This is a genomic window from Enterocloster sp. OA13, from assembly GCF_022440595.1.
Taxonomy (GTDB): Bacteria; Bacillota; Clostridia; order Lachnospirales; family Lachnospiraceae; genus Enterocloster; species Enterocloster hominis.
In genome coordinates, this window is the sequence record NZ_JAKNTF010000001.1 from 403,701 (window position 1) to 461,371 (window position 57,671).

Annotated in this window: 44 protein-coding genes and 2 pseudogenes (1 of these 46 only partly in view); 39 read left to right on the forward strand and 7 right to left on the reverse strand. The window is 46.1% G+C overall.

Going from position 1 to position 57,671, the window contains the following annotated elements:
* The 18 genes from MCJ35_RS01900 to MCJ35_RS01985 all read left to right on the forward strand — a co-directional run.
* Window positions 1–202: the final stretch of an energy-coupling factor transporter transmembrane component T gene (locus MCJ35_RS01900; protein ID WP_006567748.1), read on the forward strand. The gene continues 524 nt to the left of window position 1, outside the view; only the last 202 of its 726 coding nucleotides appear in the window; its start codon lies off the left edge, out of view; the stop codon is at window positions 200–202.
* 13 nt (window positions 203–215) lie between these two features.
* Entirely contained in the window at window positions 216–1,715 is a 1,500-nt protein-coding gene (locus MCJ35_RS01905; protein ID WP_006567747.1) for an ABC transporter ATP-binding protein, read from the forward strand.
* A gap of 440 nt (window positions 1,716–2,155) precedes the next feature.
* Window positions 2,156–2,767 carry an MptD family putative ECF transporter S component gene (locus MCJ35_RS01910; protein ID WP_006567746.1) on the forward strand — a complete coding sequence of 204 codons (612 nt, stop codon included), beginning with the start codon at window positions 2,156–2,158 and terminating at the stop codon, window positions 2,765–2,767.
* A complete protein-coding gene (locus tag MCJ35_RS01915; RefSeq protein ID WP_006567745.1) occupies window positions 2,764–3,465 on the forward strand; it encodes an energy-coupling factor transporter transmembrane component T in 702 nt (233 codons plus the stop codon). The genes MCJ35_RS01910 and MCJ35_RS01915 overlap by 4 nt, the downstream gene beginning before the upstream one ends.
* A gap of 46 nt (window positions 3,466–3,511) precedes the next feature.
* Window positions 3,512–4,264 (forward strand): thioesterase II family protein, encoded by a 753-nt coding sequence (locus tag MCJ35_RS01920; protein WP_024739135.1) that lies wholly within the window; start codon window positions 3,512–3,514, stop codon window positions 4,262–4,264.
* On the forward strand, window positions 4,254–5,021 hold the full coding sequence (locus MCJ35_RS01925; RefSeq protein ID WP_025483254.1) for a 4'-phosphopantetheinyl transferase family protein: 768 nt from the start codon (window positions 4,254–4,256) through the stop codon (window positions 5,019–5,021). Before MCJ35_RS01920 ends, MCJ35_RS01925 begins: the two co-directional genes overlap by 11 nt.
* Window positions 4,951–6,510 carry an AMP-binding protein gene (locus MCJ35_RS01930; protein ID WP_006567742.1) on the forward strand — a complete coding sequence of 520 codons (1,560 nt, stop codon included), beginning with the start codon at window positions 4,951–4,953 and terminating at the stop codon, window positions 6,508–6,510. The genes MCJ35_RS01925 and MCJ35_RS01930 overlap by 71 nt, the downstream gene beginning before the upstream one ends.
* On the forward strand, window positions 6,507–9,914 hold the full coding sequence (locus MCJ35_RS01935) for a non-ribosomal peptide synthetase (protein ID WP_008726745.1): 3,408 nt from the start codon (window positions 6,507–6,509) through the stop codon (window positions 9,912–9,914). Before MCJ35_RS01930 ends, MCJ35_RS01935 begins: the two co-directional genes overlap by 4 nt.
* Window positions 9,915–9,936: 22 nt before the next feature.
* A complete protein-coding gene (locus tag MCJ35_RS01940) occupies window positions 9,937–15,471 on the forward strand; it encodes a non-ribosomal peptide synthetase (protein WP_024739133.1) in 5,535 nt (1,844 codons plus the stop codon).
* Window positions 15,472–15,525: 54 nt separating this feature from the next.
* Complete coding sequence (locus MCJ35_RS01945; RefSeq protein ID WP_008726155.1) at window positions 15,526–16,608, forward strand: NAD-dependent epimerase/dehydratase family protein; 1,083 nt, start codon at window positions 15,526–15,528, stop codon at window positions 16,606–16,608.
* A complete protein-coding gene (locus MCJ35_RS01950; protein ID WP_006567737.1) occupies window positions 16,589–17,350 on the forward strand; it encodes an alpha/beta fold hydrolase in 762 nt (253 codons plus the stop codon). The genes MCJ35_RS01945 and MCJ35_RS01950 overlap by 20 nt, the downstream gene beginning before the upstream one ends.
* A gap of 15 nt (window positions 17,351–17,365) precedes the next feature.
* Window positions 17,366–18,319, forward strand: coding sequence for a helix-turn-helix domain-containing protein (locus MCJ35_RS01955; protein WP_006567736.1), 954 nt, complete (start codon window positions 17,366–17,368; stop codon window positions 18,317–18,319).
* 20 nt (window positions 18,320–18,339) lie between these two features.
* Complete coding sequence (locus MCJ35_RS01960; protein WP_006567735.1) at window positions 18,340–19,803, forward strand: ABC transporter ATP-binding protein; 1,464 nt, start codon at window positions 18,340–18,342, stop codon at window positions 19,801–19,803.
* A gap of 155 nt (window positions 19,804–19,958) precedes the next feature.
* A complete protein-coding gene (locus MCJ35_RS01965; protein WP_006567734.1) occupies window positions 19,959–21,779 on the forward strand; it encodes an ABC transporter ATP-binding protein in 1,821 nt (606 codons plus the stop codon).
* Window positions 21,780–21,783: 4 nt separating this feature from the next.
* Complete coding sequence (locus MCJ35_RS01970; protein WP_006567733.1) at window positions 21,784–23,517, forward strand: ABC transporter ATP-binding protein; 1,734 nt, start codon at window positions 21,784–21,786, stop codon at window positions 23,515–23,517.
* 47 nt (window positions 23,518–23,564) lie between these two features.
* A complete protein-coding gene (locus tag MCJ35_RS01975) occupies window positions 23,565–24,938 on the forward strand; it encodes an MATE family efflux transporter (protein ID WP_006567732.1) in 1,374 nt (457 codons plus the stop codon).
* Window positions 24,939–24,986: 48 nt separating this feature from the next.
* Window positions 24,987–25,373, forward strand: coding sequence for a metal-dependent transcriptional regulator (locus MCJ35_RS01980; RefSeq protein WP_025483253.1), 387 nt, complete (start codon window positions 24,987–24,989; stop codon window positions 25,371–25,373).
* Window positions 25,374–25,392: 19 nt separating this feature from the next.
* Window positions 25,393–25,812, forward strand: coding sequence for a helix-turn-helix domain-containing protein (locus MCJ35_RS01985; protein ID WP_006567730.1), 420 nt, complete (start codon window positions 25,393–25,395; stop codon window positions 25,810–25,812).
* A gap of 408 nt (window positions 25,813–26,220) precedes the next feature.
* Here the strand turns inward: MCJ35_RS01985 and MCJ35_RS01990 are convergent.
* Window positions 26,221–26,512, reverse strand: a pseudogene (locus tag MCJ35_RS01990) (ATP-binding cassette domain-containing protein); the annotation flags it as partial.
* 628 nt (window positions 26,513–27,140) lie between these two features.
* Here MCJ35_RS01990 and MCJ35_RS01995 point away from each other — a divergent pair.
* The 4 genes from MCJ35_RS01995 to MCJ35_RS02010 all read left to right on the forward strand — a co-directional run bounded on the left by MCJ35_RS01995 (window position 27,141) and on the right by MCJ35_RS02010 (window position 33,145).
* Window positions 27,141–28,535 carry a sugar ABC transporter ATP-binding protein gene (locus tag MCJ35_RS01995; protein WP_025483251.1) on the forward strand — a complete coding sequence of 465 codons (1,395 nt, stop codon included), beginning with the start codon at window positions 27,141–27,143 and terminating at the stop codon, window positions 28,533–28,535.
* A 16-nt stretch (window positions 28,536–28,551) separates the two neighbouring features.
* Window positions 28,552–29,526 (forward strand): ABC transporter permease, encoded by a 975-nt coding sequence (locus MCJ35_RS02000; RefSeq protein ID WP_008721570.1) that lies wholly within the window; start codon window positions 28,552–28,554, stop codon window positions 29,524–29,526.
* A gap of 364 nt (window positions 29,527–29,890) precedes the next feature.
* Window positions 29,891–31,090, forward strand: coding sequence for an MFS transporter (locus MCJ35_RS02005; RefSeq protein ID WP_025483250.1), 1,200 nt, complete (start codon window positions 29,891–29,893; stop codon window positions 31,088–31,090).
* A gap of 387 nt (window positions 31,091–31,477) precedes the next feature.
* Window positions 31,478–33,145, forward strand: a complete 1,668-nt coding sequence (locus MCJ35_RS02010) for a Na/Pi cotransporter family protein (RefSeq protein ID WP_025483248.1) — start codon at window positions 31,478–31,480, stop codon at window positions 33,143–33,145.
* A 115-nt stretch (window positions 33,146–33,260) separates the two neighbouring features.
* Here MCJ35_RS02010 and MCJ35_RS02015 read toward each other — a convergent pair whose 3' ends face one another.
* The 5 genes from MCJ35_RS02015 to MCJ35_RS02035 all read right to left on the reverse strand — a co-directional run bounded on the left by MCJ35_RS02015 (window position 33,261) and on the right by MCJ35_RS02035 (window position 36,831).
* Window positions 33,261–33,917 carry a trimeric intracellular cation channel family protein gene (locus tag MCJ35_RS02015; protein WP_008721576.1) on the reverse strand — a complete coding sequence of 219 codons (657 nt, stop codon included), beginning with the start codon at window positions 33,915–33,917 and terminating at the stop codon, window positions 33,261–33,263.
* A gap of 49 nt (window positions 33,918–33,966) precedes the next feature.
* Window positions 33,967–34,974: an aspartate--ammonia ligase gene (gene asnA, locus MCJ35_RS02020; RefSeq protein WP_008721578.1), complete on the reverse strand. Its 1,008-nt coding sequence runs from the start codon at window positions 34,972–34,974 to the stop codon at window positions 33,967–33,969.
* An 85-nt stretch (window positions 34,975–35,059) separates the two neighbouring features.
* On the reverse strand, window positions 35,060–35,272 hold the full coding sequence (locus MCJ35_RS02025; RefSeq protein WP_040381283.1) for a DUF3006 domain-containing protein: 213 nt from the start codon (window positions 35,270–35,272) through the stop codon (window positions 35,060–35,062).
* Between the two features lie 28 nt (window positions 35,273–35,300).
* Window positions 35,301–36,383 (reverse strand): ComEC/Rec2 family competence protein, encoded by a 1,083-nt coding sequence (locus MCJ35_RS02030; RefSeq protein WP_025483246.1) that lies wholly within the window; start codon window positions 36,381–36,383, stop codon window positions 35,301–35,303.
* A 25-nt stretch (window positions 36,384–36,408) separates the two neighbouring features.
* Window positions 36,409–36,831, reverse strand: a complete 423-nt coding sequence (locus tag MCJ35_RS02035) for an acyl-CoA thioesterase (RefSeq protein ID WP_008721582.1) — start codon at window positions 36,829–36,831, stop codon at window positions 36,409–36,411.
* 306 nt (window positions 36,832–37,137) lie between these two features.
* Here MCJ35_RS02035 and MCJ35_RS02040 point away from each other — a divergent pair, with 306 nt between their 5' ends.
* Window positions 37,138–37,383: a calponin homology domain-containing protein gene (locus MCJ35_RS02040; RefSeq protein WP_008721585.1), complete on the forward strand. Its 246-nt coding sequence runs from the start codon at window positions 37,138–37,140 to the stop codon at window positions 37,381–37,383.
* Between the two features lie 65 nt (window positions 37,384–37,448).
* Window positions 37,449–38,471: an aldo/keto reductase gene (locus tag MCJ35_RS02045; RefSeq protein WP_025483244.1), complete on the forward strand. Its 1,023-nt coding sequence runs from the start codon at window positions 37,449–37,451 to the stop codon at window positions 38,469–38,471.
* Between the two features lie 197 nt (window positions 38,472–38,668).
* Here MCJ35_RS02045 and MCJ35_RS02050 read toward each other — a convergent pair whose 3' ends face one another.
* A complete protein-coding gene (locus MCJ35_RS02050; protein WP_025483243.1) occupies window positions 38,669–40,561 on the reverse strand; it encodes an ABC-ATPase domain-containing protein in 1,893 nt (630 codons plus the stop codon).
* Window positions 40,562–40,763: 202 nt separating this feature from the next.
* Between MCJ35_RS02050 and MCJ35_RS02055 the strand changes: the two genes are divergently transcribed.
* The 15 genes and pseudogenes from MCJ35_RS02055 (at window position 40,764) to MCJ35_RS02120 (ending at window position 57,610) form a co-directional block, all read left to right on the forward strand.
* Window positions 40,764–41,435, forward strand: a complete 672-nt coding sequence (locus MCJ35_RS02055; RefSeq protein WP_025483242.1) for a hypothetical protein — start codon at window positions 40,764–40,766, stop codon at window positions 41,433–41,435.
* Between the two features lie 65 nt (window positions 41,436–41,500).
* The gene (hisH, locus tag MCJ35_RS02060; RefSeq protein ID WP_025483240.1) at window positions 41,501–42,106 is read left to right on the forward strand and encodes an imidazole glycerol phosphate synthase subunit HisH; all 606 of its coding nucleotides are present in this window, start codon (window positions 41,501–41,503) and stop codon (window positions 42,104–42,106) included.
* Between the two features lie 9 nt (window positions 42,107–42,115).
* On the forward strand, window positions 42,116–42,877 hold the full coding sequence (gene hisF / locus MCJ35_RS02065; RefSeq protein WP_008721593.1) for an imidazole glycerol phosphate synthase subunit HisF: 762 nt from the start codon (window positions 42,116–42,118) through the stop codon (window positions 42,875–42,877).
* A 244-nt stretch (window positions 42,878–43,121) separates the two neighbouring features.
* A complete protein-coding gene (locus MCJ35_RS02070) occupies window positions 43,122–43,796 on the forward strand; it encodes a uracil-DNA glycosylase (protein ID WP_008721596.1) in 675 nt (224 codons plus the stop codon).
* A gap of 111 nt (window positions 43,797–43,907) precedes the next feature.
* On the forward strand, window positions 43,908–44,750 hold the full coding sequence (locus MCJ35_RS02075) for an undecaprenyl-diphosphate phosphatase (protein ID WP_025483235.1): 843 nt from the start codon (window positions 43,908–43,910) through the stop codon (window positions 44,748–44,750).
* Between the two features lie 667 nt (window positions 44,751–45,417).
* Complete coding sequence (locus MCJ35_RS02080; protein WP_155858393.1) at window positions 45,418–47,739, forward strand: ATP-binding protein; 2,322 nt, start codon at window positions 45,418–45,420, stop codon at window positions 47,737–47,739.
* Complete coding sequence (locus MCJ35_RS02085; protein ID WP_240299332.1) at window positions 47,732–48,703, forward strand: HNH endonuclease family protein; 972 nt, start codon at window positions 47,732–47,734, stop codon at window positions 48,701–48,703. The genes MCJ35_RS02080 and MCJ35_RS02085 overlap by 8 nt, the downstream gene beginning before the upstream one ends.
* Window positions 48,704–49,021: 318 nt before the next feature.
* Complete coding sequence (locus MCJ35_RS02090; RefSeq protein ID WP_025483232.1) at window positions 49,022–49,708, forward strand: transaldolase family protein; 687 nt, start codon at window positions 49,022–49,024, stop codon at window positions 49,706–49,708.
* A 16-nt stretch (window positions 49,709–49,724) separates the two neighbouring features.
* Window positions 49,725–50,579 carry an NAD(P)-dependent oxidoreductase gene (locus tag MCJ35_RS02095; protein WP_025483230.1) on the forward strand — a complete coding sequence of 285 codons (855 nt, stop codon included), beginning with the start codon at window positions 49,725–49,727 and terminating at the stop codon, window positions 50,577–50,579.
* Window positions 50,580–50,618: 39 nt separating this feature from the next.
* Window positions 50,619–51,284: a DUF4867 family protein gene (locus tag MCJ35_RS02100; RefSeq protein ID WP_025483229.1), complete on the forward strand. Its 666-nt coding sequence runs from the start codon at window positions 50,619–50,621 to the stop codon at window positions 51,282–51,284.
* A gap of 188 nt (window positions 51,285–51,472) precedes the next feature.
* Window positions 51,473–53,251: a solute:sodium symporter family transporter gene (locus MCJ35_RS02105; protein WP_025483227.1), complete on the forward strand. Its 1,779-nt coding sequence runs from the start codon at window positions 51,473–51,475 to the stop codon at window positions 53,249–53,251.
* 14 nt (window positions 53,252–53,265) lie between these two features.
* Window positions 53,266–53,388 (forward strand): annotated as a pseudogene (locus MCJ35_RS31780) (DUF6783 domain-containing protein); the annotation flags it as partial.
* Window positions 53,372–55,393, forward strand: coding sequence for an alpha-glucosidase (locus tag MCJ35_RS02110; protein ID WP_025483226.1), 2,022 nt, complete (start codon window positions 53,372–53,374; stop codon window positions 55,391–55,393). The pseudogene MCJ35_RS31780 and the gene MCJ35_RS02110, both read left to right, overlap by 17 nt.
* A gap of 9 nt (window positions 55,394–55,402) precedes the next feature.
* Window positions 55,403–56,257: a TSUP family transporter gene (locus tag MCJ35_RS02115; protein ID WP_034576370.1), complete on the forward strand. Its 855-nt coding sequence runs from the start codon at window positions 55,403–55,405 to the stop codon at window positions 56,255–56,257.
* 15 nt (window positions 56,258–56,272) lie between these two features.
* Entirely contained in the window at window positions 56,273–57,610 is a 1,338-nt protein-coding gene (locus MCJ35_RS02120) for a fucose isomerase (protein WP_240299333.1), read from the forward strand.
* Window positions 57,611–57,671: the final 61 nt, after the last annotated feature.

Below are 57,671 nucleotides of genomic sequence, written 5' to 3' on the forward strand. Positions count from 1 at the left end.
GCTTGAATATCGTTTCATACCGCTTATGATTTCGGTTGTAAAGATTGGTGATGAACTGTCTGCGGCAGCGTTGACCCGTGGGCTGGATAATCCAGCAAAGCGGTCAAGCATAACGAGAGTTGGATTTACCTGTTACGATGCCATTGCGGTAGTAATTTCAGGCGTTATGCTGTTTGTCACCTTATTTATTATTAAATGGTAGAAGGGGAAGTGAAATGATAGAAATTAAAGATGTGTCCTTTACCTATGAAAGCGGAGAATCAGAGAATAGCCTGCGTAATATCAATTTGAAAATCGAAGATGGAGAGACTGTTTTACTATGTGGTGAATCTGGTTGCGGTAAAACAACTTTGACGCGCCTGATTAACGGATTGATTCCGCATTATTATAATGGACAGTTAACGGGACAGATTTATTTGGATGGGAAAGAGGTAAAGGATTATCAGTTATATCAGATTGCCCCCATGGTTGGCTCTGTATTTCAAAACCCGAGAACACAGTTCTACAATGTAGATACGACAAGCGAGATTGTGTTTGGATGCGAAAATTTGGGGTTGCCGGTGCAGGAAATGCTGGCAAGGCTTGAGAATACAACAAAATGCCTTAAATTAGAAAATCTGCTTGGACGGAGCCTGTTTGCTTTATCTGGTGGAGAAAAGCAGAAGATAGCCTGTGCATCGGCAGATGCTATCTGCCCTAATACTTTTGTTTTGGATGAACCGTCCTCAAATTTGGATATTTCTTCGATAAAAGATTTAACAGAAGTAATTCGCCAATGGCAATCTGAAAATAAGACAGTAATCGTTGCCGAACACCGCCTTTATTACCTGGCTCCATATGCGGACCGAATCATATATATGAAGCGCGGAGAGATATGTAATGAATATACAAGAGAGGAATTTTTGGAACTAGATCCAAAGGAGTTAAAGAAAATGGGATTACGTGCATTAAATCCATTTGACTTGATGCCTGAAAAAAAACCTGAAGCAAATGAAAAAAGCCTGCAGATTGATAACTTTTGGTTTTCATATGAAAAACGGGGATATCCGATTGTAAACATACCGAATTTAACATTGCCGCAGGGAGAAATCATTGGAATCATTGGTGACAATGGAGCTGGTAAATCCTCTTTTGCCAGATGTCTATGCGGATTAGATAAATCTTCAAAGGGCACTTTGAAATTAAATGGCAATGCTCTCAATGCGAAGAAGCGCCGGCATATTTCCTATATGGTAATGCAGGATGTAAATCACCAGCTTTTTACAGAAGATGTACTTGATGAACTTTTGCTGAGTATGGATGGAGAAAATGAGGAAGAGGACAAGGTTCGGGCACAAGAAATTTTGGCCGGGCTTGATTTGTCGGATAAACTGAAACTGCACCCAATGTCGTTATCCGGTGGTGAAAAGCAGCGAGTCGCTATTGGCAGTGCTGTTGCATCTGGGAAAGAAATAATCATATTTGATGAACCCACCAGTGGATTGGATTATAGACATATGCTTGAGGTTTCAGAAAAATTAATACAGCTAAAAGAAATGAAAAAAACGTTGTTTCTGATAACGCATGATCCTGAACTGATATACAAATGCTGTACACATCTTATGTTTATTGAGCATGGCCGTATATTATGGCATCGGCCTATGGATAACGAGGCTGTAAGACTTTTACAGGAATTTTTCTCCCACGAAAAGGGTGATTCAGCAATGGCTATATGAAAGCGAAAGAGTACTTTGAAGTGGGCTGAGAGAAATGTTATTTGTCATAAGGACTAAAGAGAACTTATTTCGGATATAGAAATACGTAAGAGTAAGCTGGAAGTTAATATAATGATTCAGGCCGCAGTACTTTTTATAATAGTGACAATGTCGATTTATCAAAAAGTCTGCGGCAATTATTTTATAATTTAATATTTAAGTAAAACGAAATTTAATTGAATGTTTCATAAAGTCATCTACAGCCCTGTGATGTGACAAGCCTTTGAATGAAACAAACTGTTAAAATGGGCTATTTTAAAAAAATACACATTTAAAGGGGTAGAAATATTAAAAAGAATCCTGTAAAATACAATAGAGTTAGTTGCTGCTAACATGCCGAGGCTTTAACTAATAGTTAGTAGCAACTAACCAAAACCACTATATTACAGGAGGATCTTTATATGAGTGAAACAAAGGGAAGTAAGTTTAGTATCAGAGACGTAATCACGGTTGCAGCCATGTTGGTAATCAATTATATGATAGCAATGGTGGTCAGCGCTGTCACATTGCCATTTTCAGAAGTGTATTTATATGGTTCAGCCGCCATTGACGGCTTTTTAGGAGCTGTATTCTTCCTTGTAGCGGCAAACCGGGTGAACAAACATGGGCTGTTGTTTGTTTGGGCATTTGTGTATGGCCTTATCCAGGCACTTATGGGTTACGCCTTCTTGCTGCCATATTTCCTGATTGTAGGCGTTATTTCCGAGCTGTCTATGATTGGAAAAAATACATATAGAAAGCCGATCCGCAATATGATTGGCTGGGCTTTAAACAGTATCGGGAATTTCGTTGGATGTGCGGTGCCTCTCTGGTGGGCATGGGACAGTTATAAAGAAATGGCATTAAATAGTGGCTTTTCACAGGAAACCTTAGATATGCAGTTTTTAATGTCAACCCATCCGGGGCTGATGCTTTTGGGCTGTGCAATAACCGGTCTTCTTGCTGTATTAGGTGTTCTGTTCGGGCAGAGACTATTAAGAAGACATTTTCAGAAAGCTGGTATTTTGGAATGATTATGAATCATAGTAACATCAGAAAAGTGGAGCAGATCGATGGCAGGACAGTGTTGCTGTTGGCTGTCTGCGCATGCTTCACTTCCTTCTTAAGCACCAGTTTGCTGGGGCATGGTTTATATATGATATGGCTTTTTCTATTGTTATGCTATTTTGAGTTATTTACGATGGGATTAGGAATGTTGGGGGTATATATCCTGTCGGTAGTTTGGCTGGCTATTAATACAAAATACCATATCTCTTTTCCATCACCGCTGTTATTTCATATGCTTTATCGTCTATTGATGCCGGCGATGATTGTGTGTCTGATAGTGCATATACCTTCAGGCAAACTGACTTCCAGTATAAGGAAGTTACCGATTCCCGAAAATATAATGCTGATTATAATTGTCATGCTCCGGTTTGCTCCCACCCTTGTTCATGAGTTTGGTGAAGTAAAAGACGCTATGAAGGTAAGAGGCTTTTTGCGGTCTATAAGGACAGTCCTTTTTCACCCGCTTAGTACATTGGAATATGCAATTGTCCCTATGGTTTTCAGAAGCCTGAAAATAGCGGACGAACTGGCATCATCAGCCATTGTCAGAGGAATCGAGAGTCCGTATAAGAAAGATAGCTATTACATTATAAGTCTGACTGCAAAAGATATTTTCTTAGTAATGTCCAGTACCATCATTGCTGTTGTTTGCTGCAGGGTTTAAATCAGTGGGGGGCGGTTGGGTTAGTCTGGATTCAGGAGGTGAGGTTATGATATACAATGGGAAATTGATTAAGAATTCGGAAGGTATTAGCCCCCAAAGTACAATAATGTTTTGTTTCCCATATGCAGGAGGCGGTGCCGCTTTCTATGCTAAGTGGATTCAATATTTTGACAAGAAACTTTCGGTTTGCCCCATACAATTACCGGGAAGAGAAGAACGTATTGGTGAGAAGCCATATTTGAACATGCAATCACTTGTAAAAGACGTTGTGGACGCTATTATGAGGTTTGACAATGACTTTATCCTATTTGGCCATAGCATGGGCGGCAAAATAGCATTTGAAGTTGAAAAAATGCTTGAGAACAACAAAAGGGTAGCAAAGTTGGCGATTTTCTCCGGAAGCAGAGTTCCCCATATTCCGGAACCACAGCCGATATCTCATTTGACAGAACAGGAGTTTTTGATTGGCCTGGAACGATATGACGGTATTCCGGAAGAAATAAAAATGGATAAAAGACTGTTGAACTTTTATATGCCGATAATCAGATCGGATTTTATTCTGGATGAAAGCTATTATCCGGATGCCCCATCAAAATTAATATGTCCAGTTTTGGCAATTGGCGGGAATGAGGATAGGGAAGCGACCCTGGCCGATATTAAGAGATGGTCTGAATACACGCAGAGCAAGTTTCAGTATTACCTTTTCAGAGGCGGGCATTTCTTTATAAAAGAAGATGAGGAAAATGTATTAAAGTTAATTCATCAAAAATCTGAGGAGTTTATCAATCGTGAAAATTAAAGTGATTCGTCCTACATTCACTTCACGGCATTGCTTTATGAATAATCTTCCTCCAGAAGAAATACAGGTTTGGATTCTGCGGTGGAGAAGCATGACAGGTTGGATAAAAGAGAATTGGGGAATCTTGAATGAAGAAGAGATAAAGCAATATACATCATATGTAAAGTATGAAGACATAATGAGAGGTGCAATAGGGCGAATCGCTGTAAAAAAGATTTCTTCATCTTATCTTGGCAAAGATATAAAAGATATACAAATTGAGAGAGGACGTTTTGGGAAACCATATCTGTGCTGTTCTGGAAAACGTCTATCTATAAATTACAACCTATCTCACTCGGGAGAGATTGTAATGCTTGCCTTTGGACGTAATGTTCAGGTTGGCGTAGATGTGCAGGCAATAAAACAAATACAGGAATATCAAAGGCTCGCAGAAAATTATTTTTCACCAGAAGAAACAGCAACTGTAATCAGGCAAAATAATATTGAGTCCTTTTTTGAATCTTGGACAGCGAAAGAAGCCTATGTGAAGGCAATCGGCTATGGGCTTTATAAAGATTTCGCCTCTTTTTCTGTAAAAATCGGCGGAACCAGCAGTGAAAGCTACGGAGATCAGATTTGGCGGATTTGTCAAATTGCTGTAGATAAATGTCATAAAGCATGTTTGGCATATGGAATGAGGAATGAGAATGAACTATGGGAAGAAATTGCGACCGGTACAGGAGAAAACGATAGATATCTGGCTGGGAGAAAGGTTTAAAGCAAATAGAAATAAGACCGCTATTGTGGAGGGCATAAATCGTATTACCTATGGAGAACTGGAAAAGAAAATCAACCAGTATGGCTGCTATTTCAAAAGGCGCGGGATAAGCAAGGGTGAACTGGTTGTTTTGCGAATACCGAATGTAAAAGAGTTTGTATTTGGTTTGCTGGGGTTAATTAAAATAGGTTCAATCCCAATTGTTACAAACTCTTTATTTGGTGAGAATGAGTTAAAGGGCATTTTTGATAAGACGGATGCCTCAACATTGGTTTTCTATGATAAGGACGAAGTATCATTAAGGATTCACAAGGGGCGTGCAAGCAGACAGATTTGTAAAATCGCAGTCAAGGATATAGCCGAAGGATTGAAAGAAGACACCGAAAATATCATCGAAGAAAACAAGGAGCTTGACAGCATAGCCCTCCTTATGTTGTCAAGCGGAACAACCGGAGTTCCTAAATTAGTGCCAATCACTCATAGAATGATTTATTGGCATATTTATGGATATAATCAGAAATTCCAGTTTACGTCCTCTGACAGTTATTTAGCTTGTCTGCCATTAGCACATAAGGTTGGGTTATATTCGCCCGGAATTCTGAATGTGTTTTTCGCAGGGGGAAAAGCTGTTTTATGCAGTGACCTGGACTGCGATGATATTTTTGTACAAGTTGAAAAAGAAAATATTACAATTACAGCCTTAGTTCCAACACTGGCGCGAATCTGGAATCAGTATCTGAATCAAGAGTGTGGATATGATTTGAGCAGCGTCAGGAAAATCATTATTGGAGGTTCCTTGGTTGATGAGAGCCTTGTTACAAAATTAATTGAAAAGGTGGAATGTGAGGTCTTACCCCTTTATGGAGCAACGGAAGGACTGGCCCTGTATAGTATTTATGATCGCAGCAATCTTGGCGATGCGGTAGGCTACCATTATTCGGTGTCTGGCTATGAGGAAATCCGGATTATTGATGAGAATGGCATGGACGTACTGAATGGTGAAGAAGGAGAATTGATAATTCGTGGACCATTTACCATTCAAAGTTATTATAACCAGGATGTCAGTATGAAAGATAAGTTCACATCGGACGGATTTTATAGAACAGGCGATAAAGTGAGATGGGATTCCACATATGGATATCAGGTACAGGGAAGGATCACGGACCAAATAAATAGGTCTGGTGAGAAAATAGAACCGAGAGAGATTGAAATATTTATAAGTGAACATCCGAACATTGATGAGGCGGTGGTAGTAGGTGTTGAGGATTTTCTAATGGGAGAAAGAATTTGTGCTTTCATCATGACTGCGGATGAAAAAATTAATTTATCACATATACGAAAATTTCTTATGGAAAAGGGGTTGGCAACATATAAGCTACCAGACCAGCTTGTGAAGATAGATGAGTGGCCTCTTACATCGGTAAAAAAGATTAACCGGGTAAAGCTGCGGGAGATTGCGAATAACACTGCAGGGAAGGAGAAAATATGAAATCGGAGATTACATATGCAGAGCTGTGTCAGATTATAGCAGAGATTGGGGAGTATTCTTATACTGCAGATATAGAAAACATAAATTTGATTGAGGCTGGATTTGAATCCTTAAAGGTAATGCTAATATCCAGTGAGCTAAAACGCAGAGGTATCAATGTCCGCGTTTCTGAATTGCTGAAAAAACCGTATCTGGCGGAATGGTGGAAAATAATAAAAATGCAGAGTGTCAGCGCAGAAAGTAAAAAGGAAGTGGATAGGAGTCGGACGGAAACGATGGAATTTCCTCTTACCGATGTTCAGCATGCGTATTGGGTGGGCAGAAATCCAGATCAGGTGATGGGAGGAATATCGTGCTATCTGTATTTTGAGTTTGAATGTGGGGAAATAGACCGGCAGAGGTTATCAAAGGCGTGGGAAAACGTGCAATACCTGCACTCATCGCTCCGGACAAAGTTTTTGGAGAGCGGAACCCAGGTTATTCAGGATAAACCATATAATTCCAGCATCATAATATATGACTTACAACAATTAGATGAAACAGAAAAGAAAGAGAAAATGGAAGCGGTAAGAAATGAGTACAGTCATAAAGTGTTGGCTGTTGAACGAGGCGAAGTGGCAGTACTCATTTTATCGGTTATAGGCAAGAACAAAACTATCTTGCATTTTGGCATTGATTTGCTGGTAGCGGATTTAAAGAGCATAAAGATTATTTTTTCGGATTTAGAAAAATTATATAATGATTGTTCTTTTGAGAAAACGCAATCGCCTTTTTCTCTTGAAGAGCACATGAAGCATAAAGAAAATGAGGACGCTTACCGAAAAGTGGCCGCTTATTGGAAAGAACACTTTGCTACACTGCCGGAAGCGCCGGAACTGCCATTAAAGAGAGCGTATCAATCGGTAAAGAAGCCGGTGTTTAAAAGAAGAAATTTTATGCTGGAGAAAGCGGATTGGGACAGGCTTGCGGCAAGTGCTGCGAAGAACCAGGTCACACCTGCAATGATACTGCTGACCATTTATACACAGATATTAGAACGTTACAGCAATCAATCGGATTTTCTGATGAATATACCTCTGTTTAACAGACCGTCAGAAGCAGAGGACAAAGTGGCTGATTTTACAAATATCCTTTTGCTTCCGGTAAAGGGCATTGAAGAACGAGGTTTTATTAGTAAAACGAAAAGAATTCAGGAAGCCTTTCTGGAATCGCTGGACTATTCTGCTTATTCCGGAGTGAAAGTAATAAGAGATATACTAAGGTCAAGGCCAACACAAAAGCTTGTGGCGCCAATCGTATTTTCTTGTGACTGCATGGAACCAATCATTACTGATGGGTTTGCAGGGAGTTTTGGCAAATTAAAATATATTTCTTCACAGACACCGCAAGTTTTGATAGATTTCCAGGTCATGAGATTCCCGGAAGGCATTTTGCTTTCGTGGGACACAGTTGAAGATGTATTCCCGAAAGGCTTTATAGAGGATATGTTCAGTGCCTATATAGAATGTTTGAGATGGACTATATCCAATCCTGACAAATGGGGGGAAGAACTTCCTGTAATATCAGAGACAAAATTCGCAGAGAGATATTCAGGCATAAATACAATTGGGGTAAAGCAGAATCTATGTCTGCATGAACTTGTTTTTAGAAATGCAACAGACCGTAGCAGCAAAACGGCTGTCATAGAAGGCACCGGCAGAACCTTGACTTATTATGAGCTGTGCAAAGAAGCGAAGAAATTAGCACGTTTATTACAGCTGGAAGGTGTAGGGCCTGGCGATAAGGTGGCTGTGCGATTGCCCAGGGGAGCAGAACAGATAATATCAGTACTATCAATATTGCTGCTGGGTGCATGTTATGTGCCGATTGGAATGAACCAGCCGGATAAGCGCATCGAAAAGATCGTGAAACGCGCTGATATAAGATATATGGTATCTCATGGCTGTCATTTAAGGTTAAACAGAGTGAATATCATTGATGTGAATGACCGGGCGAAGCGGGAGGAGATATCTGCCAATGAACCAGTAAATCCTTCCAGCAGTGCTTATGTTATTTTCACCTCTGGAACTACTGGAGAACCCAAAGGCGTGGAGATTTCCCATTTTTCAGCCATGAATACAATTTGTGATGTGAACAAGAAATGTGACATCAGTGAAAAAGATAGTTTATTGGCAGTGTCTTCTTTGGAATTTGATTTATCGGTTTATGATATATTTGGAATTCTTGGAACGGGCGGGACTATAGTCTTGCTGGACGAGGCGAGTAAAACAGATGCTGCTCAATGGTTGGATTTAGTTACCAGATACCATATAACCTGTTGGAATTCAGTGCCTTTTCTATTACGGATGCTTCTGGAACAGGCACAGGCTGAGGAGATGAAATTGCAATCCCTTAAAACCGTATTGTTGTCCGGGGACTGGATTGGTACGGACCTGCCGGCAAAATTAGCAGATGTTGCTCCAAATTCTGAATTGACAGCTCTTGGTGGAGCAACTGAAGGTTCTATATGGTCTAATTATTATCAGGTGAAGCTGCCTGTTCCTAAAGAGTGGGTATCAATTCCATATGGAACTCCCCTGGACGGACAGCTATACAGGGTCGTTGACCAGAGGGGAAGAGACTGCCCTGATTGGGTGCCGGGAGAATTATGGATTGGCGGAATTGGAGTGGCAAAGGGCTATGTCGGTGATGAAACCACTACAAATAATAAGTTTGTATCATTTAAAAACATAAGATGGTATAAAACCGGTGATATGGGAAGGTTTTGGAATGATGGAACAATTGAATTCCTGGGAAGAAAAGATACGCAGGTAAAATTCAGAGGGTACCGGATTGAACTGGGAGAGATTGAAGCAGCAATCAACAGGGCGGAAGGTATTAAGAGTTCTGTTGCATGTATCGTTTCGGAAGGCGGCAGTCAAAAACTTTGTGCGTTTATTGTTAAAAACGACCCAGATAGTGAGTTGATTCAGGACGAAACCATAAATCAGTCGATTAGTTCCTATCTTCCTCTCTATATGGTTCCATCTGAATATCAATATGGAAAGTCTATACCGTTGAGTGCAAATGGGAAAGTTGACCGTAAAATGGTAGCAGAATTGTTTTTTAAAGAACGTCAGGCTGTGGCCGGTTACGAAAAACCGCAGGGAGCTATAGAAGAAGAATTAGAACGGCTATGGATAGAAGTACTCGGTTCCACAAAGTATTCAAGAGATATCAGCTTTTTTAAAGCCGGAGGCGATAGCTTAAAGGCGATTATGCTGATTGATAAAATTAAAAAGTCACATTTAGTCAATGGAGATCTCGGGACAGCAATATTAGTGAATGCCCCTACGATTAGAGAACTGGCAAGTCAGATACAAATGATTAATCAGGGTGCAGAGTTGACGATTGATACCATTTAGCTGCAGACAAGGAGAAAAAATTATGGATATCCAAAAGTACATTAATGAGCTGGCAGAAAAAGAAATTGTAATTTGGTGTGAAGGTGATTCCATCAAGTTCAAAGCTCCGAAGGGGGCAATGACAGAGGAAAATAAAAATAAGTTGAGACAGTATAAGTCAGAAGTGCTGGATTATTTAAAAGCACATAATAACTTAGTGTTCACCAGTGATACAAAACGGAGATATGAAAAATTCCCACTGACCGACATACAAAATTCCTATGTTATGGGAAGAAATCGTTTATATGAATTGGGTGGAATTGGTTGCCACGGTTACATAGAAATTGAAGTCAATAGATTACTTGATCCTGGTCAGCTGGAGGTTGCATGGAATAAAGTGATACAAAAGCATGATATGCTGCGGGCAATTGTATCGGCATCCGGTTATCAGATTGTCCAGGAGGCAGTACCTTCAGTGGAAATCATAGTACTTGACGGGCGGGATAAAGATATTAGCGCTGATAAGGAAGAACTGAGAACTGAGTTATCTACGAAGCAGTATCAGCTTGGAACGTGGCCCATGTGTGATTTGGCCTTGAGTATTGAGAAAGACAAAAGCATAATCTATTTTTCGTTAGACATGCTTATTTCTGACTTTGCAAGTATGAATGTAATGCTTAATGATCTTGAAAGGTTTTATGAGAATCCTCATGAAATCATTATACCGACTACGTCTTACAGAGATATTGTTTTATATCAGGAGAAGCGGAAAACATTTAATAGCAAATCAAGGCAGGAAGCGGAAGTTTATTGGAATAAGAAAATATCAATGATGGGAGATGCACCTAACCTTCCGGTTATAGGGATGGAGGACAATCAGGAAGTGAGCTTCCTTCAGAAGAAAGTGTTCTTGAATGATAAACAATGGAAAGCTTTTGTTGAATTGGCAAAATCGTATAATATTACGCCATCTGTGTTTGTTATGGCAGCACTGGCGGAGGTAATAGCAGTTTGGTCTGGTGACAAAAAGTTCTGTATTAACACTACACTGCTCAACAGACCGGAAGTGGCTGAAGATATATATAAAGTGGTTGGTGATTTCACAGATGTCAATATTACTGCCATTGATATAGAGTATAGTGAAACATTTCTGGAAAGAGTGAAAAAACTGCAAATGGATCTCTGGTCTGATTTAGAACATAAAGATGTGTCCGGAGTAGAAATAATAAGACGTCTAACGAAAGAACGCAAGAAAAATGTAATTATGCCGGTTGTGTTCACAAGTACTTTGGGGGTTAGTTCAAAGGATGATACAACTGTAAAAAACAGAATTGTATATAAACTGAGTCAGACTCCGCAGGTGTATATAGACTGCCAGGCCGCAGAAGAAAACGGTGGTGCCACTATTAACTGGGACGTGCGAAATGGTGTATTTGAGGGCTATATAATAGAAGAAATGTTTGGAAGTTTTGCTTTGTTGCTTCAATCTATAGCCGATAAAAATAGTGAAGTTCTTAAGGAAAAATACCCGGTCAGCCTTATGAAGGAAACCCTTGAAATAAGACGTGATGTAAATAATACTTTTAAAAATATTATGCCGGCAATGCTTGAAGATGGATTCCTGAAATCTTTTAACCTTTACCCTGATAAAACGGCATTAATAACTGATGAGGGAGAATATACATATCGTTCACTTGGGGGATATGTGAATGCTGTACTGCGTATTTTGGGCGAGGCAGGAACCCAGGACGGCGATAAGATAGGAATTGATACAAAAAAACATGTATGGCAGGTAGCTGCGGTACTGGCTGCCCTTATTTCAGGAGCGACTTATGTGCCAATAGATGTGCAGCAGCCTGATAAACGCAAAGAGAAAATTATAAGAAGTGCAGATATTAAACTGCTTTTTTCAGAAGCAGGGAATGAGGATTTAGAACAATACTGCAATGTTGTAGATATTCACAGCCTAAAACCGGAACCGACAGAATCGTTGCCTATTGATAAAATAGATTATGACAGGCCGGCTTATATTATATTTACATCTGGAACAACCGGTGAACCCAAAGGGGTTATCATGACTCATCGTGCAACATCAAATACAATTGCGGATGTTAATGAAACATATGCAGTTGGTGAGAGGGATGTATTCCTGGGGTTGTCAAATTTATCATTTGACCTTTCTGTATATGATTTATTTGGCTGTTTTTCAGCAGGAGGAACATTAGTATTACCCAGTACAGATAAAATTAGGGATTCCAAATATTTGTCGGAATTAATAATCAGACATAGGGTTTCTGTAATAAATGCGGTTCCTGCTTTGCATCAGATGATTGTTTCCTATCTTGAATCCGCAAATGTCAGCGTGGATTATCAGGTGAGGCTGTTATTACTTTCTGGTGACTGGATTCCCGTAACCCTGCCGCATAGGATTTACGATCTGTTTGGCGATTGCCGTGTGATCAGCCTTGGTGGAGCCACGGAAGCAGCAATCTGGTCAATCAGTTACGATATTTCTAAAAAAGCAGTATTTACAAAAAGCATTCCATATGGATATCCAATGTCCAATCAAACATTTTATGTTCTAAACAACGAAATGCAGCCCTGCCCTAATGGGGTAGACGGAAGCCTGTACATTGGAGGAATCGGATTATCCTCCGGCTACCTGAAGGATGAACAGCTGAATCGTGAAAAGTACCCTGCTCTTCCGTGGAGTGGAGAGCGCATTTACAGAACCGGGGATAAGGGGTGCTATTTACCAGACGGAGTCATTATTTTTAAAGGACGCGAGGACGGCGATAATCAGGTTAAAATACACGGCCATAGAGTTGAACTGGCTGAAATTAGTTCTGTCTTAAATGAACATCCACTGATTGAAAGGGCTGTCGCTTTAGCGTTAGGTGAAAGCCCGGAGGATTTGCATATTGATGCAGTCATTTCTCCGGTCAGGAAAAAGACTGTGGCATCACCGGCTCTGGACGATAAAGAGGAATATTTGCTCAAGTCCATAAAACAATATTATGAAGAGCAGATGGATCAGGATTTACTTGAAAAGTGGATTAAGAAGTCAGAGGAAGTTGTTTCTGCGGACATATACAACACGTTTAGAAAGCGCGGAATTTTTTCGGATAAATCCAAAGCCTTCAATTTTGAGCAAATTGTAGAAATGATGTCGATACCGGAGAAACTGCACAAATTGACAAAAAGATGGCTGCAGGTATTGGTTAATGAAGGAATTATCACATGTGAAGCCAATGCATATAAAGCTTCTGAGATAAGTACGGATTTAGGTTCTGAAAAGCTTTGGAAGGAATTTTTTGAAATAGAGGACGATTTCCAATACAGCAAGGAGTTTGTTGATTATTTGAAGGAATCGAGTGATTTGCTTCCAGAACTGATTCAGGGAAAAGAGGACCCTCTGAATATTCTGTTTCCAAAGGGAGACACAGACCCGGCGCTGGCAGCTTATCATGACAATAAAGTAAATGGGATGCTCAACAACATTGCTACGAAAGAAATACGTTATCTGTGCGAGAAAAAGAATAAAAAAAGTCCGGAGAAACCCTTTAGAATATTAGAGGTGGGAGCTGGAGTTGGTGGAACCTCTCTCGATGTGATACCCGAGCTTGAAGGCTGTAATGTTGAGTATTATTTTACTGATCTTTCGGTTTTCTTCTTAAATAAGGCACAGGAAAATTTCGGTAAGTATAATTGGGTGAAATACGGGATTTTCAATATTAATGAAGACTTCGTATCGCAAGGGTATGAGGCATTCAGCTTTGATGTGATTTTATGTGCAAACGTGCTCCATAACTCACGGAATATCAATAGTGTCATGAAAAATTTAAAGGGCTTATTATCAGAGGACGCGTCCATTATCATACTTGAGGAAACACGAACAAGTTACCTGTTGCTTACGTCAATGGAATTTAAGGACGGCTTAACCGGTTTTACGGACGAACGCAGCGAACATGACCAGACATTCTTCACACGAAAACAGTGGGAAGATATATTTAAGAGGCATGATGGGCAGCTGCTTTATGAATTCCCTGATAAGGGTAGCAAATTGGACTTAGCTGGACAGACAATATATGTGGTTCGCTTTGCCGGAGAATATGAGCAGTTAGAAAAGGAGGCGGTCAGAGGCTATTTGGAAAGTACAGTATCTCCGTACATGGTTCCAAACCAGATTCTGATTCTTCCGGATATGCCACTATCTGCAAACCGTAAAGTGGATACCAGAAAAATCAAAGAATACTTCAAGAGTTGGGACCATAAGGAGAATATCAAGAAAAAGGACGAGTTGCCCCAGACAGATCTGGAGCGGCGCATTGCCGAAATATGGTGCAAAGAGCTGGGGATTACTTCTGTGGGGAGAAATGATGATTTCTATCTGGTGGGCGGTGATTCTCTGTTAATTGCTCAAATCATTGGGAAGATGATGGAGAACATATCGGAAGCCTCCGGCTGGGAGTGGAGCAACCTTCTGACAGAAATGATGAAAGCACCCACTATTAAGCAGATAGCAGAAAGCCTTTTGAACCATCAAAATGATAAGGGAAATCTTGAGGACCCGTCCTTAATGATTCTGAAAAATAGCAGTTTAAATAATGAGGATTCTGTTGCGAAGGTTTTTTTCCATGCCGGAGCGGGAACCTTAACACCCTATACGGATTTACTGTCTCGCATAAAAGAGGACAGCAAGGACAGTGAAAGCATTATCGGCTTTGTTTTTGGAAATGATGCAGAGTATATTTCTATGGAAACCAGCCAGACCTTCCGGTTGTTGGGGAGGAAATATGGTGAGATATTGGAAAAAATGGGATATAAAAATTATATTCTTGTGGGCCATTGCGTGGGTGGTCTGATTGCACTGGAAACAGCACAATATTTGAGAAATAAAGGAATTTCCGTTTCTGATGTGACGCTGATAAGCACCGGTATTCCAAAGCGGAAAGAGAACACGATTTTAGCGGATGCATCGGATGAGATATTCCGTAATGCATTGCATTCAAGCCTGGATAACGAACTGCTGTTGGAGAGGATTTTTGCAAGAGTGATTGGGGCAGATGCATATAAGGCAGGATATCAGGTAAGCGATGAGCGGTTGCAGCAGTATATAGAGTATATTTCCAGATGTGGAAGTGGTGAAATTACAGTAAAAGCATTATGCGAAACGGGCGGGGAGTATGAAGATGTGGCTGAAGAGTTCCGCCGGCTCGCCAGCTATACAATTTCAGAAAGGTTAAATGCTTTATACCGCACGATTGAGCGTCCAAATGGGGAGTTGATGGAACATCAGCTGAAGATGCTGAATGTACTTTTCCGGATATTCTCACAAAATTTCAGATGTGTGTCCAGTTATATACCGAAGCTTTACTATGGAAATATAAGGATTTTCTGTTGTGAGATTTTAGGAAGCCACTTTTATCCGGGATTTTTTGAGGAAGATTTTGAAACATGGAAACCATATATCAAGGGGAATTTAAAATATAATACAATTGCAGGACAACATTTTGATTGTATTATTGGTGATAATCTGGAAAAGAATATTTCTAAGATTTTAGATTTTAACTATTAACGATTGCCAAAGGGTGCCCATCACCGTATGGACACCCTGGAAAAGGGGCGGAATATGAAGAAAGTCGGGATATTAGGCGGAACTGGTGAAATAGGAAAAAGAGTTGTTAAACTGTTGGAGAATCAATATGAGTTGCTAGTTTCCTATCATTCGGTAAAACCATCAGTTACTGCCCATAACCAATATATCCAATTAGATGTAGATATATCTGATGACTTAGAAAGCTTTTGCAGTCAGTGCAGTATTATCGTAAATTGTGCAGGAGCCTCCTTTGTCAATGGAGAAAAGATTGCAAGAGCAGCGGCTAAATATCACATACCTGTTGTGGACCCTTCTGGTGAGGCATTTTTAGAAGACAGAATAGCAGATATAGAGAACGAATCGGTTTATGTGCTTTCCAGTGGCTTCTTCCCAGGAATGACTGGCCTGTTGATGAAATATTTATGTGAGAGCTTAAAGTCAGTAGATTGTATTATGGGGTTGAGCATCACGAATGAAATTCCGAGCAGATCGGCAATCAAAGATTTTATTTTGACAAATACAGCCGGATTTGGAACTGCATTAAACTATTATGAAAATGGTGAATTAAAAAGGGATGAAACACCAATCTACAGGATTGTAGAAAATAAGGAGTATACATTGCAGAACTACTATACGATAGAATTGCAACGGATTACTCAAAAATATAAACCTGAGAGGGCAAACTGGTATTACGCCTCTTTTGGAGAAGAAATCACGAAGTTAATGCAGGAAGCAGTTATCAAATATGGTTTAAAGCAAGGCGATGAGGCACTGCAGCAAAGTATTGATTCTATTATCAAGCTATTTGAAATGACTGGTGGCTCAACAGCAGCATATAACTATATACATATTGAAGTAACAGGTTCAGATAATAATCAGGGTCACATAAGAACTGCGGACGTACATAGTTCATACAGTAGTGATATCAGTTCAATTATAGCCGCTTATACGGTTAAGGCCCTGGTTGAAAAACAACCGGACTTCGGAATTCATTATGCTATGGATATCGTGGATTTAGAAACTGTAATACATGATTTACCACAATTAAATATCGACCTGGTTTTGACCGATAAAATATTGGAGAAAGAGGAAACCTATGAAGAAGGATCAATCTAAGATTCATCTGCTTGGTAATAAAAACGGTAAAAGAATACTTCTCATACATGGGATGGGATTCAATTGGAAGAACTGTTTTGATAAGGTTCTTCATATATTGGGGAAAGATTATTATTTTATAATTCCGGAGTTGCCAGGCCATAGTGCTTCGTCCAGTGGTGCGGTTACTTCTGTCATTCTTAGTGCCGACTATATCAGTACTGCATTGCTGAAAAAGGGAATTAATTATGTTGATACAGTTTATGGCATTTCTTTGGGAGCAAGTATTGCACTTGAACTTGCACTCAAAGGTGATATAAGAATAAAAAAACTGATACTGGACGGCGGACAATATGAATCTATGGGTAATATGAAATACATATACAGCCTTATTATGGCGTGGCAGATGAAGCGGGTTTTGCATGGAAAGCACATGATGAAGTATATGCAAAAACAAATGGGGTATTTACATAACAATGATGTCCAGGTTCTTCAGCCAATGGGGGAGGCCGGTATAATCTTTGGAACATTATTACAGACAGCTCTTGCAGCTTACAAGTATGATATCCGGAGCAGGAAAGAGAAAATATCAATGGAAGTGGTGATTATGTATGGAGGCAATGAAACATATGCCCCCAATTCTGTTGGTTTAATAAGAAGAGTCAGTATTTATCCTCTTAAAGTCCGTGCCTGTGAGAAAATGGGACACGCGGAGGCTCTGAGCAGGAAACCGCAGATAATCTGCAATATGATAGAAGCATAATGGAGGATTAAAACCATGCCGGAAAAACAGGAAGTGCAGGAATGGTACGGCCGGAACGCCAGGGTTATGCACAGTGACAGTGATTGCTTAATAGAACGGTACGAATGCCAGGGAAAGGGTTTGATTGTTACATATAAAGTATTTGAGGGAATGGAAATGGTATTCATGGAGTTTAATTCCGAAGATGCTTTTATTCCAGTAACCCCATACAGCGAGATTCTGGAGATTACCTGTTGCCGCAGGGGGAGAGTTGTCTGTGAATTTGCAAATAATATATGTGCCCATCTGTCGGAGGACCATTTCTGGATTGGCAGCGGGGAGCATCTGCCAGCTTCCTATTATTTCCCCTTCGGTTACTTTGATGCCGTTACTCTGGTGATTGACGAGAAAAAAATGAGTTTGTCCACGAAAAAGATTATGGCGGATTTTTCCATAGACATTAAGGCGATTGAGGAAAAATTATCATTGAACACTGCATGGTATATCAGCAATATTCCTTCTAAATTACAGCGATTGTTTGATGAAGTCTATGAGGCAAAAGGGAAAGAGAGCACTTGCTACTTTGCAATTAAAACGTTGGAACTTCTTTTCTATTTGCAAAATATTGAACGAAATGACGCTGAGAAGGAACAGTATTATCCCAAAGACCAGATCGAGGCAGTCAAAGAAATCTGGAACTACATGATTACTCATTTAGACGAGGAGCGTTCACTTAAACAATTGGTGAAAGAAAAAAATATGGGGACTACCATGTTTCAAACAATATTTAATCACGTTTATGGAGATTCCCCATATGCATTTTTGAAGAAATACAAAATGGGGATTGCGAAAAAGCTGATTTTAGATGGTGAAATGAAAATTGGTGAAATTGCCTTTTCATTGGGGTATTCCAATGCAAGTAAGTTTTCTGTTGCATTTAAAGATGTCTATGGTATTTTGCCAAAAGATTATAGAAAGCTGAGAAGCTAATAAGAATATGGAGAATAAAAATGGGAAAAGAAATAGAAATGCAGCATGTGACATTTTCATATCAGCATAAAATTCCCCAGCTTACTGATATCAATTTAAATATTAAGGCAGGGGAAACGGTGGTTATAACCGGTCCGTCAGGCAGTGGGAAAAGTTCGCTGACCCGAGTTATTAATGGACTGATTCCTTATTTTTATGAGGGCGATTTAAAAGGGACCGTCAATGTAGAGAAACAGCCCCTTTCCAGTTATCCATCCTGGGAGAGGGGGAAGATTATAGGCAATGTGTTTCAGGATCCACGGAGCCAATTTTTTGCCAATGAGGTGGCAGGGGAGATTGCGTTCGGATGTGAGAATTACGGGTATTCGCACGAAGAAATTGTGGCCCATGTCCAAGCTTCAGCCGATAGTATGGGCATAAATAATATATTAAATTATAATATTCGGAACCTTTCCTATGGAATGAGACAGAAGGTGGCGATTGCTTCTGCCGAAGCAATCGAGCCTGAAATTTATGTTATGGATGAACCCTCCGCAAATTTAGATACGGATTCAACAGAGAGATTGGGTAATACAATAAGGAAACTGAAGGAAAAGGGAAAAACAATTCTGATTGCGGAACATAGACTTTATTACTTGATGCCAATTGCAGACAGGTTTCTGTATATAAAAGATGGCCGCGTTATGCATGAATTTACGCAGGCTGAAATCAGGCAGCTGGCCGCGGAAGAAATCCGTAAGCTGGGTTTAAGAAACCCTGACCTGCATACGGTGACTTGTTCTCATATGCCATTTGAAAATAACAGCGATGTGATTTTAGAAGTAAAAGATTTATGTAAAACGTTTGGCAAATTAGTGGTTGCAGACCATATCAGCTTTTCCTGCAGGAGAGGAGAATCTATCGCTATCATAGGTTCCAATGGGATGGGGAAAAGTACAATGGGAAAAATGCTCTCCGGATTATTAAAAGAAGATTCCGGCCGTGTTACTCTGTTTGGAAATAAAAGCAACATAAAAAAGAGGAGGGGAACGGTCTGGTATATTCCCCAGGATCTCGACAGCCAGTTGTTTGGTGAGGATCTGATAGACGAACTGATACTGGGCAGTAAAGAATCACCGGAAATAAGGGAAAAGGCTGGGCAGATATTAACTGAACTGGATTTGTATGAGTTTAGAGAACAACACCCGTCCACTTTGTCAGGGGGGCAAAAACAGAGGCTCGCATTGGCGGTGGCGTTGATGCATGAAGCCCCCATTATTATCTTAGATGAACCAACCAGCGGCCTTGACGGGGTAAATATGAGAAAGGTAAGCCATGTTATTCAGGAACTTGCTGGGAGAGGACGTACAATTCTGGTGATTACCCATGATGCAGAATGTGTGCTGTCTTGCTGCCAGAGAGCAATCAGGTTGGAAGAGGGGAAGGTGACAGACGATTTTGTGATAAATTCTGCCGATTATCTACTGGAGAAAATGGGGTATTGAGCTATCTGTAAGAGGATAAAGTTGTTGAAATTTCGGGCTATTTTCGGGAAGTTATTTTGAAATGGAGTAGAGAACCGCGGATTTTTTCGTTATAATACACTACAGTTAGTAAAATCTAACTATAGTGCAAATATTATGGAATTGGAGGAGCAACAATGAAACAGGAAAAGAACAAGGAGGAAAAAAGGAAAACAGGAATGGCACGTTGCCTGGAGCTGGCATCAGAACACAAAGGGTTAGTGATTATTTCAGGAATTCTGTCTGCATTGGCGGCAGTATGTTCGTTTATACCTTATCTGTCAATCTATTTTGTTATCAGGGAACTGATTTTGGTGTTTCCGGATATGCCTGCAGCAGATATGCCTGCCATTTTGATGTGCGGCTGGTTTGCCCTGGCCGGCATTGCTGGAAATGTGGTACTTTATTTCTGTGCTCTGATGTGTTCCCATCTGGCAGCCTTTGGAACATTGTATGAACTGAAATTAAACTTTGCGGATCATATCACTGCAATCCCGTTAGGATATCACCTGACCATTGGAAGCGGCCGTATGAGGAAAATTATGGACGAGAATATAGAAAGTATCGAAAAATTTATCGCCCATCAATTCCCGGATTTTGTTGCATCTCTTGTGGCTCCGCTTATTTTAGTCATAATTCTTTTGGCTGTTGACTGGCGTTATGGTGTTGTCTCTCTTCTTGGAATTGTGCTGGCCTTTGCCATTCAATTTTCAGGATTCAATGGGGCGGCCAAAGAGAAGATGCACCGTTTTCAGTCTGCCCAGGAAGATATGAATAATGCATCTGTGGAATATGTGCGAGGGATGCCTGAAATCAAAGCCTTTAATCAGACGGCAGATTCATTTAAAAGATTAAGCAGATCCATAACTGATTACACCTCCTTCATATTGGAATATGCCATGGGGTGGAGGAATTGCATGCCGGCGTTTACAGCGATTATCCACAGCATCTATTTGTTGCTGATTCCTGTAGGTATATTGATTGGAAGAAATGTGACAGATTACAGAAACTACTCCCTAACCTTTATCTTTTATTTGATTTTAGTGCCGGCCATATCTGGCATCTTAAATAAGATCATGTTCATTTCGGAGTCATTTACCCAGATTGACGGCAATGTGGAGCGTATGGAAGAAATTTTACATATACCTGTTTTGCCGGATTACAGAGGCGGCGTCAAGGAGCAGGGGAAGGATATTGTCTTTGATCATGTGAGTTTTTCTTATGAAGCTGAAGCAGATGTGGTTGTTAAGGCGCTGGATAACGTATCGTTTCATGCCAGACAGGGAGAGGTGACAGCAATCGTTGGCCCGTCAGGAGGAGGAAAGAGCACCATTGCTAATTTGATTTCCCGTTTTTGGGACGTGACAGAGGGAAATATTCAAATTGGAGGAGTAGATATCCGTGAAATTCCCCTTGCGGAACTGATGAAGCAGGTTGGTTTTGTATTTCAGGACACATTTCTTTTTAAACAAAGTGTTTTGGATAATATTCGGATGGGAAATCCTGATGCAACAGAAGAGCAGGTTATAGAGGCTGCAAAGGCGGCCCAGTGTCACGAATTCATCGAAAAATTGCCGAATGGGTATCATACGGTAATTGGTTCTTCAGGAATCCGCTTGTCTGGCGGGGAACGGCAGAGGATTGCCATTGCCAGGGCCATAATTAAGGATTCCCCCATCATAGTACTGGATGAGGCAACTGCATTTAGCGATCCGGAAAATGAATATTTAATACAGAAAGCTTTTGAGAAATTGATTAAAGACAAAACAGTGGTTATGATTGCCCACCGACTTTCCACGATTCGTAACGCCGACCAGATTCTTGTTATAGAGCAGGGACATCTCATTGAACAGGGAATCCATGATGGATTAATAGCAAATGGCGAAAAATACACGCAGATGTGGAACAGTTATGTAGAATCAGTCAATTGGAAAATCCATACAGGGAAGGCGGTGTAACGAAATGAAATTTTTACAAGAACGACTGTTATTATCTGATAAAGGATATTCAGACCTTAAAAAAGCGATTTTTGCCTGCACATTGACAAACCTGTCCATTATGCTTTCATCTGCGATTCCAATTCTGTTGTTCGGCCAGCTTTTAAAGCCCTTTATGGGGCAGGAGATATCCTGGTCAACTATGTGGGTACTATTGGTGATCGGAGTGCTTGCTACAATCCTGGTCTTTATCGCTGCCAAGAATGATTATAAAAAAACTTACCTTGCGTCATATAAGGAAGCAAGCAACACGCGGTTACGGATTGCTGAACATTTAAGAAGGCTTCCTATGAGCTTTTTTAACACAAAAGACTTGTCAGATATAACTACAAATATGATGGCTGATTGTGCCAGCATGGAATCCATGCTTAGCAGTACGATTCCTCCGCTCATAGCAAATATTATATCGGTTACACTTACATGCGTATGTCTGGCCTTTTTTGACTGGCGCATGGCATTAGCAATATTTTGTACCATGCCTGTCTGCTTCTTTATAATATGGTGCGGCCGTAAACTGCAATTACACCTGTTTGACCAGCAGGTGGGGGTGAAACTGGCGGCGTCCAGTCAGATTCAGGAGTATTTGGAGGGAATCAAGATTATCAAATCCTGTGGCTTGAGCGGAGAACGTTTTCAGACACTGAATAAGGCTCTCCTGGCAATGAAAAAGACGGCAATTAAAGTGGAATTGGCTTCAGGTATTCTTGTGCAATGTGCGAGCCTGATTTTACAGGCAAGCCTGGGAATCACTATATTTATCGGTACAGTCCTGATTACAGGTGGACAGATTGAATTATACCCCCTCCTGGTTTTATTGATGTTTTCTACACAAATTTATGGACCGATATTATCTATCCTATCACAGCTTACCAGTTTGTTCCATCTGGGAACGGTTACAAAGCGGATGCGTATACTGCTGACAACACCGGCAATGGAGGGAGAAGAACAGGACATTAAGGATTATGATATCGAGTTAAATCAGGTTACATTTGCCTATGGAAAAGAAGATGTAGTAAAAAATGTTTCGGCAAAAATAAATACAGGTAGCATTACTGCCCTAGTTGGACCGTCCGGAAGCGGAAAGAGTACCCTGGCAAAACTCATTGCCCGCTTTTGGGATGTAGATAAAGGTACTGTGACAATCGGCGGTAAGGACCTGAAACAAATTGAACCAGAATATTTAATGCGTAGCATGTCATTTGTTTTTCAGGATGTGACCTTATTTAATGACACGGTATTTAATAATATTAGAATTGGAAATATGAATGCCAGTGATGAGCAGGTTGTATCGGCTGCAAAAGCAGCTCATTGTGATGAGTTTATCAGACGGCTGCCGGAGGGGTATGACACGATCCTTGGTGAAAATGGCAGTACCTTGTCAGGCGGAGAGAGGCAGCGTATTTCCATTGCCCGCGCACTATTAAAAAATGCTCCCATTATTCTGCTGGACGAGGCAACCGCTTCCCTTGACCCGGAGAACGAGGTATTGATTCAACAGGCCATTGCCAGACTTGTAGAAGGGAAAACAGTTATAATGATTGCCCATCGTCTGCGGACAGTAGTAGATGCCGACCAAATCCTGGTATTGAACGAGGGGGAACTGATGGAACAGGGGACACACAAAGAGCTTCTTGAACAAAAAGGACTGTACAGCAAATTATTCTACATACAGCAGGAAAGTCTTGGCTGGTCAGTCTAAGGTGTTACTTAAAATATGGACAGTTAAAAAGATAAGGAAGTGATTCTATGTTAAATAAAAATGATACTCGGTCTATGTTGCTTCATGACAGCCCGCAAAGTTTAGTATTAAAACTTAGCGTACCTGCGATTATCGGCATGGTGGTTGTTGGGCTTTACAATTTTATGGATGGAGTTTATGTCGGACAAATGGTAGGAGATAACGCTATGGCAGCGGTTTCTGTGTCCTATCCATTTACGCTTGCCAATAGTGGGATTTCCACGCTCATCGGTATCGGCTCCGCTTCAATCCTATCCAGGGCGATTGGAAAAAGGGATCAGTCTACAATTGACAAGATAATGGGAAATCTGATCGCCATGAATTTGATTTTTTCTCTTATCATCATGGCGATAGGCATGATTTTTACGAAACAGATTTTAATGCTTTCTGGTGCAAGCGGAGAAATTCTGGAGCTGGCACTCCGGTATTTACGCATCATCTTTGCAGGCAGTCTGTTTGTCAATTTTGCACAGTCCTCAAATATGATTATGCGTGGTGAGGGATTGTTGAAACAGGCAATGCTCTTTAGCGCCGGTTCCGCTATCATGAATATTATACTTGACCCGATTTTCATTTTACTTCTAAAACCTTATGGCATGGGAATTGATGGAGTTGCATATGCAACAGTGGCTTCGCAGGTTGCGTATGCAATGGCTTCTCTTTGGTATTTTAAGCGAAGGAGTAAGACTGTGAGAATCAATGCAATTCGCATTGAAAGAACGCTTTTCTCGGAAATCATCGGAGTAGGTTTTTCTGCGATGCTGATGCAGGTGATGATGCTGGTCCAGCAAACCGCACTTTATAATCTTGCGGCGCAGCATGGAGGAGATACATGGCAGATTATACTCGGCGCAACATACCGGGTAGTGTCTTTTGCATTTATTCCTTTATGGGGGCTTTCCCAGGGATATCAGCCGGCGGTCGGAACCAATTATGGTGCAAAACAATACGACCGGGTAAAGCACATCACGAAAGTGTTTGCAATCACAGCAACTTTATTAGCGCTTATTTTCTATTTGCCGATTATGTTAGTACCGAATACAATTCTCTCTATGTTTATTACAACGCCGTCCGTAGTGGAACTGGGAGTAGGGGATTTCCGTCTGTTCTTCCTGTCATATATTTTATTAGGAGTCTGGATTGTGGTTCTGACCCTGATGCAGTCTCTCGGAAGAGCTACAAAAGCGAGTGTTCTGGTTATTTTACGCCAGATAGCCATTTACATACCAGCAGCCATCATCATGCCTTATATTGCCGGATTTGGTGTACATGGCGTATTTGCTGCTCCGTTTATTACGGATGTGATAGTATTTATTGTTGCGGTTGGTATGATGATAAATGAGTTTAGAAGAATGGATGCGTTAAAAGCTTCAGGGAAGTAAGAAATCTGTTTTTCTAAACAGTATCGAAACACAGGAGGTGATGCAGCGCTGAAACTTCATGAATCAGGAGAGAATTATCTGGAAGCGGTGTTAATTCTGCAAAAGCAAAAAGGTATGGTACGTTCGGCTGATCTCGCCCGGCACATGGGGTATGCCAAACCCAGCATCAGCCATGCAGTGACGGTTCTACGTAATGGCGGTTATTTGACAACGGACACTGACGGCTATCTTCATTTAACCGTTGCGGGCCGTGAAATAGCTGAAACAATATTTGAGCGTCACCAATTCTTTACGAATCAGCTTATTGATGCCGGAATCGACCCTGCCATTGCGGAAGAAGAGGCTTGCCGGCTGGAACATGCAATCAGTGATGAGACATTCCAGAAACTAAAAAGACATCTGTTAAGAAAAGAGGAAGATGAAAACACACATTGATTAGAGGTGAACAGAACGTATGATACACCAGGTTTATTCCATAGCAGAAGAAATTAAAAGGCTGCGCGAGGAAAGAGATATGACACAGGAAGAATTAGCTGAGTCAGCTGAAATTTCGTTAAGCCACTTAAGCAAAGTGGAGAGTGGTTCCAGAATGATTGGTATGAAAACATATAGCAAAATTTTGTACGCGTTAAATGCAGTCCCCATTATGATAACGGAAACAGAAAAGAGCGAAATACATTCCGATTTAGTGTTGCGTCTATTATCAATATTAAAAGAATGCTCGGAAGTGGAGGTGGAATTTTTATTGAATACTGTAGAAACAATAAAAAACAATATGGATATCATAAGAAACCACGAAAAGAGTAGTGCTGGGAATCATAAGAGAAATACACATCATAATTATCCAGCATATGAAGCCAGAAGAACTGTTTAAATTACAAGTTGATGGGGCTGTTGCAAAATAGTTGAGAAATCAGTTATGGAACCGCAGCTCTCCTTATTCATGCATAAAAGAAGAAAAACGGTCTCCGTACGCTTTCATATGTTAAAATATAAACTAGATTCGATGCTGGCTCTATGCTGGGACAGTGTGGACTGGTTTTGTAATTTTATTTCCGTATCAACATATCATTACCATGAACTAGTAAAACATAGAAAAAGTCACATGAAACGTGAAAATATTTACGTAATACAAACCATGGAGGGGCTGCTAACCACTAATCAAAATGAAATTGTAAAATAAGAGAAGTATGCAGGAATATCCCTGATTGACACTACAAGGTTAATCAGGGATATTTATATTTTAGTTTATGACTATCATTTTAATCGTGTATAAAAGTTTTTCGTCAAGCAATACAACAGCCGTATTTTTCAGCATGGCTCTTCCAATAGAAATACGGTGCTTTTCACCACCGGATAAAGTAGAACCACCCTCACCAATCATAGTATGAAAGCCTTGGGGCTGCTCCATAATGAAATTATAGCAGTTTGCCAATTTTGCTGCCTGTTCAATTTCTTCATGAGTGGCATTTTTTTCCATAGCGTATATTGTTTGCAATCGTATCCTGAAATAAATAAACCTCCTGAAATACCACAGAAATTTTCTTCATCAATTTTTCGGGGTCAATGGACTGTCAGTCAATGGATAAAAAGAGAAAATCATCGTAGAATAGGTTCATACACATCAAATGATTTAGTTATGTATAACTGATGTGGTTACTGAATTGGATAATTCAGGTTTGTACCTTGACAATAGAATATCAGCATGGTAGATGCATTCTAACTTTATTATGACATAAATGACATGTTGGAATTCATCTTTTGAGATACTAAACATTTGGGACATGCTTAAAAGCATGAAGAAGAGCAATGAGCTGCGCCACGATATACCTGCCTTGAATATAACTACAAGGTAAATGTCAGGAATCGTAATAGAAGAAGTAAAGGTATGAGCGGCACTTTTTCTTGGACCATATAACCAGCGGTCTAAAACCCAGAATGATAATGATACCTCCGTAATAATAGAATCACGGTCCAGGTAGCGCTGGAGGCATGAACAGTGAGTAAGGGTGCTGTAAAGTGTCAGGAAGGTTGTGGTTATACCTAATCTACATGTTCCCATGGTACAAGGGGTGAGATAATATTCAGCCGCACCAGTTTATGGTGCGGTGTACCATTAAAAAAATAGAACTAATCAGCAATAGAACTTGCTTATTAGCTGTGCTTTTTTAAGAATATTATTATATTTTTTTTGGTTCTTACTTGACACAGGCAGGAAAGTCCACCCTGATTAAATGTATCATGGGGGTGGAGAAGCCGGACGAGGGCCAGATTTCCATGCACTACAACGACCAGTGGATTGTGAATACAAATGCTCTGGAAGCCCAGAGCCATGGCGTTTACGCCAATTACCAGCATGTCAATATCGCGCCTGACCTGAGCATTGCCGAGAACTATTACCTGGGCCGACAGCCCCGCACAAAGCTGGGGGCTGTTGACTGGAGGAAAATGGCGGATGACAGCAAGAAGATCATTGACAAATTTGAGATGAACGTGGACCCCAGGGACAAGATCAGGAAGCTGCCCATTGCCATGCAGGCCATGGTGACCATCAGCAAGATTTCTGTCAATGACGACATACGGATTGTAATCTTTGACGAGCCCACGGCATTGCTTGAGAATGAAAAAGTGGAGGTGCTGTTCCGCTTCATCAAGGAGCTAAAGGAAAATGGCGTCAGTATCATCTATATTTCCCACCGCCTGGAGGAAATCATGGATATCTGCGACAGCGTGACCGTGCTCAAGGATGGCACCTATGTGGATACAAAACCAATCGGCCAGGTCACCAAGGATTCCCTCATACGGATGATGGTCGGACGGGAAATGTCCGATATCTATAATATCAAACGCCAGGAGCCGGGGGAGGAAGTCCTGAGGGTGGAGGATTTCAGCGACAGCAGCCATTTTAAGGACATTAATTTTACCGTGCATAAAGGCGAGATACTGGGCTTTGTGGGCCTGGTGGGAGCCGGGCGCAGTGAGATCATGCGGGCGCTTTGCGGCGTGGAACGCAGGCTTACCGGCAATGTGTACGTTAAGGGACAGAAGGTGATTATCAAGAATCCCAGCGACGCCATGCAGCATGGAATCTGCTTTTTGACCGAGGACAGGCGCGCGGACGGACTGGCCCTCCAGCTGCCGATTAAGACGAACATCAACATGAACTCTTACGATATGATCAGCAGCCGGGGAATCATTTCCCTTAAAAAGGAGCAGGAGAGGGCGGAGGATTTCTCCAAACGTGTCAATGTAAAGACGCCCAATGTCATGCAGCTGGTGGGCAACCTTTCCGGCGGCAACCAGCAGAAAGTGGTAATCGCCAAGCTGCTCTGCCGCGACCCGGATGTGCTGATCTTCGATGAGCCGACCGTGGGCGTGGACGTGGGCGCCAAGGAAGAAATCTATAAGCTGATGGAAAAGCTGACCGAACAGGGCAGGAGCATCATCCTTATCTCTTCCTACCTGCCGGAGGTCATGGGACTGGCGGACCGCCTCATTGTCATGGCCCAGGGAAGGATTACCGGGGAGTTTAATAAAGAAGAATTGTTGACCTTGAGAGAAGAGGATGTCCTGCGCAGGGCGTCTGTGGAAGGTTAGTCATAGGAGGAATAGTATGGGCAAGTCAAAGGTTGGAAAGGGCAGTTCGCTTACCAGTGTATTCCAGCAGACGGAATTTACGCTGGGAGTCATCATTGTGGCTTTATTTGTAATAACGTCTGTTTGTACGGATAATTTCTTTAGTGTTTACAATATAACAAACCTGATGAAGCAGTGTGCCATCATCGGCGTCCTGGCAGTGGCCCAGACCATGATCATCACCACCGGAGGGATTGATATCAGCGGCGGCGCCATCACGGGCCTTTCCTGTATGGTCCTGGCGCTGCTCCAGCGCGACACGGGCATGAACTTCTACCTGACGCTGCTGATAGCTGTCATGTTTGCCATTGCTGCTGGTTTTGCCAACGGCATCATTGTCTATGATTTCAAGGTTCCCCCCATGATTGCAACCCTGGGTATGTCCACCATCATCCGGGGTATCATCAAGATCATCAGCAAGGCCCTGACGGTCAGCGGCCTGGACGAGAGGATCCTCAACATGGGCAACAACAGCTTCTTCGGACTGCTGCCCGCCCTGGCCATCATCTGGGCGGTAGTGGCCCTGGTGGTGTTCCTGATCCTCCGCTACACGGTATTCGGAAGGAACCTGTATGTCATCGGAAGCGGCGTGGAGGTTGCCAAGCTGAGCGGTATCAAGGTCAGGAAAATGTTCTATTCCGTCTACGCCTTTGCAGGACTGCTCTACGGCATAGCAGGCATCATGCTGGCCGCCCGTGTACAGAGCGCCCTTCCCACCGGAGGCGAGGGCTACGACATGAACGCCATTGCTGCAGCCGTAATCGGCGGCGCATCCCTTTCAGGCGGACGCGGGGCTGTCAGCGGGACCCTTCTTGGAACCATCCTGATGGTGCTCATTAACAACGCCGGCGTGCAGTTCGGGCTGAATACCCATGTGCTGGAGATTACCAGCGGCGTGCTGATTGTGTTCGCGGTCACCATGGACATGGTGAAGAACAGGAAGAAGGCATAGGAAGGCGGTATGGAAGGCTGCATAGGACAGCGGTATGGAAGGCTGCATAGGACAGCGGTATGGACGGCTGCATAGGAAGGCGGTATGGAAGGCTGCATAGGACAGCGGTATGGAAGGCTGCATAGGACAGCAGCATGGGAGGCCGCATAGGACAGCGGCAGAGGACGGCAGATGGTTGGTGCGGTTATGGACTGGGGCAGTTTCCAGACATGGCCGCACCTGTTTTTTATGGAAAAGCAGATGGAAAAGGATTGACGTCCGGCTCCGGGCAAAGTATAGTAGGAGATATTTGGATATGGAGCGGACAGGCAGGACATGCGCAGGACGCCCCATAGGATTTACAGCAAGCCGGAGGAGGACATGCATGCCTTTAAGCAGCAATTACAATTGTACCCTGAAAGCCAGCTACACAGGCTATGTGGTACAGGCCATTGTCAATAATTTTGCGCCCCTGTTATTCCTTACGTTCCAGGGCGTGTTCGGGATATCCCTGGGGAGGATTACCCTGTTAGTGACCGTGAATTTTGGGATTCAGCTGCTGGTAGACCTTCTGTCCGCCAGGTTTGTGGACCGTATCGGCTACCGCACCTGTATTGTTGCGGCCCATATCTTTGCGGCTGCGGGATTGGCGGGACTGGCCTTTATCCCGGACCTGGTGCCCGGGCATTTTGCGGGCCTTGTGGTGTGCGTGTGCCTGTATGCAATCGGGGGAGGGATAATCGAGGTGCTGATCAGCCCCATCGTGGAGGCGTGCCCTACCGGTAAGAAGGATGCGGCCATGAGCCTTCTGCACTCCTTTTACTGCTGGGGGGCGGTTGCGGTGGTGCTTGGCTCCACCCTGTTCTTTACCGTGGCAGGAGTGGGGAACTGGCGGATCCTGGCGCTTTTGTGGGCACTGGTCCCTGCTGTCAATGCGCTGGTTTTTGCCAGGGTTCCGATTCTTTCATTGGTGGAGGACGGTGATGGGATGGGAATCCGGGAACTGGCGGGAAACCGGGTGTTCTGGCTGTTTGCATTTATCTTTGTCTGCGCAGGTGCTTCGGAACAGGCCATGAGCCAGTGGGCTTCCGCCTTTGCGGAGTCAGGGCTTAAGGTATCCAAAACCATGGGGGACCTGGCCGGCCCCTGTATGTTTTCCGTGCTTATGGGATTATCCAGGGCGTTGTATGCCAAATACAGCGAGAAGATCCAGCTGCCTGTTTTCATGACCATCAGCGCCCTGCTGTGCGTGTTCAGCTATCTGCTGGCCGCCTATGGGCCTGACCCGGCCCTGGCGCTTTTGGGCTGCAGTCTGTGCGGGCTTTCCGTGGGAATCCTGTGGCCGGGCGCATTTTCCCTTGCATCGGCCAGCTGTCCCAGGGGAGGCACTGCCATGTTCGCGCTTCTGGCCCTGGCAGGCGACCTGGGATGCTCTGCCGGTCCCACGCTGGTGGGTCTGGTGTCAGGGGCGGCAGAGGGGGGCATGAAATCCGGACTGGCTGTGGCTGCCTGGATCCCGGCTGTGCTGGTATTGGGGCTGCTCCGTGTCATGCGTGGGGGACGAAAAAAGGAATATAATCAATAATTGGATAATATGGGGAGGGGATTTTCAAGGTAATTTGTAAATAACTGTATGCTTCCATAAAATTTTACACATACTTTACATAGACTTTACATTGGGAGCGGGAAGCCATATTGACGATATATGAAATATCCCGTATAATGAGTATGTGTTAAGAATAAGTAAAGATTTGATAAACAACAGGAAAAGAGGCTACAGATTATCATGAAATCCGCCCACCTGAATGGACGCCGCAACTGTGCGATATAGAAGGCATGACCTGCGATCTTTTAACCGAAGATGGCGGGCCCTGCCTTATTTTTGCGCCATTTTTACCTGGGCATTCCGGTATTATCCATATAATGATAATGTAGGGGCTTTCCTATCCTCTTAAACAAAAGGAGAAAACACATGGGAGTAGAATTGGTATTAAGCCTGCTTGGAGGTCTGGCGCTGTTCATGTACGGCATGCAGATGATGAGCAGTAATCTGGAGGCGGTGGCCGGCAACCGGATGAAACAGATATTGGAACGTCTCACAGCCAACCGCTTTTTGGGTGTGCTGGTGGGAGCGGGGATAACGGCTTTAATCCAGTCCTCATCGGCAACCACGGTCATGACGGTGGGGTTTGTTAATTCCGGCCTGATGACACTTAAGCAGGCTGTCTGGATCATCATGGGAGCCAACGTGGGTACCACCATTACCGGACAGCTGATTGCCCTGGACATCGGGGCCCTTGCGCCGCTGATTGCATTTGTGGGCGTCATGCTCCTGATTTTCATGAAGAACAAAAAGGTCCAGCATGTGGGCGGCATCATTGCAGGTATCGGCGTGCTGTTCATCGGAATGGGGATGATGAGCGATGCCATGGTCCCGCTCCGGGATTCCCAGACATTCATCCATATGGTAACCAAGTTCTCCAATCCCATCCTGGGAATCCTGGTAGGCGCTGTGTTCACGGCGGTAATCCAGTCTTCCTCAGCCTCCGTCGGTATCCTCCAGGCGCTGGCAATGGGAGGGGTGATTGATATCCACAGCGCGGTGTTCGTGCTCTTCGGACAGAACATCGGTACCTGTATCACGGCTCTTTTGGCAAGCGTGGGAACGAGCAGGAATGCCAAGAGGACAACGGTCATCCATCTGATGTTCAATGTGATTGGAACCACGCTGTTTGTGGTCCTGTGCATCCTTACGCCGTTTACGGATTTCGTGGCAGGCCTGACCCCGGGCAACCCGGTGGCGCAGATTGCCAATGTCCATACGATATTCAATGTAAGCACCACTCTGATTCTGCTGCCCTTCGGCACCCTGCTGGAGCGGATTGCCATTGCAATCCTTCCTGACAGGCAGGTTCCTGTGAAGGATGCGGACCGGTGGTTCGAGGACCTTATGGCTTCCAAACATCATCTGGGCGTGTCTACCATTGCAATTAACCAGATCCATGATGAGATTACCCTTATGATGGATGTGGCTGCCAGGAATGTATCGGAAAGCTTCATGGCGGTTGCCAACGGGACTGGCAAGGAGGGAATCCAGGGGATTGAGGAGAGGGAAGATGAGATTGACCTTAGCAATGTAAGGATTTCCAAGAAAATATCCAAAATCCTGGTACTGGACCAGACGCCAAAGGATGTGGATACTTTAAACCGTATGTATTCCATTCTGGGAAATATCGAGCGGATTGGGGACCACGCCATGAACCTGGCTGAGTACGCGGAAACCATAGAGCAGAAAAACCTGACATTTTCCGGTTATGCCAGGAAGGAGTTCCAGACTATGGAAGAAACCTGCAGGGAGGGCATGGAGCTTCTGCGCATGGCTGCAGAAGGAAATCCGGAATTTAAACTGTCGATGGCGGAGGAGATTGAACAGCGCATTGACGATATCACCCTGAAGTTCCGCCAGAACCAGATTGACCGTATGAGGGACGGGAACTGCAATGTGGAATCCTCCATCCTGTATTCGGAAATGCTGACGGATTATGAAAGGATCGGGGACCATATGCTGAACATTGCCCAGGCCTATGCTGCCATTGAATGGTCTGGGGACAGGGGACAGACAGCGGCGGCGATTGCTTAAGGACATGGCTGCATGGCATGTCCGGAATAAAAAGAACGGCTTTCAGGAAAATAGATTCCTGAAAGCCGTTCTTTTATGGGTGTGCGCCCGGCGGCGCACGTTTCTAACCGGAAACTCACGGCTGCTTCTTTGTTGCGGTAGGAAGGTTCCAGCAGTACCTGGTGGCCAGCATTCGTATCAGGATGACCAGCAGCGCGCTTATGATCATGGACGCATCCCCTGTGATCCAGTCAGCCAGGAACACATAACACAAGGCCCCTGCAATGGATGCGCTGGCATACACATGCTTGCGCAGGATATAGGGGGTCTGGCCCGCCATGATATCCCTGAGTACACCGCCCCCGACCCCGGTAAGCACACCCAGGAAAACGGACAGGAAATGATAGTCCCCATATCCTGCCAGCACGGCTGTATCGATTCCTGTAACCGTAAATGCCGCCAGCCCCACGGCGTCAAAAATGTTCATCATTTTCTCATAGGAGGCAATGTAACGGCTCTCCAGTATCCTCTGGTTTAGCCTTACGACGATGAACAGTGCAAGGACGGTTATGAAAGCAGCCATCACATAGACCGGGTTCATGAAAAGGCCGGGCGGGACATTGCCCAGTATGATATCCCTGAGCATACCGCCTCCCACCGCGGTGGTGACGCCAAGGACCACGACGCCTAACAGATCCAGCTGCTGCTTGATGGCCACCATGGCGCCGGAGGAGGCAAAGGCAACGGTTCCTATTACCTCGATAATGAAAAAGATTGATACATGAAATTCCATAAGATTCATTCTATCCTTCGTACTGTTTATTGAATACAGCAGGAAAATCCTATAACAGGAAAATGTTGTGCTGCCTGCACATTTCCCTCATATCCTTTGGCCAGATACTGGCCTGTACCTCGCCGATATGGGCGCGGTCCAGTAAAAGCATGCACAGGCGTGACTGTCCGATTCCGCCGCCGATGGTGTAGGGCAGTTCGCCGTTTAAGAGCATCTTATGGTAGGGAAGGCTTCTGCGCTCTTCGCACCCGGCCTTTTTAAGCTGTTCCTCCAGGGCTTTCTCATCCACGCGGATTCCCATGCTGGAAATCTCCAAGGCGCAGTTTAAGTGTTCAAACCAGAACAGGATATCACCGTTCAGGCTCCAGTCATCATAGTCAGGCGCCCGCCCGTCATGGGGCATACCGCCCGCAAGCCTGTCGCCGATCTGCATCAGGAACACACATCCATGCTCCTTTGTGATCAGGTTCTCCCTCTCCTTGGGAGTGCTGTCAGGATACAGATCCTCCAATTCCTGGGTGGTGATGAAGAAAATGTCCTTGGGAAGGTGCTTTACCGCTTCTGGATATTTGTACCACACCTCGTGCTGCATGTGCTTGATGATCTTGAATATCTCACGGACCGTGTCCATCAGGGTATCCAGGTTCCTCTGTTCCTTTGTAATCACACGTTCCCAGTCCCACTGGTCCACATAGCAGGAGTGCAGGTTATCCAGCTCCTCATCCCTGCGGATTGCGTTCATGTTGGTGTAAAGGCCTTCACCGGGTTTAAAGCCGTACTCCTTAAGGGCCATACGTTTCCACTTGGCAAGGGAGTGGACAACCTCCAGGGTCTCGCCGGGAAGACCCAGCATATCAAAGTCCACGGGCCTCTCCGTGCCGTTCAGGTTATCGTTAAGACCGCTGCTGCGCTCCACGAACAGGGGGGCGGAAATCCTCTCCAGGTGCATTTCCCGTCCCATCTCTTTCTGGAACGTGTCACGTATGTATTTGATTGCGTCCTGTGTCTCCCGGATGGTAAGCCGGGGGTCATAGTTTTCAGGTAAAATCAGTTCCATCTAAATGATCCTCCAATTATCGATTTACATATGTTTCTTATGGTATCATTAATGGGAAAAAGGTGCAAGGGCTAAAAATAAAAAACTATTCAAATAAATCCATGAGTTTTTTGCGCATTTTCCTGCGCCGCTCCCCGGTGCCTTCCTTATCAATGGAAAAGATGCCATCCGTCTCATTGATCATATCCCCTTCCTTTACGGCTTCCGGCAGCTGTTCCAGCGGAATGGATACCATTGCCTTCTGCTCGTTTTCACATATGGCCAGACCTTCCTCCAGCCGGTCGATGATGTATTTCATGTAAACCTCCTGTTGCATGTTGGGCTGATTATGGGTTGCATTGTTTGCAGGGCGCGTATCCCTGGCTGATAAGCCCGTCCCTTGTGCCGGTATATTCCTTCCGGTTCCTGTCCTGGATCTGTTCCGAAGAGGGGCAGCCGGGCAGGTGGAATTTCATGGTGTTGGTATTGAGTATATAAGTGGACTGCTGGGCCGGGGAAGGCTGGGCGCCGGCGTCCTTCTGTGTGCCGGGAACATCCCAGGTGATGTGGGTCCCGTCGCTGGATGCGGTGATGGTGCCGTCCTCATCCGTGCGGAATATCCGGCATCCCGCCTTCTCCAGTTTTTCCATGGTCTCTTTATGGGGATGTCCGTAGGAATTATCCTTTCCGCACTGGATTACCACGTAGGAGGGCGATACCGCCTTCAGGAAGGTGCTGGTGGTGGAGGTGCTGCTTCCGTGATGGCCTGCCTTCAGCACATCTGCCTTCAGGGGCATGCCGCTGTCCAGCATGTCGGACTCGGCCTGGGATTCAGCGTCCCCGCACATGAGGAAGCTGTTGCTGCCATAGGTGAGCCGGATTCCCACGGACCAGTTGTTTAAATCATTTCCATAATCCTTTACCGGTGCGACAATGGTGAAGGATGCGTTCCCGAGGCCATAGGTGTCGCCGGGAACCGGTTTGGTGATTTTAAGCCCCTTGTTGGAGACTGCGTTCAGCACATCCTCAAAGGTGCGTGTGGTGTGCTCCACCGGAGGAAGGATGACCTTGCCCACGGTGAACTCCTCAATGACCTTATCCAGCCCCCCTATGTGGTCAGAGTGGGGATGGGTGCCGATGACATAATCAAGGGTGGTGACCCCGGCCTGCTTCAGATAGGAAACAACGGTGTCCGCCTGGTCATTTTCACCTGCGTCAATCAGCATGTAATGTCCGTCAGATCCCGCCAGTATACTGTCACCCTGGCCCACGTCAATATAGTGCACCGTCAGATCCTGTCCTGTCCCGCCTGCCTGTGTGGCCGGAGGGACCGCGGATGGGGACGGGGAGGAGGAACAGCCGCCTGCCAGCACGGCAATCATCATAAGCATGCTAATTATCAATAATCGGATATGGTTGTGTCGGGTCATTTTAATGTCAGCCTTTCTGTCGGTTTTATTTCAGTTGTTCCATGGCCTGGATGAAGGCCTCATCCCACTGGGGATGGATTCTTTTTAAGGATATAGGCCGCCCTTCCCTGTTTAAGAAGCAGTGGCTGCTTTCACCGGATGCCATAAGCTTGCCGCTTGCCGCGTCCCGCATTTCATATTCCAGGGTCATGCGGATTGCGTTGTAAGCTTTGATGCTGACCCTGATGCGGATGCGGTCATCAAAATGCACCATGTTCCTGTACTGGCAGCGGACTTCCAGGACCGGGCTCATGATTCCGGCATGTTCCATGGCACGGTATCCGCATCCCATCTGTTCCATCATGTCAATCCTGGCTTCCTCCATCCAGCGGATGAAGTTGGAATGATGGACGCATCCCATCTGGTCTGTTTCGTAATATTGGGCATGATGCTCATATTCTTTTATCATTCTTACCTCCTGGTCTTGTGGTATCTTACGCGCGGCCGGCCCTTGCGGCGGCTGTGCGGCTGTACGGGCAGCGTGGCGCAGTTATTGGTATCTCATTGCGCAACACTCCCTAGTATATCGCAGGCAGCATAATTCGTAAAGTCCCTGAAATACCGGAAATCATGACAGCGCAGATGCAAAAAACATGGAATGGATTTGAAATACGCTGTATATTTTTGGATAAGCCTACATATACTGGTAATAAATGGGCCTACAGAATGAACCCATGGCCTTAAAAATAAAATCAGAGAAAAGGAGCATATTGCTATGGCACGGGGAGTAAGGAAAACACCGATTGAAAAACTGCAGGGGGAGCTTGCTGAGGTGCGGGCATCCATTGCACAGTATGAGAGCTGTCTGGAGACAATGAGGGAAAAGGAAGGTTATCTGGAAGAACAGATTCAATTGGAAGAGTTTAAGGTTGTCAACGAAATGCTGCGTGAACGTGATATGACCATGGAAGACTTAAAGGAAATGCTGTCATCCGGGACAGAGGACAGCCTGAGCGCCTGACATGGTATACAGCCCGGGATTTTTGTGATAAAATAAATAAAAAATCTCAAGTGGAGGTACAAAAGATGGTGGAAGTGACTCTGGGAAGCACTGGCATTACTGTGAATAAGAATGGTTTCGGCGCCCTTCCTATCCAGCGTATATCGGATGAGGACGCCGTATATCTGGTGAGAAAGGCATATGAGGGAGGAATCACATTTTTTGATACGGCCCGGTGCTATACGGACAGTGAGAAGAAAGTGGGGATGGCGCTGGAAGGAATCCGGGACAAGGTATTTATAGCCACCAAGACCATGGCGGATACCGTGGAGGATTTCTGGAAGGACTTAGGAACTTCCCTGGAAAATCTCAGGACAGACTACATAGATTTATATCAGTTCCACAATCTGTCCTTCTGTCCAAAGCCAGGCGATGGGACCGGGCTTTATGAAGCAATCCTGGAGGCCAAGGCCCAGGGGAAGGTGAGACATATCGGCATCACGAACCACAGGCTGGCTGTTGCCAATGAAGCCATTGATTCCGGGCTTTATGAGACGCTGCAGTTCCCGTTCTGTTATCTGGCAACGGATAAGGATTTGGAGCTGGTAAGCAGATGTAAGGATGCCAATATGGGCTTCATTGCAATGAAAGCCTTATCCGGCGGCCTGATTAATAATTCCCGGGCAGCCTATGTATATCTGGCACAGTTTGACAATGTACTTCCCATCTGGGGGGTCCAGAGGGAGAAGGAACTGGACGAGTTCTTATCCTATGTCCAGAATCCTCCGGTGATGACAAAGGAACTGGAGGAGCTGATTGCCCGCGACAGGGAGCAGCTTCAGGGCGAATTCTGCCGCGGCTGCGGATACTGCATGCCGTGTCCGGTAGGGATTGACATCTGTAACAGCGCCAGGATGTCCCTGATGATCCGACGCGCCCCGTCCCAGGCCCAGCTTACCCCTGAGGCCCAGGCGCAGATGAAGCTGATTGAGCAGTGCCTCCACTGCGGACAGTGTAAGGGGAAATGTCCATACGGGCTGGATACGCCGTCTTTGCTTGAGAAGAATCTGAAGGATTATCTGGAGATATTGGACGGGAAGGAGTATTAGTATGTGTCCGTGAGGGAATGGACCTTACGGATCATGTAGGGACAATGTCCTTCGGACAGGCCATGGGGCCGGGAACGTGGAAGATGATTGAAGATGGAAGAAAATGATGTACATGGGTCCGGCTTCCAAGATAAAATAAGGGCAGGGGCTGCGCGGTATTTTAATCATACCTCGCGCCCCTGCTTTTTATCCTTCATTTATCCTCTGTAACGGTTGATGCATGCAAATATCTCCTGAACCCTGGGCATACAGAGTCCCATGGCTGCATAGGAGGAATCGCTGAGTGCACTCAGGCCGCCCTTTGCCACTTCCTTCTGCACGAGCGCAACCGTGTCAGCAACCGTATAGCGTTCCAGAAGCTGGTGCTCTACGCAGTACCGGAGTATCTGGGCAAGCGTGTTGGTCTGCTCCGGGTCGATGAGCTGTTCCACAAAACGCAGGTCCACCGGTGACTTGCCTACCTGAAGGGAGTCCTTTCCGTAGACCTTTACCTTGATGCGTTCGTCACGTCCGCCGGAATCAGACGGACCGTGTCCGCGCTGCCCGCCCCGGCCGTAGGAGGAACCGCTCCGGCCCCGGCCGTAAGAAGAACCGTCCTGGCCGTAAGAAGAACCGCCCCGGCCGTAAGAAGAACCGCCCTGGCCATAGGAGGAATCCCCCCGGCTGTAAGAAGAACCGTCCCATCCGGTTGATTCGCTGCGGGCTGCATTTCCATTGTTCCCTGTAAAAAGCTTCCGGCCTTTCTGGGGAATGGAGAATCCGGGGGCGCGGGTTATGGGTTCTGTTCCATAGGACGCGCAGAATGCCTTTGTCCTGTCTGTGATGTCATATGGTTCATAGCAGTCCATCTGAAGGATGGTGTCCGCAATATAGAAATAGGCGCCGGAGCTGCCCGCAACCATGACCGTGGATATGCCGGACTTTTCGTACAGATCCCTGGCCCGCTCAATGAACGGGGTGATAGGCTCCTTGGAACGGCTGATGATCTTCTGCATCAGGTCATCCCGCACCATGAAGTTGGTGGCGGAGGTATCCTCATCAATCAGGAAGACACGGCTGCCTGCCTCCATGCCCTCAATTACGGCAGCTGCCTGGGACGTGCTTCCGCTGGCATCCTCGGTGGAGAAGCACCGCGTGTCCTTTTTGTTGGGCAGGTCATTGATGAACAGGGAAATATCCGTGTTGCGGATGCTGCGCCCATCCTCGGCCCGCAGTTTCATGGCAGTGCTGTCCGTAATCACATATTCCCGTCCATCCCCGGCAATGTGGTTATAGACCCCGGATTCCAGGGCCTTGAGCAATGTGGATTTGCCGTGATAGCCGCCGCCCACAATGAGGGTGATGCCGCGTTTCAGCCCCATGCCTGTAATGGCGCCGTGATGGGGAAGGTTCAGTTCCACCCGCATGGACTGGGGGGATACAAAGGGGACGCTTCCCCTCATGGGTCTGCTGGAAATCCCGCTTTCCCTGGGCAGGATGGCCTCATCGGCCACAAAGGATACCAGGTCCAGCCGCCCAAGTTCCTCACGGATGAACTGCTGGTCCTCGGCCAGGTCAATCACGGATTTTACCTCACCGGGCCTGCGGTTCTTAAAGTAAAGTACGCTTTTAGCACATCTGGGAAGGAAGTCAAAGAGAATCTTAATAAGCTCCCCTGAATTAATGGTCCTTCCATTGGCCGGGAAACCGCATTCAAAGCGGACGGTTATTCCTTTGGCATTGCACTCACAGGCAGTGCGGCTTAACACCTCGGGGCCGGGATGGCTGGTGGTGATGAGCCCGCTTTTACCGGAACCCTTTGCCTTAAAATTATATTTTGCAATCTCCTGGTAGAACTGCCTTACCAGATAATCCTCAAGGGCTGTCTGCTTCCAGGGCGTATTAAAGTAATCCGCCGGATATCCCGCCTTCTGGTGGGGTATGAAGACGCTGAGCTTGGAAGGGGAGGCAAAGGGGTCCCCCTGCACATGGTCAATGGTCAGGACATAATCGCTGAAATCGTAGGATCCCCTGGCGTCCTTGTAGGCCGGATAGCTTCTCCGGTCAATGGACTCTAAAAGCTTTCTTAAATCTGGCGCTGATTTCGTCATTTATAATCACCTCTTGGTCCGCAGGGACATGGCTGTGCCTGTGGCCGCTTTCTTAATTTAATCTGTTTTTAATCCATTATATTTTAATGCACGGAACAGGAAAATGCAACCGGATATATGGATTTCACCGGCGTTGAACAATACCTCCGTTTATGGTATGATGGTTTGCATAAAAAGCAGGAAAGAAAGTGAAGCACTTATGATGGAAGAAATAAAAAAGCAGCTGACAGATGCCCTTACGGGCGCTGAAAAAGTATTGATTGGAATCGGCGGTGAGTGGAAACTCAGGGAGGACGGCAGGGACATAAGGGAGCGGAGCCTTGGTGACAGTGCCCAGGCCGGGCTGAAGGAAGCGTATGATTCCTTATACGCCCTTGTAAAGGACAAGGATTACCATGTGGTTACCACCCTGACGGACGGAGCCATCTATGAAACGGATTTCAATCCGGGCCGGGTGGTGGCGCCCTGCGGCAACATCCACTGGCGCCAGTGCTCCAATGCCTGTACCAAGGACATATGGGAGGAAGGGGAAATACCGGACGATATCTGTCCTCATTGCGGCGCGCCGCTTACCGGCAATACCCTAGATTCAGGCAATTATATAGAGGAGGGGTACCTGCCCCGCTGGGAAGCTTACAAGAAATGGCAGACTGGCACATTGAACCGGGCCCTTGTGATCCTGGAACTGGGAGAAGGGTTTGGGACCCCGACGGTCATGAGATGGCCATTTGAAAAGATTGCATTTTTTAACCAGAAGTCCCTGTTTTTCAGGATTCATGAAAGCTTTTACCAGATACCCAGGGAAGCCCAGGAACGTGCATATGGAATCCACTGCAATTCCGTGGATTTCATCCGGGATTTAGCAGGAATTTAAAAAACATATTGCCTTTATTACGTTACCATGCTAAAATGTTAAATCATAGGAGCGAGGTTAAAAATATGATTGCCATAATTGATTATGACGCAGGCAACCTGCGCAGCGTAGAAAAAGCACTGATATCCCTGGGAGAATCACCGGTCATCACAAGGGATGGGAAGACCATACTGGATGCGGACAAGGTCATCCTGCCTGGAGTGGGGTCCTTTGGCGATGCCATGGGCCGCCTGCGCCAGTATGGCCTGGTGGATGTGATCCATGACACGGTGGAAAAGGGAACCCCCTTTTTAGGAATCTGCCTGGGACTGCAGCTCTTGTTCGGAAGCAGTGAGGAGAGTCCGGGAGTGGAAGGACTTGATATCCTTCCTGGCCGCATCCTCAAGATACCGGACTGCCCGGGGCTTAAGATTCCCCATATGGGATGGAATTCCCTGGACATAAAGCCGGAAGCCAGGCTGTTTAAGGGGATTGGGAATGGGGCGTATGTATATTTTGTACATTCCTATTATCTGAAGGCGGAGGATGAAGCCATTGTGGCGGCTTCCACGGAATACAGCACCCATATACACGCGGCGGTTGAGCGGGATAATGTGTTTGCCTGCCAGTTCCACCCGGAAAAAAGCAGCCAGGTGGGGCTTACCATATTAAAAAATTTCATCGAACTGTAGGAGAGTGCTATGTTTACAAAGAGAATAATCCCATGCCTGGATGTGAATGAAGGGCGTGTTGTAAAGGGCGTGAATTTTGTGAACCTGCGGGACGCAGGGGACCCGGTGGAGATAGGCGCCGCCTACGATAAGGCCGGTGCGGACGAGCTGGTATTCCTGGACATCACTGCTTCCTCGGACAACCGGAATACGGTGGTGGACATGGTGCGCAAGGTGGCGGAAACCGTGTTCATCCCCTTTACTGTCGGCGGAGGCATCCGCACGGTGGAAGATTTCCGCATGCTTTTGCGGGAAGGCGCTGATAAGATTTCCATTAATTCCTCAGCCATTGATAACCCGCGGCTTATCAGCGATGCGGCGGATAAGTTCGGGCGGCAGTGCGTGGTGGTGGCCATTGATGCCAGGCGCAGGCCGGACGGGTCGGGATGGAACATCTTCAAGCACGGGGGCCGTGTGGATGTGGGCATTGACGCCGTGGAGTGGGCCATGAAGGCCGACCGGATGGGCGCAGGGGAGATCCTTCTCACCAGCATGGACTGCGATGGGACCAAAGCCGGGTATGATAACGAGCTGACTTCCCTGATTGCGGAAAATGTCTCGGTGCCAGTCATTGCATCGGGCGGGGCAGGCACAAAGGAACATTTCCATGAAGCCCTGACAAAGGGGAAGGCGGATGCAGCCCTTGCGGCGTCCCTGTTCCATTATAAGGAATTGGAGATAAGGGACCTTAAAGAGTATCTGGCCGGGAAGGGGATACCGGTCCGGCTGTAAGGCGGGTTTGGATTACAGGGCGGCGGCGCCTGGCAATGGTGCCGCCGCCCTGTCCGTGCTTTTGCCTGCAACCATATTACGGTTCTGAAACCATATTTCCGTCTTAAAACCATATTTCCGTCCGGAAACCGTATTTTCGTTTTTCTTTGACAAATATTTTGTATATATCCGTTGTTTCCTTTGTATTCCTATGCTAAAATATGAAAATATGGATAAACATGTAGAAGAAAAGGAGATGCAGGAGATGGCCGCGATATCCAATGACTGGCTGCAGCCCTTAAGTGGCGAGTTTAAGAAAGCATATTATAAAAAGCTGTATCAGACCGTAAAACACGAATATGAGACAAGGAAGATATTCCCGGCGCCGGATGATATATTCAATGCATTTGCATTTACGCCTCTGGCGGATGTAAAGGTGGTCATCCTGGGGCAGGATCCTTATCACAATGACGGACAGGCCCACGGCCTGTGTTTTTCCGTAAAGCCGGATGTGGAGGTCCCGCCGTCCCTGGTGAATATATATCAGGAGCTTCACGACGACCTGGGGTGTTACATCCCCAATAACGGATATCTGAAGAAGTGGTCGGACCAGGGCGTCATGCTCCTTAACACCGTACTGACCGTGCGTGCCCACCAGGCCAATTCGCACCATGATATTGGGTGGGAGCAGTTTACGGACGCCGCCATCCGGATTCTCAATGAGCAGGACCGTCCCATGGTATTCATCCTGTGGGGAAGGCCGGCCCAGTCCAAGAAACCCATGCTGACCAATCCAAAGCATATGATACTGGAAGCGCCTCATCCAAGTCCGTTATCCGCGTTCAGGGGATTTTTCGGCAGCAGGCCTTTTAGCAGGACCAATGCATTTCTTGAGGAACATGGTCTGGCGCCGGTGGACTGGCAGATTGAGAATATATAAAACAGGTATAGTGACGCATAAGATTACATAAAATGTACAGCATACAGCCTTGGCATCCATGTAAGGGGCATGATGCGGGAATTACAGGCAAAGATGCGGTAAGGAGAATTTATGACTTTAGTTGAAGTGTTGAAGATAATTGTATTGGGAATCGTGGAGGGATTCACGGAATGGCTGCCCATAAGCAGTACCGGGCATATGATACTGGTGGATGAGATTATCAAGCTGAACCAGCCGGATGCGTTTAAGGACGTGTTCCTGGTGGTCATCCAGCTGGGGGCAATCCTGGCAGTGGTGGTCATGTATTTCCATAAACTGAATCCTTTCAGCCCCAGTAAGAGCAGCAGGCAGAAGGATGCGACCTGGTCCCTGTGGATTAAGATTGTCATTGCCTGCATCCCCGCAGCCGTCCTGGGACTTTTGCTGGATGACTGGATGGAAGCCCATCTCTTTAATGCGTATGTGGTGTCTGCTGCCCTGATTATATATGGTGTGCTTTTCATTGTCCTGGAGAACAGCAGCGTGTGCGCCAATCCGAGTATTAACAAGGTTGGGCAGATTTCTGCAAAGACAGCGTTCTTTATCGGCATGGTCCAGCTTCTGGCCCTGATTCCTGGAACCTCCCGTTCCGGTTCCACCATCCTGGGAGCCATGGTGCTGGGGTGTTCCAGGGGAGCTGCCGCGGAGTTTTCATTTTTCCTTGGAATCCCGGTCATGTTTGGAGCAAGCCTCTTAAAGCTGGTAAAATATTTCATGGCTGGCAATGTGTTCACAGGCCCGCAGGTGTTTTACACAATCCTGGGCATGCTTATAGCGTTCGTGGTATCCATCTATTCCATCCAGTTCCTGATGAGCTATGTGCGCAAGCATGACTTCAAGTTCTTTGGTTATTACAGGATTATATTGGGAGTGATTGTGCTGGCTTATTTTGGGATTACGGCGCTGGCCAGCTAGAGCGTGTTTATTCTATTCAGACATTGGTTTGATACGGTTATACTGAAACCTTTTGTACCGCCCTGGAAACAGGGCGGTCTTTTTGGTTGTGCGCGCCATGGCCGCCCTCCAACGGCAGAACAGTGGATGGATGACCTGGGCGGTAATAATTGACGGCATAAGACAAGGAATGCTATACTGGGAAGGAAAGAGGGAGGGGTTGGAAATGTCTGTTATCGATAGGATAAAAATCATCATAGAATCAAGAAAAACTAATTTACGGATAGGTTACGCCATATCACAAAATACTTTGGTTGAGAACGAAGACCAACTCTGCCGGTTATTATGCCGCATATTTGACGAAGAACAAAAAGAAATTGATAAAGAGCATCAGAAACCGTTTGTGACAGATGACTATGAAAAAGGCATCATGTCCTTTGCCATAGATTTGGACCAGGCATTATTCCGGAATCAGGGGGAAATAGCGTCTGCTAAAACATACAGAACGCTTTATACCAGAAGGCACATGGCCTATGCCTTTTTTCACAATCTGGATAACTTAGAAGACGGAGAAACAGTGTATATGCAAAACGTCCCAGAGCTGGTTCATACTGCCTTTCCGGCTTTGATAGAGTTTTATCGGAATTTTATAGGGAAGTTTGCTGATAATGAAGAGGCAATCCGGTTAATGTGCAGGTTTTACCCCAAAGGAAACATACCCAAGCTTTCCGGGGACAGGACGGCAGAGGCGCTTTTTACGCATATCCGGCATGCGGGTTCTTTGAAGGACCGTGGATATGCTTATCATGGGATTGAGATGATTAAGAAATACATCCGCAATGTTCCAGTGGCGGTTCTGGATAATGTCCTGAAACAGTATCGTATGTATGGAATTATTAATGATACGGTTTACCGCCATCAGATTCATGCGATTATAACAACGTCTTCGTTATCCGATGCTAGACAGAAAGAGTATAAATTCTGGTATCTGGACTCCCTGATTCTTGTAGATATCCTGAATAAAACCTTATATAAGAAGCTGCAGTCGGAAACGGAAGACGTGGAAAGGGCATTTCTTGGGGATATAAACCTGGATACGGATACTCTGGAAGTCTTTGAAAATCCACGGGGATATTGGGGGAATGGCGGGATTGGAAACCGGTCATTTTATCTGAATGATATTTTGGAGTATACTATCTCTTTATATAAAGGTAATGTGACTGTATTAAATAAGAACGCTCATGTCAAGGAAGATTTTCCTTTTGACATTGGAGACTGGCGGTTGGATGGCTACTACGGACGGCAGGAGGAACAGAAACTTTACGGTGTTGTTCATGGCAGTTCGGGGGAGAAAATCAATTATAGACAGATGATGTTTTCGCTGCTTTACCTAAACCGATATCACGGGATGGAAGAACAGCAGATTGATTTTGACCATCGGTATCATTACGATATCCGGAGAAAAAAATTACAGTTAAGCCAGGAGAAGGGGAGACGGATCCATCATTTTTATGGAAAGGCCGTGTCCTCCCTTTCCTGCATTGTGGGAAAGAACGGAAGTGGCAAATCAAGCACCGTGGATTTCCTGAGGGGAACATTCCTAAGGCTGTTAAAGCTGATGGAGGAAACCGATATCATATTGGAGGATGGCTTCATTCAGAAAGATGCGGTCCGGGATTATCATATCTTAGAGGAGTATACGGAGTTCCTGGTGGTGTTCCGCCTGGATGATGACGCATATTATGTGACGAATATAGACGGACTTAGGGTGGATCAGGCCATACCTTTAAAACCTTTTAATAGGGGAATCATCAGAAGCTTCAATGAATTCAGCAAGCTGTTCTATTTCTCCGGTTTGTTGAAGAATGATTTAGAACCTTTTGCGGACACGGCGCAAAGAGGGGATGGGAAGAACGGCGGCAAGCAGGAACAGGCAGTGATGTTGGATGACTTTAAGCAGTATGATTACTCTGAAATGGGAAGCTTTACGGAGAAAATCACGTGCTGGAAGGAAGGGATGGCAGGGAATGAGGATTATATCAATAAGGAGTTATGTTACCAGTTTACCTTTCTGAAATGCATGGGACAGGATAGGGTGAACCGTCTGCTGGATTTAAAGGCAGATAAGGTATTCCATGTGAGGAGGGTGATGTCAGAAGATAAAAATGAGGCAGAAGAACAGTTTACCCTGGGTCAGATTGAAAATAACCATGAAAAGGTCAAAAGCCTGCTGGAAAAGTTTGTACATTGTCCGGATGCAAAGATAGAATATTTCTCATCCGGGGAGTATGCAAAATTTGCATTTCTGGCAAGGCTGTTCTGGATGCTTGAAGGCCGTCAGTATGAGAAAACGTTTTATGAGGAATTGGTGGGTAAGAATATCTTTGGCAGTGAGGAAACGCTGCTGCCGGGGGAGACGGCTATGATTTTTATTGACGAAGGGGAGGTATATTATCACCCGGAGTGGCAGAGATGTTATATTGATACGCTTTTAAACATGATAAATGAAAAATTAAACCAGGAGCGGGTACAGATTGTGATTACAACCAACTCTCCTTTTATCCTGTCAGATGTATTAAGGGAAGACGTGGTTTATCTTTCAGGGGAAGAGGAGACAGCCGCGGAAATGCGGGAAAAGGAAATCACATTTGGACAGAATATCCACCGTCTGCTTCGCAGGAATTTCTTTATGGAAGCTACGATTGGGGAATATGCGAAGACAATGATCCAGGAAATGATAGGCGTTCTGCAGGGCGGGAGGAAGCGTAAGGCGGCAAGGATGGAAGATATCCGCACATTTTTGCACCAGTACTATTCCGAACTAGAGGACGGGGAGGAATGTGAGGCCATACAGGGATTGATTGACCAGATAGGAGAACCTGTTTATAGGGATAATCTGGAAAAACTTGTAAGCATATATAAGGCAGAAGATAAGGAATGGCAGATAAATGAGATGCAAAAGGAAATCCGGCAGTTGGAGGAAAGGATACAAAGGCTGAAGCATGATTAAGATTCATACATATACAAATGGATTCCAGGAGGAATATTTTGAGGCAGTACGAAAGAATGTCGGCATAGGGGACATGAAAGCAGTTGCAGCCAGCAGCAAAAAGTTCCTGCCCCTGGATTTTTTCACTGCAAAGGATGCAGAGGGCCGGTTCAGGGAATTGATTTTGGCCCCTTATAAAAAGCTGAAGGAGGCTGAGCAGTATATAAGGAAAAATAAAATGGCGGAAATGGAGGCAGAATGCCGTGACAATCATTCACCCCATAAGCCGCAATTAACGGATTTATATTATAGGTTATACAAAGCCTTTCGTGATGTGGCGAAGTCTGAGAAGGACGGGAAGTCGCTGCGGGTCAGGCTGGTAGGGAACACCGGATTGACGGTATGTCCGTATTGCAACAGGGATTATATTAATGCAAGGGCACGGAATGCATCCGGGGCGCAGCTGGACCATTTTTTCAGCCGCTCAAAGTATCCGGTTTTTGCAGTAAGCCTTTACAATCTGGTTCCGGCCTGCGGGAACTGCAACCGTATTAAAAGCGGAGGCAGCAAAGCGTTCGCCTCTCCCTTTGATGAGGAAATTAATTTCAACCAGGAAGTGAGATTTTCTTATAAAGCCAAGAAAGACGGGTACATCGTCAAAATTGAGACAGACAATGAATGCATGAAAAATAACCTTAAGCATATGAAAATCCGGGAGGCTTATGCAATTCATGAGCGCGATATTAAGATGATAATAGAGAAACAAATGGAATATTCCAAAAGCCAGATAGAAGAATTTCAGAAAATGTTTAAGGAGTTAAATGATTCGGGAAAAATCTATATAACAGAAGACGACGTGAAAAGGGCTGTTTTTGGACCGCCAATCAGCGAGGAAGATATGAAAACCCGTTCATTGGCTAAAATGTACCATGATATTTATGATAAATTGGGGATATACCCTGTTACAGCCCGGTCAGACAGCTGAGCCGCAAAAAAACAAGGTAAAGCACGGCTGTCCTTTGTAATGCGGCTGTTTAGGATTCCTGGAAGCAGAGAGGTACTGGAAATAAAAAGCATTTGTCATTTTGTACAAAATTAATTAAATGAATTAAACAATATGACGAAACGTAAAATTTTCCATAAATCCCATTGACATTTAGCTATTTTGACTATATTATTGAGTTACAAACTTGTGGTAAGCGGATAAGTACACAAACTCTCATAGGCCCAATCCCTTGCCACAATAATTGATTAATCAAATTAATAAATTAAACAAGAGTCAAAACAAGGAGGATGTAAGATTATGAAGTATTTCTTAGACAGTGCAAAGCTTGATGAGATCCAGTTAGCCTACAACACATTTGGTATTGACGGTGTTACCACCAACCCAAGGCATATCATGCTCAGCGGGAAACCGTTCCTCACAGCCATCCAGGGCATTGCGGACTGGATTAAGTCCGAAGGACTGGACGGATATGAGCGTTTCCCGGTCTCCGTTGAGATCAATCCCCATCTGGACGAGGCGGAGGCAATGCTGGCAGAGGCCAGGAAGATTGCAGCCATCAGCCCTAACTTCGTAATCAAGATCCCGGCAACCGAGGCAGGTGTCACGGCAGCCAGGAAGCTGGAGGCAGAGGGAATCAGGACCAATGTGACCCTGGTATTTTCTCCGGCCCAGGCCATCCTCCCGGCAAAGAACCATTCACTGTTCGTATCCCCGTTCATTGGCTGGAAGGAAGCCAACGGAGAGGACTGTAAGACATATATCCAGAATATTGTGGACATTTACAAGAACTACGGATTCTACGGAAAGACCCAGATCATCTGCGCTGCAATCCGGACACCAAAGCAGATTGTGGACTGCGCCGTGGCCGGGGCGGATATCATAACAACCGGACTGGCCGTGTATCAGGATACCATGAAGCATGCCTATACCAACCAGGGAATCGGCACCTTCATTGATGCATGGGATCATACGATTACAGAATAAAAGGAGCAGGACAGATATGAAGATAGGGTTTATCGGACTGGGAATCATGGGTGAGTCCATGAGTGAGAATATTGTAAAGAAACACAATGACACGGTGTACGTATTTGACTTTGTAAAGGAAAAGACAGAGCTTCTGGCATCCAAGGGAGCCGTGGCCTGCAGTGATTCCGTGGAACTGGCAAGGAATTCGGACGTAATCATTTCCATGGTGCCAAAGTCAGAGCATTCAAGGTCTGTGTACATGGGAATCCTGGACGTGCTGGATTCCACCAAGACCTGTATCGACATGAGCACCATCGACCCAAGCGTATCCGTGGAGATTGCCGGGATGGTGAAAAAAACTGGCGCCGGATTCATCGATGCACCGGTTGTCAAATCCAAACCCGCCGCCGTTGCAGGTAAGCTGGGAATCTATGTGGGCGGAGACAGGGAGACATACGAGGCCATGCGCCCCATCCTCCTTTACATGGGTGAGAATGTAAAGCACATGGGAGAGAACGGCAAAGGACTTGTGATGAAAATCTGCCACAATGCCCTGGTTTCCCAGATTCAGAACGGGGTCAATGAAACCATCAGCCTGGCGGGAAGGAACGGGATTTCCGTCATGGATTACGCGGAAGCCATTTCCTACGGCGGAGGCCAGAATTTCTATCTGGATTCCAAGAAGGGTGTGATAGAAAAAGAGGACTATACCACTGCATTTTCCGTGGAAAACATGGCCAAGGACGTGAATATCTGCATGAAGCTGGCAGAGGAATCCGGACTTTCCATGCCGGGTGAACAGGCGGCTGGCCAGGTTTATGAAAAGGCCCTGGAACAGGGATATGGGAAAGAGGATTTTTGTGCTACTATAAAGGTAGTGAGAGGCTGATCCGGAGAGAGGAAGGAAAGACGGAACATGGATAATACAATGATGGAACGCCTGAACCAGGTCAACGGCATTCCGGTCCGCCCTGTGGACTCCAAAGAGTTTGAGACATATGGACGGATTATAACGGGCTATGATTTTTCTGACCTGATATCATATATGGAGACAAAGTCAGACATCCCGGAGAACGGCAATATCTATCTGCCATCGGTTCCAGGGATGGAGGAGGCGCCTGTGACGGCCTGTCTGCGGGACGGCTTCTACGGCGGCATGGACATCCAGGTGGGATATTGCAACGGCAGGAACACTACATACAACGGATTTGAGTATCACAAGGGAAGCGAGATCAACATTGCAGTGACGGATTTCATGCTGGTGCTGGGGCATACATGGGAGATAAAGGACAACACATACAGGGTGGAGGACGCCAGCGTGTTTTTTGTGGAAAAGGGGACAGCCATTGAGATGTACCAGACCACGCTTCACTTATCCCCCTGCCGTGTGACGGACCAGGGATTTAAGGATATCGTGGTTCTTCCAAAGGGAACCAACACGCCATTAAAGAACCGGACGGCTCCGGCCACGGACGAGGAAAAGCTGCTTCTGCAATGTAATAAATGGGTCATTGCCCATCCTGACCGGGAACCCTTAATCCGGCAGGGCGCATTCCCGGGGCTTCTGGGAGAGAACAGGGAGCTTAGGTATTAAATCAGGCTTTAGGATTAACATAAACAATAAAACACCGCCCAGGTCCAACTTGTATCCTGGCAGATGGGGCTGGACCCGGGCGGCGTACAGTTGAGGCACGTGTACCATCAACGCATATCAATGGTATCACAACGGCCCGGCTGAGTATACAGGTAAATTGTACAAAATTAAAAAACGGGGGAATATTTATGGAACATTTAATGTTTACATTAGTGACGTTCATTTTTTTTACGGCCCTGGTGGGTGTGATATCTGCAAAGATAGTAAAGGGCGGGGATGACCAGAAGACGGCAAAGGGATATTTCCTTGCGGGAAGCGGTCTGGGCGGTACCTTCATCGCCGGTTCCATGCTGCTGACCAACCTTTCGGCCGAGAACCTGGTAGGGCTTTCGGGCCAGTCTTACGCAGCCAATATGTCGGGAATGGCATGGGAGGCAACGGCTGTGATTGCAACCATTGTCATGGCCTTTGTATTCCTTCCGCTGTATCTGAGGAAAGGCTATACCACGCTTCCTGAGTTCATGGAAGAGCGTTACGGCATCTTTGTGCGCAGGATGGTTTCCTTGTTCTTCCTGGTAGGATACCTGCTCATAGGCATTCCTGTCTGTCTGTACGCGGGGGCCATCGGTTTTAACCAGATATTTGACCTGTCGAGTATTTTCGGCATCAGTTCCCAGACAGCGCTTACCATCCTGATTGTATTGGTTGGCATTATCGGCGCGCTGTATGCTGTACTCGGAGGTCTGAAAGCAGTTGCCGTATCCGATACGATCAACGGCGTCCTGCTGGTAGCTGGTTCCCTTTTGGTGGTGATATTCGGATTCATCGCAGTGGGCAATGCCAAGGCGGACGGCGGTTTTGCTGCGGGCGTAAACTATGTGCTGGATAACAATTATATGCAGTTAAATGCCATTGGCGGCAAGAATGACCCGGTTCCCTTTGCATGTATTTTCACCGGCATGGTCCTGGCAAACCTGTTTTACTGGGGCACCAACCAGGTGCTGATCCAGAGGGCATTGGGCGCAAAGAACCTGAAGGAAGGACAGAAGGGCGTATTGATTTCCGGTTTCCTGAAGATGATGGTTCCCATGCTTCTGGTGCTTCCGGGCGTCATCGCTGCAGCCCTGGTTGGAACCGGTCTGGAGAGCAAGGATTTCGCATATCCCACATTGGTTGCCAGATCCCTTCCGTGGCCCGTGGTAGGATTGTTCTGCGCCGCGCTGTTCGGTTCCGTTATCTCCACTTATAACTCCTTCCTGAATGCGGCTTCCACCGTATTCATGGTAGATATCTATAAACCGATTTTCAATCCCGGATTGTCGGATGAGAAAACAGTGGTTTATGCAAAAAGGATTGGCTGGGGCTTTGCAGCATTTGCAATCTGCTTTACCCCGTTCCTTCAGGTCCTGAGCACTGGCCTTTATGACTTCGGGCGCAGCTTTACCGGATTTTACAACATCCCCATCATTACCCTGGTCTTAATCGGCATGTTCAGTAAAAAGGGTTCATCCATGGGGGCGGTTGCGGCATCCGCATGGCATGTATTCTTTTATTCAGGCTATAAGTTCTGGTTCAAATACATTGACATGCCTTTTACCAATGCAATCCTGGGCATCAACTATATGCATATTTACGCGATTTCGTTCGTCATCATGCTGGTCATCATTTTCGTATGTGCCAAGATACAGCCCAATGACAAGATATTTGACAACAGCACTCAGAAGAATGCCAGCTATGACATGACGCCGTGGGTACATAAAAATGCAGTTGCCATCTGGCTGGTTTCCTTCCTGGTATATGAGTATTTCCTGTTCTCACCCGCCGGCTTTGCCACACCGGACAGGAACATGGGCCTGATCGGCGGCGTGACCCTGGCTCTTGCGGCTGAGACCGTAATCCTCTATCTGATGGAGAAAAAAAAACGGGTAAGCGCAAACGCGTGCCAGACAGTGAATGCGGAAGGATAGGAAAATGATTTAAATCTCCCGCAAAGTGGGACGCACAGCTGGCGGAAGACAATTTCCAGACACGCCCTGGCACCGCCGGAGGGCGCTGGATGCTATCAATTACAGGCAAGGAGGTTTCATATGGAGTTTATTCGTAAGGAAATGGACTGGGAGTTAAATGCAAACGGCCGCAGCATACTGGAATGCAAAGGCAGCAAGCCCATGATTTACGTTGGATACGGGGAAGAATCCGTGGATATGTACAGGGGAAATTTTAAGATTGAGGACTATGTGGTGGAACGGCGTCCTTTACATGTGACCGGGATTACAGAAGGGCCGGAGGGCATTTCCATGGACATGGAAGGGCAGCTTACGCTTACGGTCAGGGTTGAGGGAGAGTGCGCGCTCCTCTCCTTTACCCAGGTGGATCCGCGCATCAACCGGTTCTGGTTCCGGGTGGAGGCGGATGAGGAAGAGTGCTGTTACGGCTGCGGCGAGCAGATGTCGTATTTTAACCTGAGGGGAAGGCATTTCCCTTTGTGGACCTCTGAACCGGGGGTGGGAAGGGATAAGACCACCTATGTGACCTGGCGCTCCGATGTGGAGAACAAGGCGGGAGGGGATTATTATAACACCAACTATCCGGAACCCACCTATGTCTCTTCCAGGCATTACTATCTCCATGTGGATTCCACTGCCTATGCTGATTTTGATTTCAGGAACAGGGAGTTCCATGAGCTGCAGATATGGGAAGTGCCTGCATCCATCCGCATAGAGGCAGCCCCCACCTTTGTGGAACTGCTGGAAAAGCTGACAGCATTCCTCGGGCGCCAGCCTGAACTTCCTGAATGGGTATACAACGGCCTGATCATCGGCGTACAGGGAGGCAATGAACGCTCCTTCGGACTTCTTGACAGGACCCTGGAAAAAGGAATCAAGGTGTCCGGCCTGTGGTGCCAGGACTGGTGCGGCAAACGTGTCACGTCCTTCGGAAAACGTCTTCAGTGGGACTGGCAGTACCATAAGGAAATGTATCCGGACCTGCCAAAGCGCATTGAGGAGCTTCACGCCAGGGGCATCCGGTTCCTTGGCTATATCAATCCCTATCTGGTCAATGACGGCGTCCTTTATGAAGAGGGGAAGGCAAAGGGCTACTTTGCCACCAAGGGGGATGGAAGCGATTACCTGGTGGATTTCGGCGAGTTTTACTGCGGCGTGGTGGACCTGACCAACCCGGACGCATATGAGTGGTTTAAGGACGAAGTGATTAAGAAGCACAGCCTGGACATCGGCATTGACGGCTGGATGGCTGATTTTGGGGAGTATCTCCCAACGGATGACTTAAGGCTTTACAGCGGTAAATCCCCCATGATGGAACACAACCGCTGGCCGGCCCTCTGGGCAAAATGCAACTACGATGCGGTAAAGGAAGAGGGCAGGCTGGGAGAGGTTGTATACTTCATGCGCGCCGGCGGAACCGGCAGCCAGAAGTACTGTACCCTTTTATGGGCAGGGGACCAGTCCGTGGACTTCACCATCCATGACGGCCTGGCAACGGTAATCTGCGCGGCCCTAAGCGCGGGCATGACCGGATGCGGACTGAGCCACAGTGATATTGGCGGCTATACCTCCCTGTTTGACAATACCAGGACAAAGGAACTGTTCTTAAGATGGTCCGAGATGGCCATGTTCACGCCGGTGATGCGCACCCATGAGGGGAACCGGCCGGACACGAATTTCCAGTACTATGAGGATGAGGACTGTATGGAGCAGCTGGCAAGACTGGTGGATATCTACACCATGCTGTCCCCGTACATGAAGGTCCTGGTTAAGGAAAATGCCGAAAAGGGCATCCCGGTGCAGCGACCGCTGTTCCTTCACTATGAGGAGGATGGGAAAGCATATGGCATCCAGTATGAATACCTGCTGGGACGTGACCTTCTGGTGGCCCCAGTCTACCTTGAGGCCAGGGAAGACTGGGATGTGTATCTTCCGGAAGGCGGATGGGTCCACCTGTGGACAGGGGATGTGTATCAGGGCGGCGATGTGAACGTGGAAGCGCCTCTGGGCTATACCCCGGCATTTTACCTGAAGGATTCATCGTACGCGCCTTTGTTTGAGGAAATCCGCAGGAAATATGGGACAGCGGCGTCCAGGGATTAAGGTGTGGATATGAGATACGCAGCATTTTTCCTTGTCATATTATTGTCCAACATCATCCAGGGAATCACAGGCTTTGCAGGGACCATCCTTGCAATGCCTCCCAGCCTGATGCTGGTAGGGTATAATACAGCCAAGCCGGTGCTTAACGTGCTGGGCCTGCTGTCCGGGATATACGTGTTTGCCGGGCACAGGAAGCATGTGTGCTGGGGCGAGCTTAAGAAAATCGTGGCCGTGATGGCAGTTGGGATTGTGGGAGGCATTTTCCTGAAAGGCTTTTTTGCGGGAAGGGAGAGGATGCTCTACGCTTTGCTGGGACTGTTTGTTGTCTGTCTGTCCGTTCAGGGGCTGTGGAAGCTTCGGATGGAAAGGCAGGAGGAGGCAAAGGGCCAGGCTGGAGGGCCGGATAAGGCAGGCGGGCAAGGAACGGAAAGGCTGCGGCCAGGTGGTGCTAAAGCCGTGGAGCCGCAGGCAGCAGGAACATTCAGGGAATCATCGGCCCAGGAATCCCAAACCACCCCGGCCCTGTACCTTCTTCTTGGCCTGGCCGGGATTGTCCATGGTATTTTCGTATCGGGCGGCCCCCTGTTAATCGGCTACCTGACCAGACGGATCCAGGATAAGGTCAGCTTCAGGGCCACCATTTCCACGGTGTGGGTGGTGCTCAACACCATCATCATGCTGGATGATATCCGTTCAGGGTTATGGAACCCGGAACTGGTAAAGATACAGGTGGTTTCCATTCCCTTCCTGTTGGCTGGCATGGCGGTCGGAAGCCGTCTTTATGCGAAGATGAGCCAGCGCCTGTTCATGCTGATTACATATGTACTTTTGTTTCTATCGGGAATTTCCCTGTTAATAAAGTAAAGGAGATATAAAAACATGAAATACCAAGTTGCATACATACCGATTGGAGTACCTACCTTTCATTTGGAAAGCGCCCAGGTGGAATTTGATAAATCATTGGGCCTGATTTCCTCCCTCACAGAGGACGGCGTTTACCCGGATAAAATGCTTCTGTCCATGGATGACCTGTGCGCCTTTCTGGATACAATCAATCCTGGTCTTATCATCCTGCAGAACATCACCTTTGCCAATGCGGCCTTTGCAGGCGAGGTGCTTAAACGCTTCACCTGCCCTGTGCTGCTGTGGACCCTGAGGGAGCCGGTGATTGACGGCGGACGCCTGAGGCTGAATTCCCTGACCGGGGCATTCTCAGCGGGCAATGCCCTGCGTGCGTTCAGGGGCGGCGAATTTGAATATGTCTTCGGTTCGCCGGAAGAAGATGAGGTGGCTGGCGCTGTTAAGGCAGCCATTGGCGCAGCCAGGATAAAGCACCAGATGCGGGAGCTGAAAATGGCTTCCATCGGCCATACGCCCCAGGGCTTTGGGTTCGGAAGGGCGCTGGATTCCGAGCTTATGCGCGCCTTTGGGGTGACCCTGGAATCCATTGAGGCCAGGGAACTGATTGACAAGGCAAAGTCATTTACGGATGAGGAATGCGCTCCCTGCCTGGAGGAGGCAAAAGCCATGATGGTGGGGCTGGAGGGCACACCGGAGAAGAACGTGAAGGATTTTGCCAGACTATATAAGGCTTACAAGGATTATGTGGCTGGGAACCATATCGGGGCCTTATCTTCCAGGTGCTGGCCGGACTTCTTTACATCCTTTGGGACCCCGGTATGTTCCGTGCTGGCCATGCTCAATGCGTCGGGGATTGCCGCAAGCTGCGAATCCGACGTATACGGGGCATTGTCCATGTACATCGGGACACAGCTGACCGGCAATGCCGCATTTTTCGGGGACCCTGTGTCCATGGATGAAAAGGAAGGGACCATTACCTTCTGGCACTGCGGAATGGCGGCCTGCACCCTGGCAAGAAAGGATACCGGGGCACAGGTGGGCGTACACCCCAACCGCAAGATTGGCCCGGTCATGGATTTTGGATGCCAGGCATGTGAGAAAGTGACCATTTTCCGGGTGGGCCGTAAGGCAGACGGAAGCTTCCGGTTCTTCATCGCCTCCGGCGAGGCCCTGGACCGTCCAAAACAGTTCTGCGGGACTTCCGTGGTGGTGAAGACAGAACATGATGCCAAGGATATCATAGTGAAGAGTGTTAAGGGTGGCTGGGAACCGCATTTTGTGGTGATTTACGGGGATGCGGCCCAGGAGCTTACCATGCTGGCGCATATGATGGGGATGGAGGCCTGTGTATATTAGGGCGTGTTTGAAAATTGCTTTCCGTCGGCTGTGCTTTGCCGGGTATTGCTTTGCCCGGTAT

Coding starts and splice junctions, on each gene's coding strand:
- MCJ35_RS02110 (WP_025483226.1), top strand. CDS start 53,372: ATGGAGTTTATTCGTAAGGAAATGGACTGGGAGTTAAATGCAAACGGC.
- MCJ35_RS02050 (WP_025483243.1), bottom strand. CDS start 40,561: ATGACGAAATCAGCGCCAGATTTAAGAAAGCTTTTAGAGTCCATTGAC.
- hisF (WP_008721593.1), top strand. CDS start 42,116: ATGTTTACAAAGAGAATAATCCCATGCCTGGATGTGAATGAAGGGCGT.
- MCJ35_RS02035 (WP_008721582.1), bottom strand. CDS start 36,831: ATGATAAAAGAATATGAGCATCATGCCCAATATTACGAAACAGACCAG.
- MCJ35_RS02090 (WP_025483232.1), top strand. CDS start 49,022: ATGAAGTATTTCTTAGACAGTGCAAAGCTTGATGAGATCCAGTTAGCC.
- MCJ35_RS02080 (WP_155858393.1), top strand. CDS start 45,418: ATGTGCAGGTTTTACCCCAAAGGAAACATACCCAAGCTTTCCGGGGAC.
- MCJ35_RS02045 (WP_025483244.1), top strand. CDS start 37,449: ATGGTGGAAGTGACTCTGGGAAGCACTGGCATTACTGTGAATAAGAAT.
- MCJ35_RS02085 (WP_240299332.1), top strand. CDS start 47,732: ATGATTAAGATTCATACATATACAAATGGATTCCAGGAGGAATATTTT.
- MCJ35_RS01920 (WP_024739135.1), top strand. CDS start 3,512: ATGATATACAATGGGAAATTGATTAAGAATTCGGAAGGTATTAGCCCC.
- MCJ35_RS02025 (WP_040381283.1), bottom strand. CDS start 35,272: ATGAAATACATCATCGACCGGCTGGAGGAAGGTCTGGCCATATGTGAA.
- MCJ35_RS02075 (WP_025483235.1), top strand. CDS start 43,908: ATGACTTTAGTTGAAGTGTTGAAGATAATTGTATTGGGAATCGTGGAG.
- MCJ35_RS01960 (WP_006567735.1), top strand. CDS start 18,340: ATGGGAAAAGAAATAGAAATGCAGCATGTGACATTTTCATATCAGCAT.
- MCJ35_RS02070 (WP_008721596.1), top strand. CDS start 43,122: ATGGCCGCGATATCCAATGACTGGCTGCAGCCCTTAAGTGGCGAGTTT.
- MCJ35_RS01955 (WP_006567736.1), top strand. CDS start 17,366: ATGCCGGAAAAACAGGAAGTGCAGGAATGGTACGGCCGGAACGCCAGG.
- MCJ35_RS02040 (WP_008721585.1), top strand. CDS start 37,138: ATGGCACGGGGAGTAAGGAAAACACCGATTGAAAAACTGCAGGGGGAG.
- MCJ35_RS02005 (WP_025483250.1), top strand. CDS start 29,891: ATGCCTTTAAGCAGCAATTACAATTGTACCCTGAAAGCCAGCTACACA.
- MCJ35_RS02095 (WP_025483230.1), top strand. CDS start 49,725: ATGAAGATAGGGTTTATCGGACTGGGAATCATGGGTGAGTCCATGAGT.
- MCJ35_RS02105 (WP_025483227.1), top strand. CDS start 51,473: ATGGAACATTTAATGTTTACATTAGTGACGTTCATTTTTTTTACGGCC.
- MCJ35_RS01940 (WP_024739133.1), top strand. CDS start 9,937: ATGGATATCCAAAAGTACATTAATGAGCTGGCAGAAAAAGAAATTGTA.
- MCJ35_RS02010 (WP_025483248.1), top strand. CDS start 31,478: ATGGGAGTAGAATTGGTATTAAGCCTGCTTGGAGGTCTGGCGCTGTTC.
- MCJ35_RS02015 (WP_008721576.1), bottom strand. CDS start 33,917: ATGGAATTTCATGTATCAATCTTTTTCATTATCGAGGTAATAGGAACC.
- MCJ35_RS02030 (WP_025483246.1), bottom strand. CDS start 36,383: ATGACCCGACACAACCATATCCGATTATTGATAATTAGCATGCTTATG.
- MCJ35_RS02100 (WP_025483229.1), top strand. CDS start 50,619: ATGATGGAACGCCTGAACCAGGTCAACGGCATTCCGGTCCGCCCTGTG.
- MCJ35_RS02115 (WP_034576370.1), top strand. CDS start 55,403: ATGAGATACGCAGCATTTTTCCTTGTCATATTATTGTCCAACATCATC.
- MCJ35_RS01975 (WP_006567732.1), top strand. CDS start 23,565: ATGTTAAATAAAAATGATACTCGGTCTATGTTGCTTCATGACAGCCCG.
- MCJ35_RS01935 (WP_008726745.1), top strand. CDS start 6,507: ATGAAATCGGAGATTACATATGCAGAGCTGTGTCAGATTATAGCAGAG.
- MCJ35_RS01915 (WP_006567745.1), top strand. CDS start 2,764: ATGATTATGAATCATAGTAACATCAGAAAAGTGGAGCAGATCGATGGC.
- MCJ35_RS01905 (WP_006567747.1), top strand. CDS start 216: ATGATAGAAATTAAAGATGTGTCCTTTACCTATGAAAGCGGAGAATCA.
- MCJ35_RS01945 (WP_008726155.1), top strand. CDS start 15,526: ATGAAGAAAGTCGGGATATTAGGCGGAACTGGTGAAATAGGAAAAAGA.
- hisH (WP_025483240.1), top strand. CDS start 41,501: ATGATTGCCATAATTGATTATGACGCAGGCAACCTGCGCAGCGTAGAA.
- MCJ35_RS01965 (WP_006567734.1), top strand. CDS start 19,959: ATGAAACAGGAAAAGAACAAGGAGGAAAAAAGGAAAACAGGAATGGCA.
- MCJ35_RS02055 (WP_025483242.1), top strand. CDS start 40,764: ATGGAAGAAATAAAAAAGCAGCTGACAGATGCCCTTACGGGCGCTGAA.
- MCJ35_RS01950 (WP_006567737.1), top strand. CDS start 16,589: ATGAAGAAGGATCAATCTAAGATTCATCTGCTTGGTAATAAAAACGGT.
- MCJ35_RS02000 (WP_008721570.1), top strand. CDS start 28,552: ATGGGCAAGTCAAAGGTTGGAAAGGGCAGTTCGCTTACCAGTGTATTC.
- MCJ35_RS01910 (WP_006567746.1), top strand. CDS start 2,156: ATGAGTGAAACAAAGGGAAGTAAGTTTAGTATCAGAGACGTAATCACG.
- MCJ35_RS01985 (WP_006567730.1), top strand. CDS start 25,393: ATGATACACCAGGTTTATTCCATAGCAGAAGAAATTAAAAGGCTGCGC.
- MCJ35_RS02120 (WP_240299333.1), top strand. CDS start 56,273: ATGAAATACCAAGTTGCATACATACCGATTGGAGTACCTACCTTTCAT.
- MCJ35_RS01930 (WP_006567742.1), top strand. CDS start 4,951: ATGAACTATGGGAAGAAATTGCGACCGGTACAGGAGAAAACGATAGAT.
- MCJ35_RS01970 (WP_006567733.1), top strand. CDS start 21,784: ATGAAATTTTTACAAGAACGACTGTTATTATCTGATAAAGGATATTCA.
- asnA (WP_008721578.1), bottom strand. CDS start 34,974: ATGGAACTGATTTTACCTGAAAACTATGACCCCCGGCTTACCATCCGG.